Raw genomic sequence first — 55060 nt, 5'->3', positions numbered from 1 at the left:
CCGAGCGACTGGGAGAGGACATTCCCGTCGAGTTGGCCATGACCTATGGTGAGCCGAGCATGGAGACCGCGGGGAAGGCGCTTCGCGATGCCGGTGTCGATCGCATCCTGGTCCTGCCGCTGTATCCTCAGTTTTCAAAATCGACCACTGCCGCCGTGTTCGATCGCCTAGCCAAGGCGCTCAAGCCGTGTCCGCACCTGCCAGAGTTGCGTCTGGTCCGCGATTATCACGATCATCCGGGCTATATCGAGGCACTGGCCAACAGCGTACGTGATCATTGGGCTCGCCACGGCGGCGAACGCGGAAGACTGTTGATGTCCTACCATGGCATCCCTCAACGCTACGCCGACAATGGAGATCCTTATCCCCGTCACTGCGAAACCACCAGCCGGCTGGTTGCCGAGGCGTTGGGGTTGAGCGACGACGAATGGCAGATGAGTTACCAGTCCCGATTCGGTCGCGAGGAGTGGCTGAAACCCTATACGGACGAAACGCTCAAGTCATGGGGCAGCCAGGGCGTCGAGCACGTCGATATCATGAGTCCGGCCTTCGCAGCGGATTGCCTGGAGACGCTCGAAGAACTGGAAGTGGAGAATCGCGACAACTTCGTGAACGCAGGGGGCAAGGTATATCGCTATATCCCTGCGCTCAACGACCGCGACGATCATATTACGTTGCTCGCCACCCTGGTCGAGACGCATACCCAGGGATGGTAGACGAGAGTAGGGCAGGGCCTAGCCGTGCCCCTTGTCCGGGTGCGGTACCGGCTTCTCGCCCACTTCCTCTCTACGCAACTCGTGGGGACTGCCGCTGGTTTTCTTGACGTATTTCAACTGCTGATGCAGGCCGGTCTTGGCCAGCAGGTGGGCGCTGACTGGGGCAGTAATGAACAGGAACAAGGTGATCAACATTTCCTGTATGTCGGGCTTACCCTCGGTCACCCAGAAATAGAGCATCGATGCGGCCAAGGTGCAGCCGATGCCTAGCGTGGTCGCCTTGGTCGGGCCGTGCAGGCGCATGTAAAAGTCACGCAGGTGTGCCATGCCCAAGGAGCCGATAAAGGCGAAAATGCCCCCGGCCACCAAAAAGAAGGCGATAACTCCTTCGAGTATTACATAGAGTGTCATTTCACCCCCTTATTCGATGATATCGCCGCGTAGCAAGTACTTGCAGACCGCTACGGTGCTGATGAAACCAAGCATGGCGATCAGCAGTGCCGCTTCGAAGTAAGTCTTGGTATTCAGCCATAATCCCAGTAGAACGATCAGCGCGATGGAGTTGACGTACATGGTATCCAGGGCCAGCAACCTGTCGGGCAGAGAGGGACCTATCGCCAGCCGGTAGACATTCATGAGCAGGGCCATGACTACCAGGGCCAGGCTGATCCATAGTGCGGTATCTAGCATTCGTAAATCTCCTTGAGCGGACGCTCGTATCGCTCACGAATCTCCTCGATCAAGGCCTCTTCGTCCTCTACGTTCAGGGCATGGATCAGCAAGGTCTTGCCATCCATGCGCAGGTTGGCCGATACCGTGCCAGGCGTCAGGCTGATCGTGTTGGCCAGCAGAGTAATGGTGAAGCGCTCCTCGAGCATCAAGGGATACTCGACGAAAGCAGGTTTCAGACGTCGCCAGGGGTTAACGATCAGCCAGGCCACTTCGAGGTTGGCAACGATAATATCGGCCAACACTCGCAGTACGAAACGAAGCAGTAACCAGGGCTTCTTGACGCTGGGCTGTACGTCCCAGAAGCGCCGGGTCACCAGCGGAATGATGATGCTCAGGAAACCGCCCAGCAGAATGTGTCCGATGGCCATGCTGCGTACCAGCAATAGCCAGACGATCAATAACAGGATCGACAGCAGCGGAGTACGTAGCCAGGAGCGGGATTGGATCATTGGTCACCTCCGAGGGAGGAGTCAGGTAGCAGAGCTTGAATATGCTGCTGTGGGTTAGCCAACTGCTCGGCTGTCGCCTGGGTGTAATTGCTGATCGGTCCCGCGAGCGCGACCAGCAGCGGCGAGGCACTCAGCAGCCAGACAACCCCGAACCAGTGACGCCGGGTCAGGGAAGCGTCGCTGGGCTCGCCGTCGCTGCTACGCCAGAACAGGGTCGAGCCGGCCCGGGACAGGGCGATCAGGGAGCACAGTCCCGTTCCTAGCAGGAGTGGCCATAGCCAGGGCTGTTGAGCCGGCGAAGCAGATTGCATCAACAGGACCTTGCCAATGGCACCCGAGAGCGGGGGCAGGCCGGCCACGGTAATGGCGCCCACGAAGAAGAGCCCGGCAAGCAGGGCGCCATGTTGCAGGGGACGCCCCTTGACCAGGCGCGTGCCAGCCTTGCCGCGCTGCAATCCGATCATCTCTGCGAGCAGGAACAGACCGCCGGTTACCAATGTGGTGTGAATCAGGTAGTAGAGCAGGGCGCTGACTGCCTGAGGCGTGCGTATGCCAAGCCCTGCCAGTAGTGTACCGACCGAGACCAGCAGCAGGTAAGCGATCATCAGGCGCAGATCGCGGGCTGCCAGCACTCCGATGCCCGACACGAACAGCGTGGCTAGTGACAGCCACCACAGCCAAGGCTGATCGAGCGCGGCAAGCGAGCCGGCATGATCCCCAAATACCAGTTGGTATACCCTCAGGATTGCATAGACGCCTACCTTGGTCATGATGGCGAACAGCGCCGCGACCGGCGCCGGCGCCGTCGAATAGGCGCGAGGCAGCCAGAAATAGAGGGGCAGGACAGCGGCCTTGAGGCCGAACACCACTAGTAGCAGGAGGCCGCCGGCGCTGACCAGGCCCGCTCGCTCGGGGTCGAGTTCGCTCAAGCGTAGCGCCATGTCTGCCATGTTGAGCGTGCCGGTGGAGCCGTACAGCACACCAAGCGCAATCAGAAACAGGGCAGACCCCGCCAGATTGAGTACGACGTAATGCAGCCCGGCCTGGATGCGTGCCTTGCCACCTCCGTGCATCAACAGGGCATAGGAGGCCAGCAGCAGGACTTCGAAGAACACGAACAGGTTGAAGAGATCGCCAGTGAGGAATGCACCGTTGATACCCATGAGCTGTAACTGGAACAGGCCATGAAAGTTACTGCCTTGCTCGTCGTCCCCAGCACTGGCGAATACGATACAGCCGAGTGCCAGCACCGAGGTCAGCAGCACCATGAGTGCTGACAGCCGGTCGAGAACCATGACAATGCCGAACGGGGGCTGCCAATCGCCCAAGGCGTAATAGGTGACTTCGCCACTGGTGGCTTCATGCACTAGGGCGATGCTCACCAGCGCCAGAAGGGTGGTGGCCGTAATGCTAATGATCCGCTTGCCGCGCGTACTGCCGCCTCTGCTACGTAGCAGGATGATGCCTGCCAGCAGCGGCACCACGATGGGCAGGATAGTCAGATGCTGGGTCACCCGCGATCCCCCCGTGATTCCTCGAGCTTGCGTCCATCGACATGATCGCTGCCCAGATCACCGCGGGCACGCATGGCGAGAATGACTGAAAAGGCAGTCATGGCGAAGCCGATCACGATGGCCGTCAGCACCAATGCCTGAGGCAGAGGATCGGCATATTCTTCGCCACCGTTGACGATGACGGCACCATCGGTAGTCAGCCCGCCCATGGAGAACAGGAACAGGTTCACTGCATAAGAAAGCAGCGTCAGGCCGGCTACGACAGGGAAGGTGCGACCGCGCAGGGTCAGAAACAGACCGCAGGCGCTAAGCACGCCAGTCGTGATGGCATACAAGGTTTCCATCAACTTTTCTCCTTGCTGGGCTGTTGCGGCTCCTTGCTGGGCCGGTGCGGTGTGGTCAGCTTGCCCAGGTTGGCAAGAATCATCAGGGTCGCCCCGACGACAGCCAGATAGACGCCCAGGTCGAAGAGCATGGCGGTGGCGAGTTCGAAGTCACCGACCAGGGGTAGATGAAAGTGGCCGAAGGCTGAGGTAAGGAAAGGCCGATCGAATACCCAGCTACCAAGACCGGTGAGTGTCGCGACCGCAACGCCACCGATAGCCACGGGCTGATAAGGGAAGTCGAGACGCGACTGAGTCCATTCAACGCCGCGAGCCATATAGATGAGGATCAAGGCCACGGCAGTGACCAGACCGGCAATGAAACCGCCACCGGGTTGGTTGTGGCCACGCAGGAAAATGAAGGCCGATACCAGCAGGGCCAGGGGCAGGAGTGTCTGAGATACACTGGTCAGGATCATGGGATAGCGATCCGGCGACCATAGACGCCCCTCATTGTCACTGTGCGGCATGTACAGACGTAGCCGATTGAGCAGCTTGAATATACCTAGGCCGGCTATTGCCAGCACAGTGATCTCGCCCAGCGTATCGAAGCCGCGGAAGTCGACCAGAATCACATTGACGACGTTATGACCGCCGCCGCCGGGCACGCTGTTTTCGATAAAGAAGTTGGCAATGCTATCGATGTCGCGTGTCAGGACCGCATAGTTAAGACTGGCGACTACCATGCCCAATGCGGCAGCCAGTGCCACGTCGCGAATGGTTCGCCGGGCCGAGGACTCGCGCGGTGTCCTCTGAGGCAGGAAGAATAACGCCAGCATCAGCAGGATCATGGTCACCACTTCCACCGAAAGCTGGGTCAGCGCCAGGTCGGGTGCAGAGAAACGCGCGAAGGTCAGCGATACCATCAGGCCCACCACCGACAGCATCAGTAGCGAAATGAGACGGTAGCGATGGGTGACTGCAGTGCCGATGCCGCTGAAGATCAGCATCGCGGCGCCCCATAACACTATGCCATCCATGGGTTGGGTGGGCTTGGTGCCGGCAAGTGTCGGCAACTGAACAAGGCCCAGTGTCGCCAGTATGAGTGCCGCGCCCAACAAGAAGCTCATGTAGCGTTGCAATGAGCCGTTCTCCAGGCGTTGGGTCACGACCTCGGTGCCAGCAACCAGACGCTGGATGGAGGCCTCGAATATCAGGCGGGCATCCATCGGAGAGAACTGCTTGACGAAGCGATTGATTGGCTGATGCAGCAGGTAGATGGCGATGCCGACAATGATGGCGATAATACTCATCAGCAACGGTAGGTTGATGCCATGCCAGATCGCCAGATGGAAGGCAAGCGGCTCTTCCAGCAGCGCTCCAGTGGCCAAGGTCAATATGCCGGTAGCCAAGGCGGCGGGAAACAATCCGACAGCGATACACAGTACGACCAGTATTTCCACCGGCAGGCGCATCAGGTGCGGGGGCTCATGAGGGTGCTTGGGAGGCTCCACCCTGGCGGGCTTGAAGAAGACTGCATGCACCAGACGCAGCGAGTAGGCTACCGACAGGATGCCGCCGAGCGTGGCCAGGGTCGGTATCATCCAGCTTAGCCCGCCCAGCAATGGGGCAACCAGCGACTCGGTGAAGAACATTTCCTTGGAGAGGAAGCCGTTGAGAAACGGCACGCCGGCCATGGCGGCCGATGCAATGGTGGTCAACAGCGCAGTCACCGGCATGGCACGGCGAAGGTTGCCCAACTTTCCAACTTCACGAGTGCCGGTTTCATGGTCGATGATCCCTGCGCTCATGAACAACGCCGCCTTGAAGGTGGCATGATTGAGAATATGAAATAGCGCTGCAAGGATCGCCATGGGACTACCGATGCCCAGCAGCACCGTAATCAGCCCTAGATGGCTGACCGTGGAGAAAGCCAATATTCCCTTGAGGTCGGTCTTGAACAGTGCGAACCACGCGCCATACAACATCGTGGCCAGACCGGTCAGTGTAACGATCACCATCCATAGTTCGCTGCCGCCCAAGGCGGGGTGCAGGCGTGCCATTAAAAAAATGCCGGCCTTGACCATGGTGGCCGAATGCAGATAAGCAGAGACCGGGGTCGGGGCGGCCATGGCGTGCGGTAGCCAGAACTGAAAAGGGAATTGCGCCGACTTGGTGAATGCGCCCAGCAACACAAGGATCAGAATGATCGGATAACGCTCATCGGCAAGAATGAGATCTTTGCTGGCCAGTACCTCGCCGATATTGAAGCTGCCGACCACATCGCCCAGCAGAAGCAGGCCCGCCAGTAGAGCCAACCCACCTGCGCCGGTCACTGTCATGGCCATGCGGGCCCCTTTACGGGCATCGCTGCGGTATGACCAGAAGCCGATCAGCAGGAAGGATGACAGGCTCGTCAGTTCCCAGAACAACCATAGCAGGATCAGGTTGTCGGCCATGACGATGCCCAGCATGGCCGTCATGAACAGCATCAGGTAGGCATAGAAGCGACCGGTGGCTTCCTGTGCCGACAGGTAAAAACAGGCGTAAAGAATGATCAGCAGGCCAATGCCAAGGATAAGTATGGCAAACAGCAGCGACAGGCCATCCATGCGAAAGGCCAGATCGAGCCCCATACTCGGTATCCAGGCGAGGCTGATACGGGGAACCACGTCCTCAAGTAGCGCCGGTATCTGGCCCAAGGTCAGTATCAGGGCAATGACCGGCGGAATCGCCGTAGCCAGCGTACAGAGATAGCGCCCGTATCGCTCGGTGAGTATGGGAACCAGCACACCCAGCAAGGTCAGCAGGGGAATCCACAACAAGGTCATCGGTACGCGTTTCCTAGTGTTGGACAGTCGCCGCAAGGCGGCAGTCGTACGCTGCGGACAGCGCCGAAGCTTGATGATTTATCTTACATGACACTCCAGCATTGCTCAGCCTGCCTGAGACGGTGATCGTGGTCACGTTCACATACGAGAGCGAGCGAATGCCAGCAAGGTCGCTAAGCACAGCGCAGGATGATGCCCCCTTCAAAGAAGGGTATACGCTCCTGTCGATGCCCGCTTTCGACGACCAACATGGCATGGAAAAGCCAGTTGTCGTTATTCGAGCGAGCCCAATTCTGCGTTGCGCCTGTCCGACTGGCAACTTTTTGTCGAGGACGCCTCAGTGAGGCAAGCTCATTTCCGGTGCCGAAGTGGACTTGCAAGCGGCTTCAGCGAGACCTTATGTTGTATTGAATCATGCGATTCGCGGCCTGCTACTGCTGCCGGCTGGCCTTCGCCAGGTTGCAAGTTGCCATTAATTAACTAATTTTTAGTTTTACACGCTTGAACGTATGGCCTGGACAGGCAATTCGGTAGAGGAATTGCTTTGCTGCCTGACTGCAACATTACTGAGTGCGACGTGTGCGAGATGCGTCTTGCTGCGTATCAAGGCCTGCTCTGACAAGGAGAGACCCGAACCATGCAAATCGCCGTACTCACCGGCTTCGTGCTGGCGGCCCTGGCTCCTCTGCTGCATCGCTTGTTCGGTGAGCGCACCGGGCTCGTGCTCGCGCTATATCCGGCCGCTGTCGTGGTATGGCTAGTCCAGTTCTTGCCTGCCGTGATGGAAGGGGAGACGTTCCTGTTCACTCAAGCCTGGGCACCGGGCTTGGGCTTGAGCCTGAGCTTCATGCTCGATGGGCTGTCAATGCTGTTTGCGCTGATGATCAGCGGTATCGGTACGCTGATCATGATCTATGCCAGCGGTTACCTTCATGGTCACCCGGAGCAGGCACGCTTCTATGTGCTGATACTCACCTTCATGTCCTCGATGCTCGGGCTCGTACTGGCAGATAGCCTGATCACGTTGTACATCTTCTGGGAACTGACCAGCATCACGTCCTATCTGCTGATCGGCTTCGACCACAATGATGCCGATGCACGTAAATCGGCACTTCAGGGACTATTGGTCACATTCAGCGGTGGCCTGGCATTGATGAGCGGCCTGATCATGCTCAACATTGCCGGTGGCAGCTGGTCATTGCAGGAATTGCTGACCGATGGCGAGGCGTTGCGCGAGCATGCGCTCTTCGTTCCCATGTTGCTGTGTCTGCTGGGCGGGGCCTTCACCAAGTCGGCTCAGATCCCCTTTCATTTCTGGCTGCCCAATGCCATGGCGGCGCCAACGCCAGTCTCCGCCTATCTGCACTCGGCGACCATGGTCAAGGCCGGCATCTATCTCATGGCCCGGCTACATCCAGCATTGGGCGAGACCTTTCTGTGGACGGCCATTCTTTCTATCGCCGGAGCGTCGACCATGTTCCTTGGCATGGTCATGGCAATTCGCTTCACGGCCATCAAGAAAGTGCTCGCTTATTCTACGATCATGGCCCTCGGAATGCTGACCATGCTGTTGGGCATCGGTACCAAAGAAGCGATTATTGCCTGCATGACTTTCATGCTGGCGCACTCGTTGTATAAGGGGGCGCTGTTCATGGTCGCAGGCATACTCGATCATGAAACCGGTACCAAGGACATTGCCGAGATGGGGGGGTTGCGGCGCGTCATGCCTGTCACCGCCGCTTGTGCTGGTGTCGCGGCCTTGTCCTTGGGTGGGGTGATCCCATTGCTGGGTTTCATCGGTAAGGAGGAAATGTTCAAGGCGGTGCTGCATGCACCTGACTTCAAGAACTTCATGCTCGTCCTTAGCCTGGGGACGTCCATCCTGGTCGTTGCCGTGGCTGCCATCGTGGCATTGCGGCCGTTCTTTGGTGAATTGAAACCTACCCCGGAGACGCCTCACGAAGCGCCTCTCAGTATGCTGGGTGGCCCGCTGGTTCTGGCAAGTTTGTCCCTGCTGCTGGGGCTGATGCCTTCATTAGCCGGGCAGGGGGTGCTGGAAGCGGCGGTCAGTGCCGTAATGGGGGAGTCGGTTTCTCTCCACCTTGCGCTTTGGCACGGTATCAATGCGCCTTTGCTGATGTCGGCAGCAAGCCTGATCATTGGGCTTGCCATCTACTGGGGCTGGGATCGCGTACGTGCCGCACTGGGGCGTCTGGAACCGCTGTTCTCGCATGGCCCCGAGTGGGCCTACGGTAGGCTCATGGATGGCCTTGTGTGGCTCGCCGAAACCCAGACTCGTCTATTGCAGAACGGCTACATTCGCAGCTATCTGGTCATGACGCTGCTCACCTTCATCGGTCTGACCGGATATACCCTACTGTTCCGCTACTCGCCGGACTTCTCGTTCGATATCGATGTCGCGTTACATGAAGCTGGCATCGTCCTGCTCATGTGCGCCGGTGCCGTCAGCGCCTGCATTACCCGGTCACGGCTTGCGGCAGTAGTCGCGGCAGGCGTCATGGGCTTTTGCATATCGCTTATCTTCATTCTTTTCAGCGCTCCCGATCTGGGCATCACCCAACTGTTGGTCGAAACGCTTACGGCCATATTGATGATTCTCGTGCTGTTCCGCCTGCCACGATTTTCTCGGTTATCTACATCCTTCGAACGGGCCAGGGACTTCGTGGTTGCCGTGGCTACCGGCGGATTGATCACATTGCTGCTGCTGATGGCCACCAATGTCAGCCTGTTCCCCAGCATTTCCGGTTACATGATCGAGAACAGCCAACCACTGGGACAGGGGCTGAATATCGTCAACGTCATTCTGGTGGATATCCGTGCACTGGATACGATGGGCGAAATCTTCGTGCTGGCGCTGGCAGCCATCGGCGCATTCGCCATGCTGAAGCTGCGACCCAAGGAGCTGCAAGATGGTTAAGCCCGGTACTCTGATACTCAATGTCGCGGCAGGGTTATTGATGCCGCTTCAATTGATGTTTGCACTGTTTCTGCTGTTGCGCGGCCATGATGAACCTGGGGGCGGGTTCATTGCTGGGCTGGTTGGAGCCGGTGCCTTTGCGCTCTATCAGTTTGCCCATGGCCCGGCCGCGACCCGGCGCCTGCTGCATGTGGATACACGCGATCTGATCGGCTGGGGACTGTTCTTGGCCATCCTGTCGGCACTGCCTGGCTGGGCGCTTGGCGAGCCTTTTTTGACTGCCCAGTTCTGGAAGGTACCAGTGATCGACGTCAAGGTCTCGACGCCACTGGTCTTCGATATCGGCGTTTTCCTGGTGGTACTCGGTTCGGTGTTGACCGCTGTCATTACCCTCACGGAGCTTGACCAGGCCGAAGCAGAGAGAAAGGAACGGCGCGAAGAGGGGAGAGATAAAACATGGAACCGTTGATGGCTATTGCGATTGGTATAGCTTATGCCACGGCAATCTACATGATGCTGCGCCGCTCGATCGTCAAGCTGGTGATCGGCATCCTATTGATCTCCAATGCAGCCAACCTATTGGTGTTTACAGCTGCAGGGCTCAAGCGTGGCGCGCCCCCCTTGATCCCTGAAGGGGCAAGCGCTCCTATCGGCGACGTAGCGGATCCTTTGCCGCAGGCCTTGGTGCTGACCGCTATCGTCATTGCCTTTGGGGTGCTGACATTCTCGGTCGTGCTGATTCGACGCGCCTACTTGATCGTCAAGGCCGATGATCTGGACCAGATGAAGGATACCGACACGTGAGCTATGAAGTTGCCCTGCCGATCCTGGTCCCGCTGTTTGCCGGTGCGCTATCGCTGTTGTGCTGGCGCTCCCGGTGGATGCAGCGCGTCATTGCCGTGGCCGGCACGGGGGCACTGCTTGCCATCAGCATCTGGCTGCTGATGACAGTCAACCGCGAAGGCTACGTGATCATGCAGATGGGCGACTGGAAGGCGCCTTTCGGCATATCGCTGGTTGCCGACCTGCTGGGCGCGATCATGGTAGTGCTGACCGGTATCATCGGCTTCGCCGTGGCGCTCTATTCGCTGGCCGTGACCGGTAGAGGCCATGAGAATTTCGGTTACTATCCCTTGATGCACTTGCTGCTGGCCGGGGTGGCGGGGGCCTTCCTGACCGGCGATATCTTCAATCTCTATGTCTGGTTCGAGGTCATGCTGCTGGCCTCCTTCGCGCTGTTGACCTTGGGTGGCGAACGCGCCCAGATGGAAGGAGCCATCAAGTACGTCACTTTGAACTTGCTGTCATCGGTGATTTTCCTGACTGCAGTTGGCCTGCTTTATGGCATGGTGGGTACGCTCAACATGGCCGATATCGCCTACAAGCTGTCGCTGGTCGAAGAGACCGCAATGATCGATGTGCTGGCGATGATGTTCATGGTCTCGTTCGGCATCAAGGCGGGTGCCTTTCCGCTGTTTTTCTGGCTTCCGGCCTCTTACCACACCCCACCGGTGGCAGTCTCGGCGTTATTTGCCGGCCTGCTGACCAAAGTCGGCGTCTACGCGCTGTTCCGGGTATTCACGTTGATCTTCAACCAGTCGCCGGGCTACACCCATGAAATCCTGCTCTGGGGAGCGGGGCTGACAATGCTCTCCGGGGTGCTGGGGGCGGCGGCACATTTCGAATTCCGGCGCATCCTGTCGTTTCATATCGTCAGTCAGATCGGTTACATGATCATGGGGCTGGCGCTGTTTACGCCTCTGGCCGTGGCTGGCGGGGTTTTCTACATACTTCACCACATCATCGTGAAGACGAACCTGTTCCTGGTGAGCGGGATCGTCAATCGCCTCAAGGGTACGTACGATCTGAAGAAGCTCGGAGGAGTCTACAAGGAGCACCCCTGGTTATCGTTCCTGTTCTTGATTCCTGCGCTGTCGCTGGCCGGGGTCCCGCCATTGTCGGGATTCCTGGCTAAGCTGGTCATCATCAGGGCGAGTATCGAGGCGGAGCGCTACGGTATTACCTTCGTGGCGCTGCTGGTCGGCCTGCTGACGCTCTATTCGATGACCAAGATATGGGCGGAAGTGTTCTGGAAGGCGCCTCCGGAGCTGGGCGAAGGAGAAAAGGCGCCCAAGGTTCCGCCGCTGGCGAGACATCAGCGATGGTTGTTGATGCTGCCGGCGACAGGGTTGGCGGCATGTACCGTGCTGATCGGCATATATGGACAACTGATCTACGACCTGTCTGTCGCGTCTGCAGCGCAGCTCTTGGATCCTCAGGCCTACATCCAGGCAGTGTTGGGAGTGCAACCATGAACGGAGCCATCCTGAACCTGCTGTTGGCGCTGTCTTGGGTGGTGCTGACAGGAGACTTTGACGGACTCAATCTGCTGGCAGGATTGATATTCGGGTATCTGGTTCTGGCTTTGATCGAGCCCCAGGTGCCAATGATCAAGGGGTATGCCCGGAGATTGCCCCACTTACTGATGTTTGTCGGCTTTTTCCTGGCGGAGTTGTTCAAGGCCAACCTGCGAGTTGCCTTCGACATCGTCACTCCACCTTGGCATATGCGCCCCGGAGTCATCGCCGTGCCGCTCGAGGCCAAGACGGATATCGAAATCGCCCTCGTGGCCAACCTGATTTCACTCACTCCGGGGACGCTGAGCCTGGATGTATCCGACGATAAGCGCATGCTCTACATCCATGCGATGTTCCTCGACGATGAAGAGGCCTTGCGCGAGGGGCTTCGTGAAATGGAACTCCGCGCTCTCGCCATGCTGAGAAACTGACCCCGCGAAAATGGAGACAGGTTATGCAGACCGTGATCAATTTGACGCTGGGGCTGATGACATTGGCCTTGCTGCTGTGTTTCGTACGTCTCGTGCGTGGCCCCAGCCTGCCGGATCGGGTGGTGGCACTCGAGTTGTTCTCGGTCATCATCATCGGAATCATCGGCGTGCACACGATAAATACCGACGTAAAGCCCTTTCTGGATGTGGCGATCGTAGTGGCTCTGATGTCTTTTCTCGCCACCGTGGGCTTTGCCCGCTTTCTTGAGCGAGGGGGGCAGCGCAATGATTGATATCCTGGTGAGCATCCTCCTGTTGGGAGGTGCTTCCTTCATGTTGGTGGCAGCCTTGGGCATCGTCCGTCTACCGGATCTGCTGACCCGAATGCACGCCTCGACCAAGGGCGCCACGCTGGGAGTCATGCTTATCATGGCCGGCGTCAGTTTCCACTTCGCCGAAGAGGTCGTCGTGGCCCGAGCGCTGGCGATCGTCTTTTTCGTTATGTTGACAGCGCCCGTAGCCGCCCATGTGCTGGGGCGTGCCGGCTATTTCGTTGGGGTCAAGTTCTGGGAGGAAACGGTCAAGGATGAGTTGCGTCCCAATTATAATCCACTCAGCCATCGTCTACACAGCCGTCTGTCTCCTCAGGGTGCCGAAGACGTGGATCATGAAAGGCGTGAACAGCGGAACGAACAAAGCTCGCCAGAGAGCGGCTCTTCCTCATGAGTGAAATCATGCGGATTACGAAATCAGGGCATGCTGCGAAGGTGCAAATTTAGCTTTCATTCCTTCGAAAAACTTCAGCGGAAGAATCACAACCTTTAACGGCAGGCTTACTGCTGATACATTGTGTTTCGTAACGTAATTTCAGGTTGCAAGGATGCACACCTTATGACTGCTGAAGAAATGCAGCGCATCCGGCTGCCCCTATGGTTGGGGCTGGCTGGATTGAGTCCATTTATCGTCTGCGTGGTCAGCGCCTATCTGTTGCCCATGCGTTGGCAAGCCCTGGCTGTCGAAGCATTCGTCGTCTATGGCGCCATCGTGTTGTCGTTCCTGGGGGGGGTCCATTGGGGCGTGGCGATCAGCCTGGATCGCTGCGGTACGCGCGACTTCAATGCCAGGCTGATGGTGAGCATCGCGCCAGGCTTGTTCGCATGGCCAGCACTCATGCTCGACTATATCGAGGCGGCGGCGATACTCATGATCGGTTTCTGGCTGTTGCGTCTCTACGAGTGCCAGCAGGACAGCGCCGAACGGTTGCCGGGTTGGTACCAGGGGCTGCGCAAGTTGCTCAATACCGTTGTCGTACTCTGTCACCTAGCCATCATTGCACGTCTGACCTTGTTGGGCTGATAGAAGTACGAGGAAAGGGCTAGGCGAAACTGCCTGCTTGGTCCAAGATGGCGCAGTTTCTGCACTCATGAGTTGTCACGTTATGCGTCGTCACGCCTGTCTCGTTTCTTCCCTGCTTGCTGCCACCCTGTTAGCGAGTGGCTGTCAGTCGACAGCCATTGCCACTGACGGCACATCTCACAGTTCGGCGTCCGCCACAGCCGATGTCTCGGCAGGCAATGCCCCTCAGGCAACGCCATCGGTCGCGGTACGTCAGGACTTTTCCGCCTGGGTGCGCGATTTCCGTCAGGCAGCCCGCCAACAGGGGATCGAAGAGGCTACGTTGATGGCTGCCTTCGACCCGGTTCGCTATCAGCCGCGGATCATCGAGCTCGACCGCTCGCAGCCCGAATTCACTCGGCAGGTCTGGGATTATCTCGATACCGCCGTCTCTCCGGCCCGGGTGTCGCAGGGGCAGGCGCGCCTCGCCGAACACCGCCAAGTCATCGAAGCGGCCAGTGAGCATTATGGCGTGCCGGCTGAAGTGCTCGTGGCGATCTGGGGCATCGAGAGCAATTACGGCAGCAACTTCGGCAGTTTTTCGACTATCGATGCGTTGGCGACACTGGGCTATGACGGGCGTCGGCCCGAGTTCGCCCGCAGCGAGCTAATGTCGGCGCTGCGTATCCTGCAGCGCGGCGACATCGATCGCGAGCACATGCGCGGCTCCTGGGCCGGGGCCATGGGACACACGCAATTTCTGCCGTCGAGTTTCGAGGCCTACGCACGCGATGCCGATGGAGACGGACGCCGCGATATCTGGGGCAGCATTGCCGATGTCATGGCATCGACCGCCAACTATCTCGCGCAGGCCGGCTGGCGTCCCGCAGAGCCCTGGGGCGTAGAAGTGCAACTGCCTCAGGCGTTCGACTATTCCCAGACCGAGCTGGACACCCAGCGCCCCAGCCAGGAATGGGCCGCGCAGGGGGTGCGTCCGGTTCGCGGCGACAACCTGCCGACGTTGGCCTCGGCATCGGTGATTGCACCGGCCGGGGCACAAGGACCGGCATTTCTCGTCGGTGACAATTTCCGCACGATCATGCGCTACAACGCCTCGACCAGCTATGCGCTGGCGGTCGCGCTGCTTTCCGAACGCCTGGCGGGACATCCTGGGCTGGCAGCGGAATGGCCGCGGGAGGAGCCGGCGTTGTCCCGCTCGCAGGTCAAGCAGCTGCAGGAGTCGCTTAATGAGCGAGGCTTCGATGTCGGAACGCCGGATGGCGTCATCGGGCCGAATACGCGGCGTGGCCTGCGTGAATATCAGCGATCGCTGGGCATGATTCCGGATGGCTTCGCGACACTCAGCCTGCTTGAGCGCCTGCAGGATAACTGACGCCAGCAGCCCGCGAGTAAACTCGGCTATGCTGTAGGAGCGAAAGGCATCGCCGAGACTTCACGGATATGAAGAAGCGCTACACGTGGCCGTTCATCGTTCTGGCTGCCATTGTCGTTGGACTGGTCGCACTGCGTGTAGCGCTGCCTGGGATGGTGCGCGACTACCTCAATGGTCAACTCGCCGATATGGGGGAGTATCAAGGCCACGTCGAGGAAGTCGAAATCCACTTGTGGCGTGGTGCCTATGCCATCAATGGCCTTGAGATTAGCAAGGCCAGTGGTAGCGTTCCGGTGCCGTTTGTACGGGTGGACACCCTTGATCTGGCCGTGAGTTGGCGCGCGCTCTGGAAAGGGGCTATCGTCGCCGAGGCAGAGATTTTTCGGCCTGAGTTGAACTTCGTCGATGCCAGCCAGGAAGAGAGCGGCCAAACCGGTGAAGGGGCCCAGTGGCAGCAGACACTTCAGGCGATGGTGCCGATCGAGATCAATCGGGTAGATATCATCGATGGCCGCATCCATTTCCGTAACTTCACCTCCCAGCCGCCGGTAGATCTGGAAATCTCCGAGCTTAATGCCAGCGTAACCAATCTAAGCAATGCCGACCGCCGCGAAGGGGCTCAGGTCGCCGAAATCGATGCTGAGGGGCTGGTGTTGAATCAGGCCCCGGCAGAGTTCCAGGCTAGCCTTGATCCGCTGGGCGAATTCCAGAACTTCGACATGCAACTGCGCATTACCGATATCGATCTGACTCGGCTCAATGATCTGACCGAAGCGTATGGTCGCTTTGATTTTCAGTCGGGATCGGGGGATTTCGTCATGGAACTCGAGGCAAACGAAGGACAGCTTCAAGGCTATGCCAAGCCCTTGCTCGATAACGTCGAGATTCTCGATCTGCAGGAGGATGCTGAAAAGGGCGTGCTGAGTGCAGCCTGGGAAGCGCTGGTGGCGGGGGCGGGACAGCTGTTTCGCAATCAGCCCGAGAACCGCATTGCGTCGCAGATCGATATTCAGGGTAACCTGGACCAACAGGATATCAGCGCCTGGCAGGCATTCGTCTCTATCTTGCGCAATGCGTTTGTCGATGCCTACGAGGCCAACTTCGAGCGTGAATAATGCCCCTTGTCCTTATTGGAAGTGTCCTCTGTCCACCTCAGAACAGTCGAGCCAGTAACGCCGTTACGGCCGTTTCGACACGCAGTATACGTTCGCCGAGATGGATGCCTTCGCAGCCTGTCTCGAGCAGGCGCTCCACTTCGTAGGGAATGAAGCCGCCTTCCGGCCCGACCAGCAGTAAACTTGGCGTGTCGATGCCGCGCGGGCAAGGCATCGTCATGCCCGGGTGTGCCAGCAAGCCGCGTCGTTCCTCCAGCAAGCCGGGCAAGATATCCTCGATGAAAGGACGGAAGCGGGGCGCCAGGGTCACCTTGGGCAGCCGAGTGTCGCGGGCCTGTTCGAGACCCAGGATGAGATGCTCGCGGATGCGCTCCGGCGCCAGTTCCGGCGACTGCCAGTAGCTCTTCTCGACACGGCGCGTATGCAACAGCGTGATATGCTTGACCCCTAGTGCCGTGACATGTTCCAGAGTGCGCGCCAGCATGCGCGGGCGAGGCAGGGCCAGGACCAGATGCACCGGCAGGGGAGCCGGCGGTGCCTGATCGAGATGCTCGATGGCGAAGCAGGCTTCATCCTTCGACAGATGCAGGAGACGCCCGCGGCCCAGGTTGCCGTCCTCGACGCCCAGGGTCAGTGCGTCGCCCGGCGCGGCCCGATGCACCTCGTGCATGTGACGCAGCCGGCGCGGGTCGTGCACTCGTGCGTGACCGTCGGTCGCGATATCGGCGGGGTCGAGCAGAATCAGGTTCATGGTGTCTCCCTACATGCAGGCGGGCATTCTACCCGACGAAGACCACAGAGTGTTTGCAAGCCGGGTAGTGCAATGCACAATGCAGACATGCCGAATATAATCGAAGAGGAGCCGCGCCGTGCGCGTGATTCGCAAGTATGCCAACCGTCGACTCTACGATACGCAGCAGAGCCGCTATGTCACGCTCGAGGATCTGCGTCGCCTGATTCTCGATGAGGAGCCGTTCCGGGTCGAGGACGCCAAGAGCGGCGAGGATCTGACGCGCACCATTCTGCTGTCTATCATCATCGAGCAGGAGCAGGCCGACGGCGATGCCGAGGTCTTTTCCAACGACTTGCTTCAACAGTTGATTCGCGTTTATGCCATGTCGCAGCCGCTGCCGTTGGCGCGCTACCTGGAGCAGGGCACGCGCCTGATGCTGGAGCAGCAGAAGCATCTGCAGGACCAGTGGCAGCAGGCCATGCGCCATACGCCCATGGAACTGATGCGCGAGATGGCCGAGGAGAACATGCGCTTCTGGCAGCAGGCCATGACGCGCTCGCCCTTCGACAGGAAGGATGACGACGACGAGTCCCGCTAGCGCTGAAGGGCCGGCTGTCGGGAAGGCGGGGCGGGGCGCTTTCTGACATAATGCCGCTTTCTGGAATTCCACTACCAGCAAGGTTCTGTAGATGAAGGTTCTCATCATCGGCGGCGGTGGCCGCGAGCACGCATTGGCCTGGAAGGCGGCACAGTCACCCTACGTCGAGTCGGTCTTCGTGGCGCCCGGTAACGCCGGGACCGCCCGCGAGTCCAAGCTGACCAATGTGGACATTGCCGCCGACGATCTGGCCGGCCTGGAAACCTTTGCCCGCGACAACGCGGTCGAGCTGACCATCGTCGGTCCCGAAGCGCCATTGGTGGCCGGCGTGGTCGACCGGTTTCGTGCCACGGGATTGAAGATCTTCGGGCCGACCCAGGCCGCCGCTCAGTTGGAAGGCTCCAAGTCCTTCACCAAGGATTTTCTGGCGCGCCATGCCATTCCCAGCGCCGACTATGCGACCTTCACCGACGTCGATGCGGCGTTGACCTATCTGGCCGAAAAGGGTGCGCCGATCGTCATCAAGGCCGACGGTCTGGCGGCCGGCAAGGGTGTGATCGTCGCCATGACCCAGGCCGAGGCTGAGGCCGCCGTGCGCGACATGCTCGAGGCCAACGCCTTCGGCGATGCCGGGGCTCGCGTGGTCATCGAGGAATTCCTCGAGGGCGAGGAGGCCAGCTTTATCGTCATGGTCGACGGTGAGCATGTTCTGCCGATGGCCACCAGCCAGGATCACAAGCGTGTCGGTGAAGGCGATACCGGGCCCAACACGGGAGGCATGGGCGCCTATTCGCCAGCGCCGGTGGTCACCGATGCAGTCTATAGACGCATCATCGACGAGGTCATCCAGCCCACCGTGCGCGGTATGGCCGAGGAAGGCCATGCTTACACCGGTTTTTTGTATGCGGGGCTGATGATCGGCGCCGACGGTGCACCCAAGGTGATCGAGTACAACTGTCGCTTCGGCGATCCCGAGACGCAGCCTATTCTGCTGCGTCTGAAGTCCGACCTGGTCAGGCTGTGCCTGGCCGGCGCCGAAGGAACCCTGAACCGGGAGCGCTGCGAGTGGGATTCGCGCCCCGCCGTGGGCGTGGTCATGGCCGCCGGCGGCTATCCCGGCAGCTACCGCAAGGGCGACGTCATCGAAGGCCTGGACGCTGCCGAAGCGGCAGGCTGCAAGGTCTTCCATGCCGGTACGGCGGAAGACGACCAAGGTCGGGTCGTCACCAGCGGTGGGCGCGTGCTATGTGTAACCGCTTTGGGCGAGCGTGTGTCAAGCGCTCGCGACCGAGCTTACGAAGGTGTGGAGGCGGTCCGCTGGGAAGATGCCCTCTACCGGCGCGATATTGCCTACCGCGCCATTGCCCGCGAAGGTTGAACGCCGGCATTGGGCGCTTTGCGCAGGGAGTCATGACATGGAACGCGTTCGCCTGGAGTTCCCCGCGACGGACCTCGTGCATCGGCATCGACTGCCGGTGCGCATCGGCGCCATGAATTATGGCCGTCACCTTGCGCATGATGCCGTCACTATCTGGCCCCACAGGTGGGACGTGTTCGGCCATCCCAGTATGAGGGCCGGCCTGACCACCCAATATCGCGCCGAGGCACTGATCAGGGCCAAGCAGCGGGGAACCGACTGATGTCGCGGGAGTATCCCATCATTGCCGTGACCGGCTCCTCGGGCGCCGGTACCACGACCGTCAGGCGTACCTTCGAACGCATGTTTTCCCGCGAGGATGTGCATGCCGCCTTCGTCGATGGCGATGCCTTCCACCGTTACACCAAGGAAGAGCTGACCCGGATCTTTCGCGAGGAGCCCGAGCGCACCGACGAACTGTCGCATTTCGCTGTCGAGGCCAACCTGCTCGACCGACTCGAGGCGCTATTCCAGGAATACGGTGAGCACGGCAGCGGCACCTATCGGCACTACATCCATGCCGAGGACAAGCGCATGATCGAGGCCGGCTACAAGGTCGGCACGTTCACCGAGTGGCAAGCGCTGCCCTGCGGTACGGACCTGCTTTTCTACGAGGGGCTGCATGGTGGCCTGGTGACCGGTGAGTACGACATCGCCCGCTATGTCGATCTGCTCATCGGCGTGGCGCCGACCATGAACCTGGAGTGGATCCAAAAGATCGACCGCGACACCAAGCTTCGCGGTTACTCTCAGGAGGCAGTGATCGACACCATCCTGGGGCGCATGCACGATTACGTACGCTACATCCAGCCACAGTTTTCGCGCACCCACATCAATTTCCAGCGTGTGCCCACGGTGGATACGTCCAACCCCTTCGAGGTGCAGGACATTCCCACCGATGCCGAATCCTTCGTGGTGATCCGTTTCCGCGACCCGGCCACGGTGGATTTTCCCTACCTGCTGGCAATGATTCAGGACTCCTTCATGAGTCGGCCGCATACGCTGGTGGTTCCCGGTGCGCGCATGTCGCTGGCGATGGAGTTGATTCTTGGGCCGGTAGTGAAGCACCTACTGGGCCAGCGGCGCTTTCGCTAGGCGCAGGTTTTCCGAGCAACCGCATTGTCGTGTTGCGTGGTATAGGCGAAGTGACATCGAGGAGAAGTGAATCATGGATTGCCTGTTCTGCAAGATGGTCGACCGCGAGATCGAGCCGGACATCGTCTATGAGGACGAGCATGTGCTGGCCTTCAATGACATCGACCCCAAGGCACCGACCCACATCCTGATCGTGCCCAAGAAGCACATCGCCACGCTCAACGATATCGACGAGGCGGATCTGGCGCTGATCGGGCGACTGCAGTTCACCGCGGCCAAGCTGGCCAAACAGCAGGGCTTTGCCGACAACGGTTACCGGGTGGTGATGAACTGCAATGAAGACGGCGGCCAGTCGGTCTATCATATACACATGCATCTGATGGGCGGTCGGCACTTCACCTGGCCGGCGGGATAGCCGCAGCAGCGATCCGTGCGACGGATCCTCCATGACGAGTGCTACGACGCATCCGGTGCATACAGGGCCACACCTTCCGGGTGTGGCCCTTCTGATGGGGCAGTCGGCCCCGGCAGGTCCAGATTCCTTTCGTTTACCAGGGGGTAGCGATGCTTCGCAAGCTGACGCGTACCGACAACGTCATCCACCAGTTCGATACCGTGCTGCGTACGCTGGTGCCTCATGCAGCCCAGCCAGCGCGTCCCTCGCCAGCGATCAAGGCACGCGATGGCGATATGGACGATGCTGAGCGTCGCCATGCCGAAGGTCTGATGCGCATCAATCACACGGGCGAGGTGTGCGCCCAGGCGCTCTATCAGGGCCAGGGACTGACCGCCAAGCTGCCCGATACGCGCGAGCAGATGGAACACGCGGCTCAGGAAGAGATCGATCATCTCGCCTGGTGCGATGAACGACTCAAGGAACTCGGCGGACGGACCAGCTACCTCAATCCGCTGTTCTATGCGGCATCCTTCGGCCTGGGGGCGACGGCTGGTGCGGTAGGCGATCGGGTCAGCCTGGGCTTCGTCGCTGCCACCGAGGAGCAGGTTGGCCGCCATCTCGATGCTCATCTCAAGGCACTGCCGGCAGGCGACCGCCGTTCGCGGGCGGTCCTCGAGCAGATGCGTGCAGACGAGGCGCATCACGAACGTTGGGCGCTGGAAGCCGGCGGTTCGCGGTTTCCCTCGCCTGTGAAGCTCGGCATGAGGCTGATGTCGAAAGTGATGACCAAGAGCGTCTACCGCGTGTAAGCCGACCCCGCCATGTCGCAGGTCATCCATGAACGCTTCGTCTCGATCGCCGAGGGCCTGAGTCCCGCACTGGCCGATGCCATGGCGCGAGGCGGTCCGGTCGAGTTCAACTTCGATGACTCGCAGCCTCTCGCCGAGCGACTGTGTCGTTCCGTGGCCGGTCAGCAGCTCTCGGTGAAGGCGGCGCGGGCCATCTGGAATCGCGTACTCACGGCTGCCGGGGAAACCCCGCTGGCCGATTATTTCATCGAGGCCAATGGCGAGGCGTTGCGTGCCTGCGGATTGTCGATGGCCAAGACACGAGCCATTTGCGCCATCGCCGAACAGGCGCGCCTGGGCGAGCTCGAGGCCGAGGCGCTGCGTCCGCTCGACCATGCCGAGCGCTCCCGACGGCTCACGGCACTGTGGGGCGTAGGGCAATGGACGGCGGACATGGTTTCGATCTTCTATTACGGAGATGAAGACGTCTGGCCGGACGGTGACGTGGCTGCACGCAAGACCCTGACCCGACTGACCAGCCCGCGGCGCAAGACGACGCGCACTGCCGCACGATTCGCGCCGCATCGTTCGTGGCTGGCGCTCTATCTGTGGCGTCATGTCGATGCGCCGCCGCTGTAACCATCGTGAACGCGAGATGGAAAAGCCCGCGGATGGAGCGGGCTGGCGTCAGGCTCGTCGGCGTGCCTAGCCCTCGACGATCTCATAGGAGTGGGTGATATCGACGCCGCCCTGGGCGAGCATGATCGATGCACTGCAGTACTTCTCGGCGGAAAGCTCCACGGCACGCTTGACCTGGTTCTCCTTGAGCCCCTTGCCGGTCACCGTGAAGTGCACATGGATCTTGGTGAATACGCTCGGCACGCTATCGGCCCGTTCGGCCTCGATGCTGGCCACGCAGTCGCTGACCGGAGCGCGCGACTTGTCGAGGATCTCCAGCACGTCGAAGGAGGTGCACGCGCCCATGCCCATCAGCAGCAACTCCATGGGGCGGGGACCGGTGTTGCGGCCGCCGTGGTCGGGCGGGCCATCGATGACCACACTGTGACCACTGCCGGATTCCGCCACGAACTGGCGACCGTCGGTCCACTTGACGCTGGCTTTCATCGATTCGCTTTCCTTCTGGTTGGTATCGTGGTGTCGCAGGATAGCATCCTGTCCATGTCATCGAGTCGGCGGGTCCTGTCCCGTTCAGCGGCGCTTCAGCCAGGCATCCAGGGCCTGTAGTCGCTCGGGCGTGCCGACGTCGACCCAGGGGCCGCGATGATGGCAGCCGGCAACGCGACCGGCCTGTATGGCGTCGCGCAGTAACGGGGCCAGTTTGAAGGCGCCCTCGGGCCGGTCGGCCACTAAAGCCGGATCGATCAGGCTGATGCCGCTGAAGGTCAGGCGTGGCTCGCCGCTGGCGTGGACCCGGCCTGCCGTGTCGAGAGGGAAGTCTCCCTCGGGGTGATGCTCGGGATTGTCGACCAGCACCAGGCGGGCCAGATCGCCGCCGAGTGGCGCCAGCCAGGGCGGGGCGATCTCGCACCATACGTCGCCATTGACCAGCAGAAACGGCGACGCGCCGAGTAGCGGCAGCGCCTGGCGAATGCCGCCGCCGGTTTCCAGTGGGGTCGGCTCGTGGCTCCAGCGGATGTTGACGCCATGGGCCGACCCGTCGCCCAGCGCGTCGACGATCTGCTGCGCACGGTAGCTGACGTTGATCACGATATCCGTGATGCCCAGTGCCTTCAGGTGGTCGATATGATGCACGATCAGCGGCTTGTCGCCGACCTCGAGCAGCGGCTTGGGGCAGTGGTCGGTGAGCGGGCGCATGCGCGTACCCAGCCCGGCAGCCAAAATCATTGCCTTCATGATTGCCCTTCCCGGCGGGCGTGCTGGGCCAGTGCCTGGGTCAATGCCGGCGCGAAGGTGTTGTCGAGCCAGTCGACCAGCCCGGCGTAATCGGGCCACGGCGCCAGACTGTCACGCAAATGCTCGAAAAAGCGGGGCAGACGCTCGAGGTAACCCTGTTTGGCGTCACGCAACGTCAGGCGGCAGAATATGCCGAGCACCTTGAGCGAGCGTTGCGCGGCCATGGCATCGGCCATGTGCAGGAAGGTGTCGTGATCGACGTGCTCGGGCAGCCGGCCATCCGCGATGGCGCGCTGGCGAAAGTCCTCGACCCAGGTGGCGAAACGCGCGCGGGGGAAACGCCAGTAGCGGCCCCGCAGCAGCGAGATCATGTCGTAGCTGAGCGGGCCATCGACGGCATCCTGAAAATCGAGCAGCCACAGCCGTTCGCCATGCACCATCAGATTCATGGCATCGAAGTCGCGATGCACGGCGACGCGTGGCTGGCTCAGCGCCGTCTCGATCAGACGCTGGCGATGCCTTTGCCAGTTGGGTGGCGGGTCGATGGCCAGAAAGCGCGTCAGGCACCACTCGGGAAACAGGTCCAGTTCGCGACCCAGCAAGGCCTCGTCATAGGCGGGCAACGAGCCGACCGGCGCTTGGTTCTGCAGGGTGTCGATCAGAGCCAGGGCGTGCCCCTGCCAGGTCAGGGCGGCTTTGCTGTCCTCGTCACACAGCAACAGGTGCATGGGCGTGTCGCCGAGGTCCTCGAGTTCGATGAAGCCGGCATCCAGGTCCTGCGCATGCAGGGCGGGAACGGGCAGGCCGGCGTCGCGCCAGTCGCGGGCAATGGCAACGAACGGGCGGCTGTCCTCATGCTCCGGTGGCGCATCCATCAGGATGCGGGTGGTCCCGTCCGGTAGCCATAGCCGGAAGTAGCGCCGAAAGCTGGCGTCGCCGGCCGCCAGCGCGAGGCGAACCTGACTTACGGGCAGGTCATGGCGTATGGCGACCCAGTCGCGCAGGGCGTCGAGGCGAGAGGCATTGGCGTCGTTCGGCATGCAGGCTCCTTGGTTGACGGGGTCGGCTCGCCGCCGCATGCTGAGGCTTCCCAGCGCAACCTCTCGACCCGCTGCGCGATCGAGGGGAGGACGTGCGGCATGGGGACTGTATAATACCGATTCCAACCGTCAAGGACACCGAGGATTCATGGGCAAGCGATTGTTGTGGACTGCCCTTGCCGGCCTGGCCGCGCACCATGCCCAGGCGGCACCACCGCCGTCGCTGCCGGCGGAACGTCTCGACTGGCAGCCTTGGGGGGCGGATGCCCCACCCAATGCCCTCTGTCGGGGCCGCTACGTCATGCCTCCCTATGCGCTTGCTCCCGGCGAAACGCCTGAGCAGATCCTGTCGGCATCGGAAAGCGCCGAATATGGCGAGGGAGGGGAAACGCTGCTGCGTGGCGAGGTCGTGTTGCGGCGCGACACCAGCCAGCTCCAGGCCCCACTGGTGCGTGTCAACGCGGCGAGGGATACCGCCTTCGCGGAAGGGCCATTGACCCTGCGTGATCGTGGCCTGCTGGTACGCGGCGAGTCGGGGCAGTTGGCTCTCGACAGCGATGCCGCCCAGGTCGATACCGCGCATTATGTCGTGCATCAGCAGCGTCTGCGCGGCGATGCCCAGCGTCTGGCCCGGCTCGAGGATGGCCGCTATCGCTTGAGCGAGGCCAGCTACACCACCTGCGAACCTGGCAACAACCTCTGGCGCCTGGTCAGCAACGATGTGGTTCTGGATCGCGAGGAGGGCTTCGGCACCGCTACCCACGCGCGCCTGGAGGTCGGCCACGTACCGGTGTTCTATTGGCCCTGGGTACGCTTTCCCATCGACGATCGCCGCCAGTCGGGGTTCCTGTGGCCGACCATCGGCATTTCCGGCGACTCTTTCGATTATGCGCAGCCCTATTACCTCAATCTGGCGCCCAATTACGATGCCACCGTCACGCCGCGCTGGATCAGCAACCACGGCCTGCTGATGGGCGGTGAGTTCCGCTACCTGTTCCCCACGGACGAAGGGCAGGTCGAGGGAGCGTACCTAGCCAGCGACAAGGCCGGCGAAAGCGACAACCCCAACGACCCGGACGACGCCTTCGAGGGTGAGGAACGTTGGTACTTCGATTATCTGCACCGTGGCCGCTTCACGCCCCGGCTGCGCTATAACCTGCGCTATGGCGCGGCCAGTGACGGGCGCTACTTCGACGACTTCGGTCGGGACTTCGGCGAGACCGAAACCGAATACCTGTCCCGGCTGGCCCAGCTCAGCTACAGCGGCACGACCTGGTATCTCGAAGCCAAGACCCAGGGGTATCAGCGACTCGAGTATCCGCTTGCCGAGAACGACAAGCCGTTCTACCGCCTGCCCAGCCTGACCGCCAACGCCAGCTGGTCGCAGGACAACGGGCTCTACCAGCAGTGGCGCTCCAATGCGACCTACTTCTGGCGCGACGTGGACGCGACCGAGGTGCCGCTGCGCGAATCGGCCACCGGCTCGCGCGTGCACCTGGCGCCGGCCGTGGGTTGGCGGGGCGACGAATCGTGGGGGTTCCTCGAGCCGCGCTTCGCGCTGCTCTACACCGCCTATGATCTCGACTACGGTGAGCGCGAGACCGACTTCGACACCGGCCTGACGCGTACCGTACCGGTCAGCTCGCTGGATGGCGGACTGATCTTCGAGCGCGACGTCGATCTGTTCGATGCGGCGTGGCGCCAGACGCTGGAGCCTCGCCTTTACTACGCTTACGTGCCGGAGCGGGACCAGAGCGAGTTTCCCGATTTCGATACCGACGAGAGAGCGTTTTCCTGGAGCCAGTTGTGGACGCCCTATCGTTTCTCGGGTGCCGACCGGGTGGGCGACGTCAACAAGCTCTCGTATGGCGTGTCGACCCGTTTCATCGAGGACGACAGCGGCCGTGAGCGTCTATCTCTGGGCGTAGGTCAGAGCGCCTACCTCGAGGATCGCGTCATCGGCATGGAGGGCGACCTGGAATTGCCCGACCGGGGTAGCAACTACCAGGCCTGGTACGATGCCACCCGCGATCGCTCGCCGGTGGTGACGCAGCTCGACTGGCAGGTGACCGACCGCTGGAGTGCGCGCTACGAGTGGTTCTACGATGCGCACCGCGAACTGACCGAGCGCACGGCCACCTACCTGCGTTATCGGCATCCCGAGGGGCACGTGCTGAACCTGGGATATCGCTGGCAGCTACAGGGCTTCGATCCCTCCGGCGATGCAGAGGACCGCCTTGGGTATAACCGGGAGGACTTCGACGTATCGTTCGCCTACCGGGCCACGGCCAGCCTGGACCTGATCGGTCGCTACACGTACGACAACACCAACGATCGAGCCCTGGAACAACTGGCCGGCGTGCAGTGGAACGATTGCTGCTACGGCGTTCAGGTGGCGTGGCGCGAGTGGATCGAGGACAACGACACCGCGAATACCATCGACGACGATTATTCCGACCGTGGGATATTCCTGCGCTTCGTGTTCAAGGGCCTGGGGGGCGTCGGTCAGGGAACCGAAAGCTTCTTCGAAGAGTCCATTCCGGGTTATCGGCCGACCCAATTCCAACAGTGAGTGAGGTTTGTTAATGCGCAGACGTTGGTTTGCTTCGTGGAGCCTGGCCCTGATGCTGGCGCTTTCCCTGACTGGGGTATCAGCATCGGCATGGGCCGTGGAAGAGCCGCTGGATCGCATCGTGGCGGTCGTCAACGACGACGCCATCATGGCCAGCGAACTCGAGGATCGCATGATCCAGGCGCGCACCCAGTTGGCGAGTCGCAATATCGCCATGCCCGATGATGCCGTCCTGCGCCGCCAGGTGCTGGAGCGCATGATTGTCGAGCAGATCCAGTTGCAGATGGCCGAACAGGCCAATCTGACGGTGGACGATACCGAGTTGAACCGGGCGGTGCGCACCATCGCCGAGAACAATGGCATGAGTGTCGATCAGTTCGCCGATGCCTTGGAGGCCGATGGCCTGTCGCTGGCCGTGGTTCGCGAGCAGATCCGGCGCGAGATGCTGATGCGCGAGTTGCAGCAGCGGCGTGTGGCCAGTCGCGTCAATATTTCCGATCGCGAAGTGGAGCGTTATCTCGAGCAGCAGGGCGCCAATGCCAACGTCCGCTATCGGTTGGGGCACATCCTGGTGGCCGTGCCCCAGTCGCCGTCTCCCGACCAGGTCGAAGCCGCACGCCAACAAGCGCAAGCCCTGTACGAGCGTTTGCAGAGCGGCGCCGACTTCGCCAACGTGGCCGCTGCGGAGTCCGATGGCGCCAACGCGCTGGAAGGCGGCGACCTGGGGTGGCGTCAGGCCGGTGAGCTACCGTCGATCTTCACCGACGTGATCGGTGGCTTGAGTATCGGTCAGGTCAGCGAGCCGATCCGTAGTCCCAGTGGCTTTCATCTGGTCAAGCTAATGGATCGCGAAGGCAGCGATCAGTCGGGCGCGGCCCAGCGCGATCAGGTGCGTCAGCTGATCTTCCAGCGTAAGGTCAACGATGAACTCGAGGCCTGGGTTCAGCAGATTCGTGCCGATGCCTACGTCGACACTCGGTTGGAGCAGAGCGGTTCATGACGTTCCCCATCCTGGCGCTTACCACGGGCGAGCCCGCCGGCATCGGGCCTGACCTGACACTGATGGTGGCAGCATCGCAGATGCCGCTGCCCGGACGTGTAGTGGCCGTGGGCGATCCCGATATGCTCGCCGAGCGTGCCGCCAGGCTGAAGCTCGAGGTCGATATCGCCGTGCTCAACCCGGGGCAGGCGATCCCCGATGCGCGTACCGGCGTGTTGCCGGTATGGCCGGTGGCGCTCCAGGCCCAGGCGCTGCCGGGCAAGCTCGATCCGGCCAATGCCGACTATGTGCTGGCGACACTCGACCGGGCCATCGAAGCCTGTCGTCGGGGCGAAGCCGGAGCGATGGTCACGGCGCCGCTGCACAAGGGGGTGATCATCGAAGGCGGACATGCCGGTTTCACCGGGCATACCGAGTATCTACGCGATGCATGTCGCGTCGACGAGGTCGTGATGATGCTGGCAACGCGTCTCGACACGCCGACCGGCGTCCAGGATCTGCGCGTCGCCCTGGCTACCACTCACCTGCCGCTGCGCGAGGTGGCCGATGCCGTCACCGATCAGGGGCTGACGCGGGTGTTGCGTATCCTGGCCATGGATCTCGAGCGGCATTTCGGCATTGTCGCGCCGCGTATCGCGGTGTGCGGTCTCAACCCGCATGCCGGCGAGGGCGGGCACCTGGGGCGTGAGGAACTCGAGGTGATCGCTCCGACACTGGAGCGGCTGCGCGGTGAGGGAATGCAGCTCGACGGGCCTCTGCCCGCCGATACGCTATTCACGCCGCGCCACCTGGAAGGCGTGGACGCCGTCCTGGCGATGTATCATGACCAGGGGCTGCCGGTCCTCAAGTATGCCGGCTTCGGACGTGCCGCCAACATCACCCTGGGGCTGCCCATCGTGCGGACCTCGGTAGACCATGGAACGGCGCTCGATCTGGCCGGCACCGCGACGGCCGATACCGGCAGCTTGCGTGTCGCGCTGGAAGTCGCCGCGGAAATGGCCACTGGGCAGGCAATCGGGCGCTAAGCGTGCCCGCCCGCCATGACCGTTAGTGAATAACTGCAGCCCGTGTCCTGCCATACGGTAGCGTACGGGCTCGGCGATACCCTCGCATATGATCAAGGATGCTTCTTTCGCATGTCTTCTCGCCCTCCGGTTCATCGAGCCCGTAAACGTTTCGGACAGAATTTTCTGCGCGATCCGGGCATCATCTCGCGCATCGTACGCGCCATCGCGCCGCGCCCCGGACAGCGCCTGGTCGAGATCGGCCCGGGGCAGGGCGCACTTACTGCGCCGCTGCTCGAGGCGGCCGGGGCGCTGGATGTCATCGAACTCGATCGTGACTTGGTTCCGGGCCTGCGCGTGCAGTTTTTCAACTATCCCGAATTCAGTGTGCACGAAGGCGACGCGCTGAAGTTCGACTTTGCCGAACTCAAGGGCGATGGGCCGTCGCTACGCGTGGTGGGCAACCTGCCCTATAACATATCCACTCCGCTGATCTTCCATTTGCTGGCCCAGCGGGGTGCGGTCGCCGACATGCACTTCATGCTGCAGAAGGAAGTCGTCGAGCGGCTCGCGGCCGAACCGGGCAGTGCCGACTGGGGGCGACTGTCGATCATGGCGCAGTACCATTGCCAAGTGGACTCGCTGTTCATCGTGCCGCCCGAAGCGTTCATTCCGCGTCCCAAGGTAGATTCCGCCATCGTCCGTCTGGTTCCTCATGAGACACTGCCGGCCCAGGCCATCGACGAGGTACTGTTCGCCGACATCGTGCGGGAGGCGTTTTCGCAACGCCGCAAGACCCTGCGCAACAACCTCAAGGGCAGGGTATCGGCGGAAGCGCTGGAGTCTCTGGGTATCGATCCTGCTAGACGGCCCCAGACACTGACGGTGGCCGAGATGGTGTCGATTGCCAACCATCTGGCGGGAGTGCGGACATGAGCGAACCCATCGACGCCGTCCATGTCGACGTCGAGCCGGCCTACCGGGCCGACGAGTCGTCGCCGGGCGGGCAGCGCTTCGTGTTCAGCTATACGATCACCATCCACAATCAGTCGGCATGGACCGTACAGTTGCTGGCACGCTACTGGAAGATCACCCAAGGCAACGGCAAGGTGCAGGAGATGCGCGGCAAGGGGGTCGTCGGCGAACAGCCGGTCATCGCGCCGGGACAGACCTTCCGCTATACCAGTCGTGCCGTGCTCGAGTGCCCGGTCGGCGTCATGGAGGGCGCCTACACTTGCATCGAGACGGCGGCGCAACGACCGTTCGATGTCGTCATCGCGCCGTTTCGCCTGGCGGGACCCAACCAGGTGCATTGAGCCGGTCCCGAAAACGAATGGAACCGCTTAACAAGGAAGCCTATGCCAACCTATGCCATTGGAGACCTGCAAGGCTGCCATGCCGAGTTCGTGACCCTGCTCGAGTCGCTGAGCTTCGATCCCCGCCGTGACCGCCTATGGCTGGCGGGCGATCTGGTCAATCGCGGACCGGGGTCGTTGGCGTGTCTGCGCGAGGTGCATGCCTTGGGCGATGCCGCCAGCGTAGTGCTCGGCAATCACGACCTGCATCTGCTGGCCGTGGCGCGTGGCGCCGTCTCTGCCAAGCGCTCCGACACCCTGGATGCCATTCTCGATGCCGAGGATCGTGGCAAGCTGTTGGAGTGGCTGCAGGCACAACCGCTATGGGTCGACGATGGCAGCGCAAGCGATAGCCGTACGCTGATGGTGCATGCCGGCCTGTTGCCGGTGTGGACGCTATCCGAGGCATGCGAACGCGCTCAGGAAGTCGAGGCCGTGCTGCGCAGCGAACGGGCAGGTGCCTTTCTCGATGTCATGCACGGCAACACGCCGGCACGCTGGCAGGACGATCTCGACGGTGACGATCGCCTGCGCGCCATCGTCAATGCCTTTACACGAATGCGCTTCGTGGCCGCCGACGGCACCCTGGATTTCAAGGCCAAGGAAGGTCTCGACTCGGCGCCCGAAGGCTTCGCACCGTGGTTCACCTATCCGCGTGACGATGACCCGCGTATCGTGTTCGGGCATTGGGCGGCACTGCAAGGCCAGTCGCCTGGCGCTAGGGTGCGTGCCGAGGCGCTCGACACCGGCTGTGTCTGGGGAGGCACCCTCACTGCACTCGAGCTGGAAAGCGGCCGCAAGATCAGCGTGCCCTGCCGCAAGCCGGCCTGAACGCCACCCACACTCTTGCAACGGAGACACCATGACCCAAGCGTTCGAACATCTCGATCCCGTGACGCTGAAAGCCTGGCTGGACGAGGCGAAGCCGTTGACGCTAGTGGATATTCGCGATCCGTTGAGCTATGCCCGCGGCCACATTCCCGGCAGCCGCCATCTGGACAATGCCACCGTCGGCACTCTGCTCGACGAGTCGCCCCGCGATCGGGCCATGGTTGTGGTGTGCTATCACGGCCACTCGAGCCAACAGGCGGCCACCTGGCTGGCCGGACAGGGGTTCTCGCACGTTTATAGTCTGGATGGTGGCTTCACCGACTGGGAGCATCGTCATCCGCAGCGCGTGATGCGCCAGTCATGAGCGATCCTCATGTCGATGGTCTGCAGGTCTATCGCGTCGGCGGTGCCGTACGCGATGCCCGGCTCGGCTGGCCGGTGGTCGACCAGGACTGGGTGGTGGTCGGGAGCACGCCTGAAGAAATGCGGCGACGTGGCTTCCGACCGGTGGGGCGCGATTTCCCCGTCTTCCTGCACCCCGAGACCCATGAGGAGTACGCACTGGCGCGTACCGAGCGCAAGCAGGGGCATGGCTACACCGGGTTCGTGGTACATGCCAGTCCGCAAGTGACCCTCGAGGAGGACCTGGCGCGTCGCGACCTGACGATCAACGCCATGGCCGAAACCCCTGGCGGGACGCTGATCGACCCCTTTCACGGCCAGCGCGACCTCGAGGCGCGGCGGCTGCGTCATGTCTCGCAGGCCTTCGTCGAGGATCCGCTGCGTGTGCTGCGCACGGCACGCTTCCTGGCTCGCTATCAGGAGCTGGGGTTTCGTATCGCCGACGAGACGCTGACGCTGATGCGGTGTCTGGCCGACAGCGGCGAGATACGCCATCTCGTCGCCGAGCGGGTCTGGCAGGAGACCGAGAAGGCCCTGGGCGAGCCGTGTCCCCAAGCCTATTTCCGGAGCCTCCATGGGTGCCATGCGCTGGGCGAACTGATGCCGGAGCTGGCCGTCGATGACGATGCACTGAATGAGGCGCTGTCACGTCTCGACCGGCTGCCTGAAGCCGGGGAATCCGTGCCTCAGTGGCGCTGGGCACGGTTGTGCGAGCACCTCGGAGAAACCGCGCGAGATGCCCTGCAAGACAGATTGCGGGTCCCCAATGCTTGGCGTGACCTGGCGCGTCAGGCGGCCCTGACGCGCGACCTGTGTTGTGAGGCCGAGCGACAGGCGCCGAGCGGCGAACGACTCCTGCGCTGGCTGAATGCCATAGACGCTTGGCGACGTGAGGAGCGCGTCGAGCCGTTGTTGAGGCTGGCAGGGCTTTTCGATCCGTCCTTGGCCGAGTCTCTTCGCTTAGCCTGGCAGCAAGCGCAGCAAGTGTCGCCGCGCCAATTACTGGATGAAGGTTATCGGGGCGCGGCACTGGGCCAGGAGCTGGCCCGGCGCCGTCGACAGGCCATCGAGGCCGGCCTGAACGAAGGCTGACAGCCCTTGAGCCTTACGCTTTGTCTGAAAAATGCCTGCGCTCGCCCACACGGCGTTAAAAATCGGCTCAAAATGCTCATTTACACCGCGTAAACTCCGCTTTTTCGCCAATTTTGCCTTGTCTGGCCATCGCTCACCGATTTTTCAGACAGAGCTTAGCTGGCGTGGGAAATGTGCCGGCCCTGCCAGACGAAGTCCACCGGCCACAGGCGCTGAGAATCGGTATCGAAATCGGCCCACAGGCTGGCGTAGCGTTCGCCGTTGATCGGGTGACGATGCTCCGGCAACAGCTCGGCCAGGGGCCGCAGCACGAAGGCGTGCTTGACGATCTCGTCGCGTGGCAGCTCGACCCCATCGATATCGCCACGCAATGCATCGACGGTAAGCAGGTCGACATCCAGCGTGCGTGGGCTGAACTTGGGACTGTCCTTGCGCCGGCCATTGGCGAATTCCAGACGCTTGCACCACGCCTGTAACTCGCCGACCCCGGCCTCGCTCTCGAAGGCCGCCACCAGATTGAAGAAGTTGCGCCCGTCTTCGAAACCGACCGGCTCGCTTTCGAAGACGCGAGATATCTGCAGCTCACCGAACTCGGCATACAACGCATCGAGACAGGTCTGAACGTGGTGTTCACGCTCGATATTGCTGCCGATGCTGACCACTACCAACGCCATCAGCGCTCACCCCGTTCGATACTGACACCGACGGCCCTGGCATTGGCCACGGCGCCGGGCTTGCGCAGCGTCAGGCGCAACCAGGCAACGGCGAACTCCTCGCGCAGCAGTGCCGCGAGCCGTTCGGCAAAGGTCTCCACCAGCTCGAAGCGGCTGGATGCAGCGAACTCGCCGATCCGTTCGCTGATCGCGGCATAGTTCAGCGTCTGGGCCAAGTCGTCGCCTGCCGCTGCAGGACGAATGTCGGTAGCCAGTTCCAGGTCCAGTTCGAGACGCTGCCGAATGGTGCGTTCCCAGTCGTAGACACCGATGACGGTCTCCACGCTCAATCCTTCGATCAGCACGCGATCCACACGCTACCCTCGGTCATGGTTAAAACTTCGATTGTAATGCACCAAGCTGGCAGAATCATGGATTGGCCCCTTGTCCGGATACTGCCATGCCGCTTGCCGCTCTTGTCACGCATACTACCCTGCTGACGCTCATGGCGTACCTGTGCGGCGCCTGCCTGGGGGCGGTATGGGTGTGCCGCTTGCGTGGTCTGCCGGACCCGCGCCTGCGCGGCTCCTTCAACCCGGGATTTTCCAACGTGCTGCGCCTGTACGGCAAGCGCCTGGCGCTGGTGACGCTGCTCTTCGATGCCGGCAAGGCGGTACCGGTACTGTGGCTGGCCAAGGGCGGCGGCCTGCCGGCCTGGGCGCAGGGGGTGGTCGGGCTGGGCGTACTGTTGGGGCACAGCTATCCGATATGGCATCGTTGGCGTGGCGGCAAGGCGGTGGCCAGTGCATTCGGGGTCCTGCTCATGCTGACACCGACCGTGGCGTTGCTGTGTGCCGCCTGCTGGGCGTTGCTGGCCTGGCGCGTACGCACCGCAGCCATCGCCTCGCTGGCCAGCGCGCTGCTGGCCCCACTGGCCAGCGTGTGGCTGGCCCGGGATTATGTGTGGGTGGTGATCGTCTTCGCCTTGCTGGTCGTGCTGCGCCATGTCTGGAACATTCAGCGCCTGGGGCGCGGCGAGGAACCTCCCCTGAACGACGGTAAACTCAGGCGGCGGGAGGAGTGAGCCGATCCAGCGGCCAGCGCGGTACGGCCTGCATGGCCTCGCCGTCGCGTTCTCCGGCAAGCAGGCGCTGGGCGCCTACGTAGGCGATCATCGCCCCGTTATCGGTACAGAAGCGACCACGGGGGTAATACGCCCTGGCACCGCGTTTGGCGACTTCGGCGCCCAGGCGTTCGCGCAGGCGTGAGTTGGCGCTGACCCCCCCGGCTACCACCAGGCGCTTGAGCCCGGTCTGATCGAGGGCACGCCGACATTTGATGACCAGCGTATCGACCACGGCTTCCTCGAAGGCGCGGGCAATGTCGGCGCGGCCTTGGGCGTCGAGCAGGTCGCTTTCGCGTAGCGAATTGAGCGTCGTCAGGGTGTGGGTCTTCAGGCCCGAAAAACTGAAGTCCAGTCCCGGACGGTCGGTCATCGGCCGCGGAAAGCGGAAGCGCTGGGGATTGCCGTGTTCGGCCAGTCGCGCCACTTCGGGACCGCCGGGGTAGGCCAGGTCGAGCATCTTGGCGGTCTTGTCGAAGGCTTCGCCGGCCGCGTCGTCGACCGACTCGCCGAGCAGCCGGTAACGGCCCAGGCCGTGAACTTCGACGAGTTGCGTATGACCGCCGGAGACCAGCAGGGCGACGAAGGGAAACTCGGGAGACGTGTCCTCGAGCATGGGAGCGAGCAGATGGCCTTCCATATGATGCACGCCGAGTACCGGAATGCCGAGTGCCCGGGCCATTCCGTGCGCTGTCGAGGCGCCGACCATCAGCGCGCCCACCAGGCCGGGGCCGGCCGTGTAGGCGACGCCATCAAGGTCGTGGCGAGACAGGCCGGCCTGATCCAGCACGTCTTGGATCAGCGGCAGCAGCTTGCGGGTATGATCGCGGGAAGCCAGCTCGGGCACTACGCCGCCGTATTCGGCATGCATGGCGACCTGACTGTAGAGTGCATCGGACAGCAGCCCACGTTCGGTGTCGTAAATGGCGACGCCGGTCTCGTCGCAGGAGGTTTCGATCCCCAGTACGCGCATGGTGTTGGCTCATCGATCCTGGAAAAGGGCGCCATTTTACGCCGATTGCCGACAGGACGGCAGGGGCGGAACAATGAATTTGCAAAGGGCTGTAACGGCGACTAGAATACCTGACTCTGCAAGACTGGGTCGTGCACCCGGATTCCCGTCAGATCGTCTTCGAATGTTCACTTTGTCCGTTGTCCACTGGGTGGGCAGGTCAAGGTGTGATCCACGGGCCAAGGTGTACGTACAAACCGAACTCATGATTTCAAGGTAGGTGAGTGCTTAATGCCTTCTGTCAAAGTACGCGATAACGAGCCGTTCGACGTCGCTCTGCGTCGCTTCAAGCGTTCCTGCGAGAAAGCTGGCGTCCTCTCCGAGGTTCGTCGTCGCGAGAACTACGAGAAGCCGACTGCCGTGCGCAAGCGCAAGGCTGCGGCGGCCGTCAAGCGTCACGCCAAGAAGCTGCAGCGTGAGCGCAAGCGTTTCGAACGGCTATATTGATCCGTACTTGAGGTAGAGTCTCTACCTCAGAGGGACGCCAAGCGGCCGCCATACGGTGGCCGCTTGTTTTTGGCCCGCTGTTGTCCCGGTGCCGTTTTCTTGCCCACGACGCGTCAGAGCCCAGCATGGCCGGTCAGATTCCTCAGCGCTTCATCGATGACTTGCTTGCCCGCGTCGACGTGGTCGAGGTGGTTGGCGAGCGCGTCCAGTTAAAGAAGGCCGGAAAAAATTACTCCGGGCTGTGTCCGTTTCATCAGGAAAAATCGCCTTCGTTCACTGTCAGTCAGGACAAGCAGTTCTATCACTGCTTTGGCTGCGGTGCCCACGGCAACGCCCTGCGTTTTTTGATGGAGTATGACAATCTGCGCTTTCCCGACGCGGTCGAGCAACTGGCGTCGCGCCAAGGGCTGGAGGTGCCGCGCGAAGGGGCCGACGACCCACGGGCTCAGGCGCGTGAGAAAAAGCGTCAACAGGGCGTCAACCTGCTCGAATTGTCGGCGTCGTTCTTTCGCGAACGCCTGGCAATGAGCGAGGGCGGCCAGGCGCGCGATTACCTGTCGCGGCGTGGCTTGTCGCAGGAGATCGTGCGTGACTTCGGCATCGGCTATGCGCCCAATGACTGGGAAGCGCTCAAGCGCCATCTTGCCGGTCATGGCATTTCCGATGCCGTTCAGATCGAGTATGGCCTGCTCGTGCAGCGCGAGGACAGCGGTCGCAGCTATGACCGGTTTCGCAATCGGGTGATTTTTCCGATTCGCGACTGGAAGGGGCGCACCATCGCTTTCGGCGGTCGTGTGCTGGGCGATGCCAAGCCCAAGTATCTCAATTCTCCCGAGACGCCGGTCTTCCATAAGGGGCGCGAGCTGTACGGGTTGTATGAGGCGCGCCAGGCCAACCGGCAACTGGATCGATTGGTGATTGTCGAAGGGTATATGGACGTGGTGGCGTTGGCGCAGTTCGGCATTCGCAACGCCGTGGCTACGCTCGGCACTTCGACCAGCGAGGACCATCTCAATCGGTTGTTTCGCCTGGTGGGCGAAGTGGTGTTCTGCTTCGATGGCGACAATGCCGGTCGTCAGGCAGCGCGGCGTGCGCTGGAGACCGTGTTGCCGCTGATGATCGATGGGCGACAGGCGCGTTTTCTGTTCCTGCCCGAGGGCGAGGATCCGGATAGCCTGGTCCGGCGCGAGGGGCCGGAGGCGTTCGCCGATCGCATCGTCTGTGCCAGCCCGCTATCAGAGTTTCTGTTCGAGCAGGCAGCGGAGGGGCGCGACCTGCAGCGTGTCGAGGAGCGCGAACGTTTCGCTACGGCGGTTCTCAAGGCGCTGGAACGTTTGCCGGAAGGCGTGCTCAAGTCGCTGTTGCTGAGTGAATTGGCGTCGCGTACAGGGGTCGAGCAGGGGCGTTTCAAGGCGCTGCTCAAGACGCCGGAGCCGGCAGAGCTTGCGATGCCGGTCGATGTGCCGCCGGATGAGTCGCTCTATGCCGAAGAATCGGTGCCGGTGCGGTCCCGGCGTCAGAGCAACGCTCTCGACCTGATGGCGCGTACGCTACAATTGCTGGTGCATGAGCCGGGACTGGTGGAACATCTGCCTGAAGAACTCGACTGGTGTGCCGATAACGATAATGACGGACGCTTGTGTCGCGAAGTCATTCGTCTGCTGCGTGCCGGCCGCTACCGCAACATGCAGGTACTGCTGGCGCATTTTCAGGGGACCGAGGAGGGGCAGCGTCTGAACGAGCTGGCCCGGCGTGAATTGCTGATTCCGCGCGCGGCGCGTGCCACCGAGCTCGATGGGTTGGTGGCCCATTTTCGCCAGCGTTTGGCTCAGCACACTCCGCAAAGCGAGTTCGATGCCTTGCTGGCCAGGGAGAAAGCCGGCGAGAAACTCTCCAGGGACGAGAAACGGCGGCTCATGGAGCTGCTGGTGACGCTCAAGGCCCCCGGTGCGCGTTAATTGGCGTGGGGGTTGAATTGTCGCCTACCATCTCCATTTAAGGTGGTATCGGCAAACGAGCGTAACCGAACAAACTAACATACCTGGATGACAGCGCAAATAGAGTGCTGGCGGACTATATGTCTAAGCCGCTATAATTGCAGGCTTATGAATTTTTCATCGCCTTGCGTTCAGGTACTTCATTCTTCTTCGTCGAGATAGGGTTTCTATGGCTGGAAATGCTCAGCAGCAGTCACGCCTGAAGGAGTTGATCGCACGCGGCAAGGAGCAGGGCTACCTGACCTATGCCGAGGTCAACGACCACCTTCCAGAGGATATCGCCGACCCGGACCAAGTGGAAGACATCATCGGCATGATCAACGACATGGGTATCAGCGTCGTTGAAGAAGCCCCCGATGAAGATACCCTGATGATGTCCGACCACTCCACTGACGAGTCTGCCGCCGAGGAAGCGGTGGCGGCGCTGGCGGCCGTGGAGAGCGATGTCGGCCGGACCACCGATCCGGTGCGCATGTACATGCGCGAGATGGGGACCGTCGAGCTGTTGACTCGGGAAGGCGAAATTGCGATCGCCAAGCGCATCGAAGAAGGCACACGCGAGGTGATGTCGGCGCTGGCGTACTTGCCCGGTGCCGTGGAATCCATCCTGGAAGCCTACGATGCGACCCAGGACGAGGAAATGCCGGGGCGCCTATCCGACCTGTTTTCCGGCTTCATCGATCCCGACGAGGGGATTCCCGGCGTGGCCGAGGCCGAACCTGCCGAGGAGCCGGTCAGCGACGATCTCGACGATACCGAGGCGGATGGCGGCGACGATAGCGACGACGAGTCCGACGATAGCGAAGAAGACGATACTAACGCTAACGAAGGTGGACCGGATCCCGAGGAAGCGCGAGCGCGCTTCGAGCAGATCCGTGAGCAGAACGAGGCGGTCAAGGCGGCCGTGGCCAAGCATGGGCTGAAATCGCCTGAGGCCATTGCCGAGCAGGCACGCCTGGCGGAGCTGTTTTCGCCGATCAAGCTGGTGCCCAAGCATTTCGAACGCCTGGTAGGCCAGGTGCGGATTAGCGTCGAACAGGTTCGAGACCAGGAAAAATCCATCCTGCAGGTGTTCGTCAAGCGTGGCAAGGTGCCCCGCAAGACCTTCATCAACACGTTCCCGGGCAACGAGTCCAATCAGGACTGGCTGGACGCTTTTCTTGCCGACAACCCGAAGTTTGCCGGCAGTCTCGAGCCGTTTCGTGGCGATATCCAGCGTGCCCAGCGCAAGATCGCCTTCGAGGAGCAACTGGTCCAGTTGCCGGTATCCGACATCAAGGAAGTCAATCGGCGCCTGTCGATCGGCGAGGCCAAGGCGCGGCGTGCCAAGAAGGAAATGGTCGAGGCCAACCTGCGTCTGGTCATCTCGATCGCCAAGAAGTACACCAACCGTGGGCTGCAGTTCCTCGATCTGATCCAGGAAGGCAACATCGGTCTCATGAAAGCCGTCGACAAGTTCGAGTATCGGCGCGGTTACAAGTTCTCGACTTATGCCACATGGTGGATTCGTCAGGCCATCACCCGCTCCATTGCCGATCAGGCGCGCACCATTCGTATTCCGGTGCACATGATCGAGACCATCAACAAGCTCAACCGCGTATCGCGGCAGATGCTTCAGGAGATGGGGCGTGAGCCGACGCCCGAAGAGCTGGGTGAGCGTCTCGAGATGCCCGAGGACAAAGTCCGCAAGGTGCTCAAGATCGCCAAAGAGCCGATCTCCATGGAAACGCCCATCGGTGACGACGACGATTCGCACCTGGGCGATTTCATCGAAGACAGCACCATGATCCTGCCGATCGACTCCGCGACTGGCGAAGGCTTGATCGAGGCGACGCGTAACGTGTTGGGCGGCCTGACCGCACGCGAAGCCAAGGTGCTGCGCATGCGCTTCGGGATCGACATGAATACCGACCACACCCTTGAGGAAGTCGGCAAGCAGTTCGATGTCACCCGTGAGCGTATCCGTCAGATCGAGGCCAAGGCGCTGCGCAAGTTGCGTCATCCGTCGCGCTCCGAGCCGCTGCGTTCGTTCCTTGACGAATAAGCTCCGCCCTTCTTGGGCAAACGCGCCCGCAAGCTTCGGCTTGCGGGCGTTTTCGTTGGGACTTAGCTCGTCTGGTTCGTGGCGCTGCGCCGCGCCTCCTCCACGATCCAGTCGTGCACGGCCTGAACGCGACGGTCGTCAAGCGCGCCCTGTCGATAGACGATGCCGTAGTGCTTGCCCGTAGCAACACGCTGAGGGAAGGGGGCGATCAGCTTTCCGGTTCTTAGTTCGTCGGTAATCAGGGTGCGCCGCGCGATGGCGACCCCCATGCCATCGGTGGCGGCCTCCATGGTCAGCTGGTTGCGATTGAAGGTGTAGCCTCGTCGCACGTTGACGTGGGGGGCCTCGATAGCGTGCAGGAAATGTTCCCATTCGGCGTAGTCATGGCTGCCGCGCCAGGCCGTCACGTCGTGCAGCAACGGATAATAGGCCAGATCCTCGGGGCGGTGTAGGGGCGGCCTGCCCCGCAACAGGGCGGGAGCGCACACCGGAAAGATGACCTCATCCATCAGCAGGGTAATCTGTAGGCCCGGATAGTGGCCGTCGTTCAAGTCGATGGCCAAGTCGAAATCGCCATCGCGCAGTGAAATGTTGCTGTCCTCGGCGGCAATATGCAGCTCGATATCGGGAAAGCGTGCCTGCAGTCTCGGTAAGCGCGGCATGAGCCACTTGGCGAGGAATGAGGGCACCGAACGCAGCCTCAGAATCCCACTCATGACCCCCGATCTCAGGCGTCTGACCTCGAGACCGACCGCCTGGTAGGCTTCATCGACGACCCGGGCGAGCCGATGCCCCTCGTCGGTTAGCTCCAACTGGCGAGGCAGTCGCCGGAACAGCCGAAAACCCAGGCGCGCTTCCAGCTGCTTGACTTGTTGGCTCACGGCGCCGGTCGTGACGTGCAGCTCCTCGGCGGCACGTGTGAACGACAGATGGCGTGCACTGATGGCGAACACCTTCAGCCAGGCATGGGTCTGGGCGTTGAGATGGCGGGTCATGGTTTAGTTATTCTAAATCCAAGGCAAGATATTATGGGTTGTTGTCCGTATAACCGATCGCCATCCTAGGAGTCAATCGCATCGCTAAGCGAAGCGCTTTAGTCATTTTGATCCGTTAGGGCACTCTTGCCGCTGGCACGTCGAGGAGAACAACTATGGCCATCAGTGTATTCGACCTGTTCAAGATCGGAATCGGACCCTCCAGCTCGCACACGGTAGGACCCATGCACGCGGCCTGCGATTTCGTCACGGTCTTGCATGAGCGCGATCTTCTGGAACGTGTCGCGCGGGTCGAGGTGCATCTTTACGGGTCATTGTCGGCGACCGGGGCAGGGCACGGCACCGACCAGGCCGTGATCATGGGACTGATGGGCGAGCGTCCGAACCGGATCGATCCGTCGATCGTCGGCCCCTGCATCGAGGAGTTGCTCGAGGCACAGACGCTGATGCTCGACAATCGCTGGGCGATTCCCTTCATCTGGGCGCGTGACATGCAATGGCACGACGAGTGCCTGCCCCATCATCCCAATGCACTGACCCTGGTTGCCCATGGTCACGCAGATGAACTCTATCGCAACACCTACTACTCGGTGGGCGGCGGTTTCGTCATCGATGAGCGTCAGGCCCAGGCGGGCGAGTTGGACACCGATACCACCGCGTTGCCTTACGACTTCAACTCGGCGGCAGAGTTGCTGGCCTTGTGCCGCATGCATGGGATGCGCATCAGTGAAGTGATGCTGGCCAATGAGATGGCCTGGCGTGACGAAGCCGAGATCCGCGCCGGTCTTTGGCGCATCTGGGAGGCCATGCGCGAGTGCGTGGACAATGGCGTCTCTCATGAAGGCATCCTGCCGGGAGGGCTCAATGTGCGCCGGCGTGCTCGCAAGCTACACCAGCGCCTGCTGGCGGCCGAAGACGATACCAGCCTGATCGCTTCGACCTTTTCGGCCATGGATTGGGTCAATGTCTTTGCCCTGGCGGTCAACGAAGAGAACGCGGCCGGGGGGCGCATGGTCACGGCACCCACCAATGGTGCAGCGGGCATCGTGCCGGCCGTGCTGCACTACTACATGAAATTCCAGCAGGGGGCCTGCGAGCGGGATGCGGTCGATTTTCTGCTGGCGGCTGGAGCGGTAGGCATCCTGTGCAAGAAAAATGCCTCGATCTCGGGCGCGGAAGTCGGCTGTCAGGGTGAGGTCGGTTCCGCGTGCGCCATGGCCGCCGCCGGGCTGGCCGAAGTGATGGGGGCCTCGCCGGCTCAGGTGGAGAACGCCGCCGAAATCGGCCTGGAACATAATTTGGGGCTGACCTGCGATCCGGTAGGTGGCTTGGTCCAGGTGCCTTGCATCGAACGCAATGCCATCGCTGCGGTGAAGGCAATCAATGCGGCACAAATGGCGCTGCGTGGCGACGGTGAGCATTTCATTTCGCTCGACAAGGCAATTCGCACCATGCGCGATACCGGACGCGACATGCAGGACAAATACAAGGAGACCTCACGGGGTGGTCTGGCGGTAAATGCCATCGAATGCTAGCCAACGCCTGGGTTAACCGGACGATTCGATTCGACTAAATCGTGCGTCTGCGCTGGCGTCGTTGATGTTTATGGCTAACAAGGGCATGAGGGTCGGCCGGTTAACAAGATGCGGGGGCGTTGAATAAGTCCTTGCCGGGGTTGAATTTGTAGCTCATGCGTATCTGGCTAACTTAGGTTATTAAACCAAATATACAGATGATACAGAATGTGTCAGAGCTGCCACGCAAGCGTTTACGCGCTTGCGGGGTGTCAACTGACCGGAGATCATCTGAACGTGAACCTGCAAGACAGTGCTATCGTCCAACAATTCAAGCAGCATTGTTCTTTGTCTGAGAAAGAAAAGGTTCTCCTGCTCGAGTTGGAGCAAAATCCCATCAAGGTGAATGCCGGAGACATCATCTGGCAGGAAAACAGCAAAGTCGATCAATTCTGCACCATCAGCCAGGGATGGGCCTATTCCTTTCGCAACTTGGGGGATGGTAGCCGGCAGATACTCAAGGTCTATCTGCCCGGGGACATCATAGGCATGCGCGACTTCGCTTTCTCGAATCGCCTGGCTGGCGTGGCAATGATAGACGATGGCATTGTCAGCCCCTTTTCCCATGAACATTTATTGAAAATCTTTCGCAAATCCACGGCACTGACGGCTGGCCTTTTCGCCATAGCCTGCCGTCAGCAGGCGATACTGACCGAGCGTCTGATCTACCTGGCCCGGCGAACGGCGCAACAGCGACTGGCGCATTTTCTCTACGAAATGTTCCTGCGTCTGGAGCGCATCGGGGCCGTCAACAATGGGCGCTTTCGTCTGCCGCTGTCCCAGGAGCAACTGGGCGACATCCTGGGCCTCAGTGCCGTGCATGTCAGCCGTACATTCACGGCGTTTCGTGAAGAAGGCTTGGTGTTGCGTGATCGACACCGTGTCACGCTGCCCGATCCCGAGGCGCTGGCCCTGGTGGCGGAGTTCGATGGTAGTTACCTGAACGATGCGGTGCCCGCCCTGTTCTTCGATCGGGCGTGGCAGTCGCATATGCTGGCGGGAACGGCTGCCTGGAATGAGGAAACGATGCCGGGAAAGCCTCGCACGTCCTCAGCGGACTGATCGCTCTATCGGGGAAAATTCTCGCTCAGGTAGTCGATGAACTGTCGAATCTTGGGCGACAGGTGGCGATGACGTGGATAGACCGCCCAGACGGCCGTACCCGTGAACTGTAGGTTGTCGAGTACCGATATCAGACTGCCGCTGGCGAGATGTTCCTCGACGTAATAATCGGGCAACTGCGCCAGCCCGAGCCCTTTCAGGGCGGCGTCCAGCAGGGCAGGTCCCGAGTTGGCTTGCCAGCGTCCGTTGACTCTTACCTCACGCCGCTGACCCTCGACCTCGAATAGCCAGTAGTCCCGCGAGCCCACCAGACACCGATGGCCGGCTAACTCCGCCAAGCTGTGCGGACGTGGCACCTGAGCGAAATACGCCTTTGACCCGACCACGTATTCGCGACGCTCGCACAGGCGACGGGCGATCAGGCTGGAATCCTTGAGCACGCCCATGCGAATGGCGACATCGAAACCTTCGTCGATCAGGTCGACCTGCCGGTTGGTGAAATGCATGCGTACCTCCAGTTGGGGATGCAAACGCTGGAAAGCGTTGACCAGCGGCGCAATGTAACGCTCGCCGAACGTGGTTGCCGAGGTCAGCTTGAGTACGCCTTGGGGAGAAGACTGCAGATCGTTGATCGCGGCTTCCGCATCTCGAAATCCATCGAAGAGATGGCGGCAATAGTCGTAATACACGGCTCCGGCATCGGTCAGGCGAAGCCGACGCGTGGTGCGATAGAGTAATTGGCTACCGAGCTGATTCTCGAGCTGGGCGACCAGCCGGCTGACGTGCGAGGCGGAGACTCGCAGGTGCCGGGCGGCAGCCGAAAAGCTGCCGAGTCTGACGACTTCGCTGAACGCTTCGATACGATCCCAGCGCTGCATTGTTGCTCCCTGGCAATAATCTTGTGACGCCGGCCCCATTTATCGCAGGGTCGGATCTCGCCTAGACTGGAGGCATTGCCTTCCGTCCCGCGCTGTCTGCGCGGGCACTGTCATTATGCCATTGTTAGGAGAGCGCTTGATGAAATCCCGTGCCGCCATTGCCCTGGAAGCCGGCAAGCCGCTGGAACTCGCCGAGATCGACGTCGAAGGGCCGAAGGCCGGCGAAGTCCTGGTGCGCATGGCCGCGACCAGCGTATGCCACACCGATGCATTCACCCTGTCCGGCGCCGATCCCGAAGGGCTGTTCCCCTCGGTGCTCGGTCATGAAGGGGCCGGCGTCGTGCAGGAAGTCGGCGAGGGCGTGACCAGCCTGCAGCCCGGCGATCACGTCATTCCGCTCTATACCGCCGAGTGCGGCAAATGCAAGTTCTGTCTGTCGGGCAAGACCAACCTGTGCAGCTCGGTACGCGCCACGCAGGGCAAGGGGGTGATGCCCGACGGCACCTCGCGCTTCTCGCTCGATGGCAAGATGCTTCATCACTACATGGGCACCTCGACCTTCTCGGAGTACACGGTATTGCCGGAAGTGTCGTTGGCCAAGGTCTCGCCGGAAGCGCCGCTGGACAAGATCTGCCTGCTCGGCTGCGGCGTGACCACCGGCATCGGTGCCGTGCTCAACACCGCCAAGGTCGAGCCCGGCTCGACCGTTGCCGTGTTCGGCCTCGGCGCCATCGGCCTGGCGGTCATTCAGGGCGCACAGATGGCCAAGGCCTCGCGTATCATCGCCATTGACGTCAATCCCGACAAGTTCGAGTTGGCGCGTCAGTTCGGCGCGACCGACTTCGTCAATCCCAAGGACCATTCAGACCCGATTCAGCAGGTCATCGTCGACCTCACCGATGGCGGTGTCGATTACTCCTTCGAGTGCATCGGCAACGTCAACGTGATGCGTTCGGCGCTCGAGTGCTGCCATAAGGGCTGGGGCGAGTCGATCATCATCGGCGTGGCCGGTGCCGGCGAGGAAATCTCCACGCGCCCGTTCCAGTTGGTCACCGGGCGTGTCTGGAAGGGCTCGGCGTTCGGCGGTGTCAAGGGGCGCAGCGAGCTGCCCGGCTACGTCGACGACTACATGAACGGCAAGATCAAGATCGACGAGTTCATCACTCACGACATGCCCTTCGAGAAGATCAACGAGGCTTTCGACCTGCTCCATCAGGGCAAGAGCATTCGTACCGTGCTTCACTACTGAACAGGGAAGGGCGCCGCCTGTGCGGCGCCCGGTACGTCGCCAGACAAGGAGGACGCATGACCATGACCGAGACGTTGGAGCTGGTCTCCGCCAACAAGTGTTTTGGCGGCTGGCTCAAGCGCTACAAGCATCACGCCCGGGCGCTCGATTGCGAGATGACCTTCTCGATCTATCTGCCGCCCCAGGCGGAAGAGGGCAAGGTGCCGCTGCTGTGGTGGCTATCGGGGCTGACCTGCACCGACGAAAACTTCATGCAGAAGGCCGGCGCCCAGCGCGTCGCTGCCGAACTGGGCATCGCCATCGTCTGTCCCGATACCAGTCCGCGTGGCCTGGACCTGCCCGGCGAACACGACAGCTACGACTTCGGCTCGGGTGCGGGGTTCTATCTCAACGCCAAGCGCGAGCCGTGGGCGCGCCACTACCGGATGTACGATTACGTCAACGACGAGTTGCCGTCGGTGGTACGCCAGCATTTTCCGGTCAATGGACGCGAGTCGATCAGCGGCCACTCGATGGGCGGGCACGGCGCACTGGTGCTGGCGCTGCGTCAGCCGGGACGCTTCTCCTCGGTGTCGGCCTTCGCACCGATCGTCAATCCGATGGATGCCCCCTGGGGGCACAAGGCCTTCGAGAACTACCTGGGCGAGGAGCGCGGCGACTGGCGACCGTACGATGCTTGCGAACTGGTGGCAAAAGGCGCCTCGCGTCAGCCGCTGTTCATCGATCAGGGCGAGGCCGACCAGTTCCTCGAGGAACAGCTCAAGCCCGAACGCCTGGAAACGGTCTGCAAGACCCATGACCATCCTTTGACCTTGCGCCGCCAGCCGGGCTACGACCACAGCTACTACTTCATCGCGACGTTTATCGAGGAACATCTGCGTTATCACGCCAAGTATCTGAAGAAGTAGTCTCAACGTCGGTAGGCGTATCGATGCCGGCTGTGGGTGGCTCTGCCGAACCCATGGCCGGCATTGTTATACTGGGTGCGTCCAACACCGATAAGAGACCAAGACATGACGCAGGACTGGCCGCGCCGGGCGCTCCGCTATTTTCTCATCGCCATTGTCGGCTTCGTTGTCGTGTCGGTGCTGCTGGTACTGCTGCTGCGCGTCGTGCCGGTCTTCGGCTCGATGGTGATGGTCGAGCGCAAGTTCCAGGCGTGGTTTTCGGCGCAGTCGCTGAACATTCAGCATGACTGGACGCCATGGGAGCGCCTGTCCGATCAGGCCAAGCTGGCGGTGATCGCGGCCGAGGACCAGAAATTTCCCCAGCATCATGGCTTCGACTTCGATCAGATGCGCCGGGCGCTGATGGCCTGGCGCTCCGGCGATAGTCTGCGCGGCGCCAGTACCATCTCCCAGCAGACGGCCAAGAACCTGTTCCTGTGGACCGGGCGCAACTGGCTGCGCAAGGGGCTGGAAGCCTGGTTCACGGTACTCATCGAGCTGTTGTGGCCCAAGGAGCGCATTCTCGAGGTCTATCTCAACATTGCCGAGTGGGACAGCGGCGTGTTCGGGCTCGAAGCGGCCGCTAGACATTACTTCGGCGTTTCTGCCGCCGAGCTAAGCGTCAGCCAGGCCAGCCGGTTGGCGGCCATCCTGCCCAATCCCCGCGAGTGGAGTGCTTCTCGACCTTCGTCGTACGTGCTGCAACGCAGCCAATGGATTCAGCGCCAGATGCGTCAGTTGGGCGGGACGCGTTACCTCGAGCGCCTCTAGCCGGGTCGTGGGCGAAGCGATAGCGATACGGCCATGAACGCATGGCCGAACGGTTATTGGCCCTGGCGGCACGGGACCGCTATGGTGTCGGGACGTTTTCCACCACATAAGGCAACAGGACATGCCCCCCATCAAGATCGGTATCGTCGGTCTGGGCAAGATCGCCCGCGACCAGCATCTACCAGCCCTGGCGGCCAATCCCGACTTCGACCTCGTCGCCGTGGCCAGCCGCAACGCCTCCCAGGAGGGGGTTGCCAACTTCGCGACGCTCGACGAGATGCTGGAAGGCATGCCGGAACTCGATGCCGTCTCGCTGTGCACACCGCCCACCGTGCGTTACGGCCAGGCCCGTCAGGCACTGCGTGCCGGCAAGCACGTGATGCTGGAGAAGCCGCCGGGTGCCACGCTGAGCGAGGTCGAGGATCTGGCGCAACTCGCCGAGGCCTCGTCGGGCAGCTTGTTCGCGACTTGGCATTCGCGTCATGCCCCGGCCGTCGAGCCGGCCCGGCAGTGGCTGGCCTCACGCCGGATCCGCAAGGTTCATATCGAGTGGAAGGAGGACGTGCGCGTCTGGCACCCGGGGCAGCACTGGATCTGGGAGCCGGGCGGCATGGGGGTGTTCGATCCAGCCATCAACGCCCTGTCGATCGTTACCGCGATCCTGCCGCGCAACTTCTTCCTGCGTGAAGGTACCCTGCAAGTGCCCGAGAACTGCCAGGCGCCCATCGCCGCCAACCTTCGCTTCAGCGACAGTGAGGACACGCCGATCACGGCGGATCTCGACTTTCTGCAGACCGGCCCGCAGACCTGGGATATCCACATCGAGACCGATGAGGGCAACCTGGCCTTGCGCAAGGGGGGCAGCCAGATGTTCGTCGATGACCGCCTGGAGCATGAGGCGCCGGAGCAGGAATATCCGGGGCTCTACGCGCGTTTCGCCGAACTCGTTGCGCGTTGCGAGAGTGAGGTCGATGTGGCGCCGCTACGTCATGTCGCCGATGCCTTCCTGCTGGGGCGTCGCGAGACGGTGGCGGCTTTCCACGACGAGGGCTAACTGGCCAACGGCTAGATAGGTACGGCCATCTGGCGCTGATGGGCAATGATCTCGCGCAACGTGCTCATCAGCGCGGCGGCGCCGGGGGACAGGCGCTGCTTGCGCAGGCTGACCAGGCCATAGGGCTGAACGCTGAGCGTCTCGGTGAAAGGCAGGACGCGAAAACGCTGGGGGGCGCATAGCAGGTCGGCGACTTCGCGCGTGGTCAGCGTCAGGGTATCCGACTTGGCGACCAGAGCCAGTGACACCAGCACATCGGGCGTATCCACGATCCGGTCAGGCGCGTCGATACCGTGATGCATCAGCAGGTGTTCGACCCGTTGACGCATCAAGGCGCCCGGTGGCTGCAACGACCACGGGTAGGCCACCATGTCCGCCAGCGTCGGCTGCGCCTTGCCCGCCAGTGGGTGGCCTTCCCGGCAGACGAAGCAGATTTCCTCTTCGCCGATTTCCTCGAACACGAAATGCTCCGGGGCGAATCCCTCCGGAATACGCGTGATGGCGAAGTCGAACTCGCCTTGTAGCAGGCGCGGAATCAGTGCCTTGCTGACGTCCACATCGACACGCACCTTGAGCCCCGGCAGGTCGCGATGGACACGCTCGATGGCGCTGGTCAGCAGGGTGACCGCCGGCGCCATCACTGTGCCCACCGAGACGACACCGGCGTTGCCATCACGCAGGGCGTTGAGTTCGTCACCGGTGTGATGCAGCTCGGAGAGGATGCTGCGGGCATGACGGACCATGATCTCACCATACCAGTTGGGTGTGACCCCGCGTGAATGGCGGTCGAACAGGGCCACACCCAACTGATTTTCAAGATCGCCGAGCAGCTTGGAAGCCGCCGGCTGGCTCATCGACAGACTGGCCGCGGCGCGGTGCAGGTTGCGATGCTCGTCCAGGGCAAGAAACAACTGTAAATGGCGTAACTTTAGTCTTACGCGAAGAAACCAGTCGGGCGGCAGCGCCCCCATCGTGTGCTTTCTGCTCATTGGTCGATAGCCATTGTGGTATCTGTTTTTATAAATAGAGTGATTAGTGAGTCCTCCCTCGGCCGTCTACCGTAAAAAACGCAGTGCGTCTCTACTCCCAGAGCGGCAATAGCCACGCAATGCCCGACCGGCAGACAGGAGCCCTACCTCATGTTTCGACTCACGACCTTACCATGGCTAGCACTAACGGCTGGCATGGCTAGCCTGCTAAACATAGCGCAAGCCAATGATGATAGCAGCTCAGTACGGGGCATCGAAAAGTCGACGTTCGGCCAGCTTCCCGACGGCCGTACCGTCGACGTCTATCGGCTATCCAACGCCAATGGCATCACGATGCGTGTCATCAATTACGGTGGTATCATCGTGTCGTTGAAGACACCCGATGCCCAGGGAAATTTCGACGATATCGTGCTGGGTTTCGACTCTCTTGAAGGCTACCTGTCCGAGACCTATCGTCAGGCCAACCCCTATTTCGGCGCGCTCATCGGTCGCTACGGCAACCGTATCGACGGAGGCGAATTCACTCTGGAAGGTACGCGCTATCAACTGGCAACCAACGATGGCGACAATCATCTTCATGGCGGTAACCGAGGCTTCGATCAGGTGCTGTGGAGCGCCAAGCCTTTCGATGATGAGAGCGGTGTTGGCGTCGTTCTTTCCTACGTCAGCCCCGACGGAGAAGAAGGCTATCCGGGCAGGCTCGAGACCGAGGTCACCTACACCCTGACCGATGCCGATGCGCTGGACATTGCTTACCGCGCCACGACGACGAAGCCGACACCGGTCAACCTGACTCAGCACAGCTACTTCAACCTCGACGGTGAAGGCAGCGGCAGCATCCTCGATCATCGTCTGATGATCAATGCCGAGGCCTTCACGCCAGTGGACGAAACGTTGATTCCCACTGGCGAAATCAGGCCGGTCGCCGGAACGCCCTTCGATTTTACCGAGCCGACACCGATCGGCGAACGCATCGAACAGGACAACCGGCAACTGGCCTTCGGCAAGGGTTACGATCACAATTTCGTAATCAAGCGTGAATCGCCCCAGAGCGACGAATCGGTACTGGCGGCCCGGGTCTGGGAGCCGGACAGCGGACGAATGCTGGAAGTGGAAACCACCGAGCCGGGAATCCAGTTCTATTCCGGTAACTTTCTCGATGGCCGGCTGACCGGTAAGCAGGGCGAGCCCTACGAGCATCGATCGGGGTTGGCTTTGGAAACCCAGCATTTCCCTGATTCACCCAATCAGGAAGAATTTCCCTCGACGATTTTGCGTCCTGGCGAAAGCTATCAATCCCATACGATCTACCGGTTTTCTACCCAGTCTTCCCCAAAAAACAGCGACTAGATCGTTCTCGGCACATGAGCCGGTGGACTATTTGCCACCGGCTTTTTTGTGACTCGCCAAAAGACTGAGAATACTTTAGTCGCAAGGTGCTCTTGCACATAAGCCACGCATTGCCCATGACATAAGGGCTTCTCATTCAGGGATATCGGTATGTATATGGCGGTTTCCGGAAAGGGGTATTGGTTGGTTATCTAGGCGTTATCTATTGTCAGCAACGTAACAACGACATGCTCATGTCGTTCTGCAAAACAAGAATGCCCTGCGGGGCAAAGGAGCTCGCCTGATGTCTTTCACTCATTCCCTTTCCCGCCTGGTGCTTGGTGTTGGGCTGGCACTCGGCTCGTTCAGTGCCGCACACGCCGCCGAAGACGACGTCAAGATAGGATTTATCGTCAAGAAACCCGAGCAGGCCTGGTTCATCAATGAACAGGATGCCGCCACCCAGTTGGGCGAAGAGATGGGCTTCGACGTGGTCAGGCTAGCCGGGGAAGACGGCCAGCAGGTCCTCAGCGCCATCGATAACCTGAATTCCCAAGGCGCTCAGGGTTTCGTGATCTGTCCGCCTGACGTGCGTCTGGGGCCGGCGATCATGAACCGCGCCGAGCAGTACGGCATGAAGGTCGTGACGGTCGACGATCGCTTCGTCGGGCCCGATGGCCAGCCCATGGAAGACGTGCCGCACCTGGGGATGTCGGGCTACAAGATCGGCCAGCAGGTCGGCAATGCCATCGCCGAGGAAATGAAAGCGCGTGGCTGGGACCCCGAAAATGTCGCTGCACTGCGCATTACCAACTACGAGCTGCCCACCGCCAAGGAGCGTACCGACGGCGCTACTGCGGCGCTGCTCGAATCCGGCTTCAAGGAAGCCAACATCTTCGATGCGCCGCAGCAGAATACCGATACCAGCAGTGCCTTTGCGGCGGCCTCGCCGGTGCTCTCCAAGAATGGCGATTATGAACACTGGGTCATCTATGCGCTCAACGAGGAAAGCGTACTGGGTGGTGTACGTGCCAGCGAGCAGTATGGCCTGAGTCCCGACCAGGTCATCGGCGTGGGCATCAACGGCTCCGGGGCGGCGTTTGCCGAGTTCTCCCGCGAGAAGCCCACCGGCTTCCATGGCACCGTGGCAGTGAGCTCCACCATGCATGGGCAGCAGACCGCAGAGAATCTCTACCAGTGGATCAGCGAGGGCGAGAAGCCACCGGCCAACACCGAAACCACCGGGACCCTGATGACCCGAGACAACTGGGAACAGGTACGCAAGGACTTGAACCTGTAGCGCCCATCCGCCCATGGCTCGGCATTCCATGGGCGGGACCTGTCTCACTCCAGCGGAGTCATCCCATGAGCGAACCCTATCTTCGCGTCGACGGCATTACCGTCGAGTTTCCCGGTGTGCGTGCACTCGACGGTGTCAGCTTCGGTGTCAAGTCGGGTGAGGTACACGCCTTGATGGGCGAGAACGGCGCCGGCAAGTCGACACTGCTCAAGGTGCTAAGTGGCGTCAACAAGGTCACTGGCGGGGCACTGTGGATCGATGGCGAGCGGCACGTCTTCGCCAACGCGCGTGAAGCTCTGGCGCAGGGTATCGCCATCATCTACCAGGAACTGACCCTGTCGCCCAACCTGTCGGTGGCCGAAAACCTGCTGCTCGGTCAGTTGCCTGAGCGGCGTGGTTTCATCGACCGTCGTCAATTGCGCGAGCGTGCCGTCAAGGTGCTGCACGATCTGGGCGAGGAGGGGATACATCCCTCGACCAAGGTGCGCGACCTGTCGATTGGCCAGCAGCAGATGATCGAGATCGGTCGAGCCCTGTTGCGCGACGCGCGGATCATCGCCTTCGACGAGCCCACCAGCAGCCTCTCGGTACAGGAAACGCGACATCTCAAGCGCATCGTGGCGCGCCTGCGCGACGAAGGACGCGTGGTGCTCTATGTCACCCATCGCATGGAAGAAGTTTTCGAGATGTGCGACGCCGTCACCGTGTTCCGTGATGGCAAGCATATCCGTACTCATGAGTCGCTCGAGGATATCGATAACGACATTCTGGTCAGCGAGATGGTCGGACGCGAGATCGAGGATGTCTACGGCTACCGGTCGCGCCGGACGGGCGAGCCGTTGATGCGCGTCGAGGGCCTGCTTGGGCGCGGCGTGCGCAAGCCGGTCAGCTTCGAGGTCCGGCGTGGCGAGGTATTGGGCCTGTTCGGGCTGGTCGGTGCCGGGCGCAGCGAATTGATGCGCCTGGTCTGTGGCGTCGAAAAGGCCAGCGCGGGCGTGGTGCGCTTCGCCGGCGAGGAGCGACGCTTCGCCAGCCCCCGCGAGGCCATCCGGGCCGGCATCGCCATGTGTCCCGAGGATCGCAAGTCGCAGGGCATCTTCCCGGTGGCCAGTGTCGCCGACAACCTCAACATCAGTTGCCGGCGTTTCTTCCAGCGCTGGGGCGTGTTCCGCCATCCCGGGCGGGAAATCGCCAACGCCAACGATTACATCCGCCAGTTGAGCATCAAGACGCCTGATGCCAGGACCCGCATCAGCACGCTGTCGGGCGGCAACCAGCAGAAGGTCATCCTGGCGCGCTGGCTCGCCGAAGAGATCGAGCTGTTCGTGATGGACGAGCCGACTCGCGGCATCGATGTCGGCGCCCGCCGCGACATCTACTCCTTGCTCTACGACTTGGCCGAGCAAGGCAAGAGCGTGGTGGTGATCTCCAGCGATCTTGCCGAGGTCAGCTCGATCTGTGACCGGGTCGGCGTGATGCGCGACGGTGAACTGATCGACATCGTGCCTCGCGACGAGGCCACGCCAGAACGTCTCCTGGGGCTGGCGCTGCCGGCCTGATCCGCTTCGAAGAGGACAAGACCATGTCTACCGAAAAATTGGCCAAGGCCGGCACGGCGTCGAGCGGCGACACGTCAGGCCGTACGGGCATGCCCAAGGCGTTGCGTACCCTGCTCGACACCTCGGGCCTGATCGCCATCTTCATTCTGCTGTTCATCGGCCTGTCGGTGCTGGTGCCCGACTTCCTGACCGGGCGCAACATTGTCGGCCTGCTGCTCTCGGTGACGCTGATAGGCACTATCGCCACGACCATGATGATGGTGCTGGCACTGGGCGAGGTCGATTTGTCCGTGGCCTCGATCGTCGCCTTCGCCGGCGTCGTGGCGGCGGTCATCACCTCGACCTCGGGCAGCGTGGTCATCGGCGTGCTCGGCGGCGTGGCCGCGGGCGGTGCGGTCGGCGCCTTCAACGGTTTCGTGGTGGCGCGCTTCGGCATCAACTCGCTGATCGCCACCCTGGCGGCCATGGAGTTCGTGCGCGGCCTGGCCTACATCACCTCCGGCGGCGACGCGGTGATGATCACCGTGCCGGGATTCTTCGAGCTGGGCAGCGCCTCCTTCCTGGGCCTGACCCTGCCGGTGTGGACGATGATCGTGTGCTTCGTGATCTTCGGCGTACTGCTCAACATGACCGCTTTCGGGCGCAACGTGCTGGCCACCGGCGGCAACGCCGAGGCGGCGAGCCTGGCCGGGGTCAACGTGCGCCGACTCAAGATTACCGTGTTCGCGCTGCAGGGCGTGGTTGCCGGCATTGCCGGGGTGCTGCTGACCTCACGCATGGGCCTTGGCGATCCCAACACCTCGTTGGGACTGGAACTTGCCGTCATCTCGGCCTGTGTGCTGGGGGGCGTGTCGCTGTCCGGTGGGGTGGCGTCGATCACCGGCGTGCTGGTCGGCGTACTGATCATGGGCTGCGTGCAGAATGCCATGGGCCTGCTCAACGTGCCGACGTTCTATCAGTACTTGGTGCGCGGGGCGATTCTGCTGCTGGCGGTGATGTTCGATCGCTGGAAACAGACTCGGCGAGCCAAGGCATAAGGAGCTGACACTCACCCTGATTGCAGGTTCAAAGGAAAGCGACATGATTGTCATCCAATCCGTCGAATGCGTATGGGCAGGTCGCGCCCAGCTTGGTGAAGGGCCAGTGTGGTGTCCCGAGCGGGGCGAGCAGGGCGAAGTACTCTTCGTGGATATCCTGGGGGGACAGTTGCATGCCCACGATATCGCCTCGGGCCAGACGCGTAGCTGGTCGCTCGAGGAACCCTGCTGCTGGCTGGTGGCGCGCCGCGACGGGGATGGTTTCATCGCCGGGCTGCGCTCACGCCTGGTTCATCTGCGCGTCGATGAGGATGGACCCTGCATCGTGAGCGCCTGGGCGACACCCGACGGCGAACCGCCCGGCAATCGTTACAACGATGCCAAGGCCGACCGTTGGGGACGGCTCTGGTTCGGCTCCATGGACGATGCCGCCGAACGGGCCACGGGGGCACTTTACCGTCTCGATGAACGGGGCGTCGTCAAGGTCGACGGCGGCTACCGTGTCGCCAATGGACCGGCGGTCAGCCCCGACGGCACTACGCTCTACCACAGCGACACGCCCAGCCGGGTCATCTATGCCTTCGATGTTACTCCTGAGGGCGAGCTGACCGGCAAGCGCAAGCATATTACTTTTTCGGGCACGCAGGGCTGCCCCGACGGTATGACCTGTGATGCCGAAGGCGGGCTCTGGGTCGCCCATTGGGACG

The 55060-nt window shown here is 61.6% G+C and carries 57 protein-coding genes (2 of these 57 running past the window's edge); 41 read left to right on the top strand and 16 right to left on the bottom strand.

Annotated elements, in window-relative coordinates; genetic code table 11:
• Positions 1 to 716 carry the 3' portion of a ferrochelatase gene (hemH, locus tag MHM84_RS12820; protein WP_239266755.1) on the top strand. The gene continues 274 nt to the left of window position 1, outside the view, so 716 of the gene's 990 nt are visible here — the last part of the coding sequence; its start codon lies off the left edge, out of view; its stop codon occupies positions 714 to 716.
• Between the two features lie 18 nt (positions 717 to 734).
• On the opposite strand, the gene MHM84_RS12815 is transcribed toward hemH, so the two are convergent.
• Genes MHM84_RS12815 through MHM84_RS12790 form a run of 6 tightly spaced genes read right to left on the bottom strand, consistent with a single transcriptional unit; the run spans position 735 to position 6565 of the window.
• Positions 735 to 1127 carry a Na+/H+ antiporter subunit G gene (locus tag MHM84_RS12815; protein ID WP_239266754.1) on the bottom strand — a complete coding sequence of 131 codons (393 nt, stop codon included), beginning with the start codon at positions 1125 to 1127 and terminating at the stop codon, positions 735 to 737.
• A 9-nt stretch (positions 1128 to 1136) separates the two neighbouring features.
• Positions 1137 to 1406 (bottom strand): K+/H+ antiporter subunit F, encoded by a 270-nt coding sequence (locus tag MHM84_RS12810; RefSeq protein ID WP_239266753.1) that lies wholly within the window; start codon positions 1404 to 1406, stop codon positions 1137 to 1139.
• Complete coding sequence (locus MHM84_RS12805) at positions 1400 to 1897, bottom strand: Na+/H+ antiporter subunit E (RefSeq protein ID WP_239266752.1); 498 nt, start codon at positions 1895 to 1897, stop codon at positions 1400 to 1402. Before MHM84_RS12805 ends, MHM84_RS12810 begins: the two co-directional genes overlap by 7 nt.
• Complete coding sequence (locus tag MHM84_RS12800) at positions 1894 to 3411, bottom strand: monovalent cation/H+ antiporter subunit D (RefSeq protein WP_239266750.1); 1518 nt, start codon at positions 3409 to 3411, stop codon at positions 1894 to 1896. Before MHM84_RS12800 ends, MHM84_RS12805 begins: the two co-directional genes overlap by 4 nt.
• A complete protein-coding gene (locus tag MHM84_RS12795; protein ID WP_239266748.1) occupies positions 3408 to 3755 on the bottom strand; it encodes a Na+/H+ antiporter subunit C in 348 nt (115 codons plus the stop codon). Before MHM84_RS12795 ends, MHM84_RS12800 begins: the two co-directional genes overlap by 4 nt.
• Complete coding sequence (locus MHM84_RS12790) at positions 3755 to 6565, bottom strand: monovalent cation/H+ antiporter subunit A (RefSeq protein WP_239266746.1); 2811 nt, start codon at positions 6563 to 6565, stop codon at positions 3755 to 3757. Before MHM84_RS12790 ends, MHM84_RS12795 begins: the two co-directional genes overlap by 1 nt.
• A gap of 637 nt (positions 6566 to 7202) precedes the next feature.
• Here MHM84_RS12790 and MHM84_RS12785 point away from each other — a divergent pair.
• The 10 genes from MHM84_RS12785 (at position 7203) to MHM84_RS12740 (ending at position 16134) form a co-directional block, all read left to right on the top strand.
• Positions 7203 to 9503, top strand: coding sequence for a putative monovalent cation/H+ antiporter subunit A (locus MHM84_RS12785; RefSeq protein ID WP_239266744.1), 2301 nt, complete (start codon positions 7203 to 7205; stop codon positions 9501 to 9503).
• Positions 9496 to 9972 carry a Na+/H+ antiporter subunit B gene (locus tag MHM84_RS12780; protein ID WP_239266742.1) on the top strand — a complete coding sequence of 159 codons (477 nt, stop codon included), beginning with the start codon at positions 9496 to 9498 and terminating at the stop codon, positions 9970 to 9972. Before MHM84_RS12785 ends, MHM84_RS12780 begins: the two co-directional genes overlap by 8 nt.
• Positions 9960 to 10307 (top strand): Na+/H+ antiporter subunit C, encoded by a 348-nt coding sequence (locus MHM84_RS12775; RefSeq protein WP_239266740.1) that lies wholly within the window; start codon positions 9960 to 9962, stop codon positions 10305 to 10307. The genes MHM84_RS12780 and MHM84_RS12775 overlap by 13 nt, the downstream gene beginning before the upstream one ends.
• Positions 10304 to 11818: a Na+/H+ antiporter subunit D gene (locus MHM84_RS12770; protein ID WP_239266738.1), complete on the top strand. Its 1515-nt coding sequence runs from the start codon at positions 10304 to 10306 to the stop codon at positions 11816 to 11818. Before MHM84_RS12775 ends, MHM84_RS12770 begins: the two co-directional genes overlap by 4 nt.
• The gene (locus MHM84_RS12765) at positions 11815 to 12291 is read left to right on the top strand and encodes a Na+/H+ antiporter subunit E (RefSeq protein WP_239266736.1); all 477 of its coding nucleotides are present in this window, start codon (positions 11815 to 11817) and stop codon (positions 12289 to 12291) included. The genes MHM84_RS12770 and MHM84_RS12765 overlap by 4 nt, the downstream gene beginning before the upstream one ends.
• A gap of 23 nt (positions 12292 to 12314) precedes the next feature.
• A complete protein-coding gene (locus MHM84_RS12760) occupies positions 12315 to 12584 on the top strand; it encodes a monovalent cation/H+ antiporter complex subunit F (RefSeq protein ID WP_239266734.1) in 270 nt (89 codons plus the stop codon).
• Positions 12577 to 13017, top strand: coding sequence for a monovalent cation/H(+) antiporter subunit G (mnhG, locus tag MHM84_RS12755; protein ID WP_239266732.1), 441 nt, complete (start codon positions 12577 to 12579; stop codon positions 13015 to 13017). The genes MHM84_RS12760 and mnhG overlap by 8 nt, the downstream gene beginning before the upstream one ends.
• 165 nt (positions 13018 to 13182) lie before the next feature.
• The gene (locus tag MHM84_RS12750; protein WP_239266730.1) at positions 13183 to 13647 is read left to right on the top strand and encodes a DUF3429 domain-containing protein; all 465 of its coding nucleotides are present in this window, start codon (positions 13183 to 13185) and stop codon (positions 13645 to 13647) included.
• 82 nt (positions 13648 to 13729) lie between these two features.
• A complete protein-coding gene (locus MHM84_RS12745; protein ID WP_239266728.1) occupies positions 13730 to 15019 on the top strand; it encodes a lytic murein transglycosylase in 1290 nt (429 codons plus the stop codon).
• Positions 15020 to 15087: 68 nt separating this feature from the next.
• Positions 15088 to 16134: a DUF748 domain-containing protein gene (locus MHM84_RS12740; protein WP_239266726.1), complete on the top strand. Its 1047-nt coding sequence runs from the start codon at positions 15088 to 15090 to the stop codon at positions 16132 to 16134.
• Positions 16135 to 16171: 37 nt separating this feature from the next.
• On the opposite strand, the gene MHM84_RS12735 is transcribed toward MHM84_RS12740, so the two are convergent.
• Positions 16172 to 16885 carry a 16S rRNA (uracil(1498)-N(3))-methyltransferase gene (locus MHM84_RS12735; RefSeq protein ID WP_239266724.1) on the bottom strand — a complete coding sequence of 238 codons (714 nt, stop codon included), beginning with the start codon at positions 16883 to 16885 and terminating at the stop codon, positions 16172 to 16174.
• Positions 16886 to 17003: 118 nt separating this feature from the next.
• Between MHM84_RS12735 and phaR the strand changes: the two genes are divergently transcribed.
• From phaR to MHM84_RS12700, 7 genes are all read left to right on the top strand, one after another.
• Positions 17004 to 17465, top strand: a complete 462-nt coding sequence (gene phaR, locus MHM84_RS12730; protein ID WP_239266722.1) for a polyhydroxyalkanoate synthesis repressor PhaR — start codon at positions 17004 to 17006, stop codon at positions 17463 to 17465.
• A gap of 91 nt (positions 17466 to 17556) precedes the next feature.
• Positions 17557 to 18843 (top strand): phosphoribosylamine--glycine ligase, encoded by a 1287-nt coding sequence (purD, locus tag MHM84_RS12725; RefSeq protein ID WP_239266720.1) that lies wholly within the window; start codon positions 17557 to 17559, stop codon positions 18841 to 18843.
• A 37-nt stretch (positions 18844 to 18880) separates the two neighbouring features.
• The gene (locus MHM84_RS12720) at positions 18881 to 19105 is read left to right on the top strand and encodes a hypothetical protein (protein ID WP_239266718.1); all 225 of its coding nucleotides are present in this window, start codon (positions 18881 to 18883) and stop codon (positions 19103 to 19105) included.
• Positions 19105 to 19977 carry a phosphoribulokinase gene (locus MHM84_RS12715; RefSeq protein WP_239266716.1) on the top strand — a complete coding sequence of 291 codons (873 nt, stop codon included), beginning with the start codon at positions 19105 to 19107 and terminating at the stop codon, positions 19975 to 19977. The genes MHM84_RS12720 and MHM84_RS12715 overlap by 1 nt, the downstream gene beginning before the upstream one ends.
• Positions 19978 to 20050: 73 nt before the next feature.
• Complete coding sequence (locus tag MHM84_RS12710) at positions 20051 to 20392, top strand: histidine triad nucleotide-binding protein (RefSeq protein ID WP_239266714.1); 342 nt, start codon at positions 20051 to 20053, stop codon at positions 20390 to 20392.
• A gap of 149 nt (positions 20393 to 20541) precedes the next feature.
• Positions 20542 to 21183, top strand: coding sequence for a 2-polyprenyl-3-methyl-6-methoxy-1,4-benzoquinone monooxygenase (gene coq7, locus MHM84_RS12705; RefSeq protein ID WP_239266712.1), 642 nt, complete (start codon positions 20542 to 20544; stop codon positions 21181 to 21183).
• A 12-nt stretch (positions 21184 to 21195) separates the two neighbouring features.
• Entirely contained in the window at positions 21196 to 21801 is a 606-nt protein-coding gene (locus MHM84_RS12700; protein ID WP_239266710.1) for a DNA-3-methyladenine glycosylase 2 family protein, read from the top strand.
• 66 nt (positions 21802 to 21867) lie between these two features.
• Here the strand turns inward: MHM84_RS12700 and MHM84_RS12695 are convergent, their stop codons facing one another.
• From MHM84_RS12695 to MHM84_RS12685, 3 genes are all read right to left on the bottom strand, one after another.
• Positions 21868 to 22287, bottom strand: coding sequence for an OsmC family protein (locus MHM84_RS12695; protein ID WP_239266708.1), 420 nt, complete (start codon positions 22285 to 22287; stop codon positions 21868 to 21870).
• 84 nt (positions 22288 to 22371) lie between these two features.
• Positions 22372 to 23037 (bottom strand): N-acetylmuramate alpha-1-phosphate uridylyltransferase MurU, encoded by a 666-nt coding sequence (gene murU / locus MHM84_RS12690; protein ID WP_239266706.1) that lies wholly within the window; start codon positions 23035 to 23037, stop codon positions 22372 to 22374.
• Positions 23034 to 24077, bottom strand: a complete 1044-nt coding sequence (locus tag MHM84_RS12685; RefSeq protein ID WP_239266704.1) for a phosphotransferase — start codon at positions 24075 to 24077, stop codon at positions 23034 to 23036. The genes murU and MHM84_RS12685 overlap by 4 nt, the downstream gene beginning before the upstream one ends.
• A gap of 148 nt (positions 24078 to 24225) precedes the next feature.
• On the opposite strand from MHM84_RS12685, the gene MHM84_RS12680 reads away from it, so the two are divergent.
• The 8 genes from MHM84_RS12680 to MHM84_RS12645 all read left to right on the top strand — a co-directional run bounded on the left by MHM84_RS12680 (position 24226) and on the right by MHM84_RS12645 (position 32333).
• Positions 24226 to 26649, top strand: coding sequence for an LPS-assembly protein LptD (locus tag MHM84_RS12680; RefSeq protein ID WP_239266702.1), 2424 nt, complete (start codon positions 24226 to 24228; stop codon positions 26647 to 26649).
• Positions 26650 to 26662: 13 nt separating this feature from the next.
• On the top strand, positions 26663 to 27649 hold the full coding sequence (locus tag MHM84_RS12675; protein ID WP_239266700.1) for a peptidylprolyl isomerase: 987 nt from the start codon (positions 26663 to 26665) through the stop codon (positions 27647 to 27649).
• Positions 27646 to 28674: a 4-hydroxythreonine-4-phosphate dehydrogenase PdxA gene (gene pdxA / locus MHM84_RS12670; protein ID WP_239266697.1), complete on the top strand. Its 1029-nt coding sequence runs from the start codon at positions 27646 to 27648 to the stop codon at positions 28672 to 28674. Before MHM84_RS12675 ends, pdxA begins: the two co-directional genes overlap by 4 nt.
• A 111-nt stretch (positions 28675 to 28785) precedes the next feature.
• Entirely contained in the window at positions 28786 to 29589 is an 804-nt protein-coding gene (gene rsmA / locus MHM84_RS12665) for a 16S rRNA (adenine(1518)-N(6)/adenine(1519)-N(6))-dimethyltransferase RsmA (RefSeq protein ID WP_239266695.1), read from the top strand.
• Positions 29586 to 29969, top strand: coding sequence for a Co2+/Mg2+ efflux protein ApaG (gene apaG, locus MHM84_RS12660; protein WP_239266693.1), 384 nt, complete (start codon positions 29586 to 29588; stop codon positions 29967 to 29969). Before rsmA ends, apaG begins: the two co-directional genes overlap by 4 nt.
• Before the next feature lie 42 nt (positions 29970 to 30011).
• Complete coding sequence (locus MHM84_RS12655) at positions 30012 to 30839, top strand: symmetrical bis(5'-nucleosyl)-tetraphosphatase (protein ID WP_239266691.1); 828 nt, start codon at positions 30012 to 30014, stop codon at positions 30837 to 30839.
• A 31-nt stretch (positions 30840 to 30870) separates the two neighbouring features.
• Entirely contained in the window at positions 30871 to 31203 is a 333-nt protein-coding gene (glpE, locus tag MHM84_RS12650; RefSeq protein WP_239266689.1) for a thiosulfate sulfurtransferase GlpE, read from the top strand.
• Positions 31200 to 32333, top strand: a complete 1134-nt coding sequence (locus tag MHM84_RS12645; protein WP_275445761.1) for a polynucleotide adenylyltransferase — start codon at positions 31200 to 31202, stop codon at positions 32331 to 32333. Before glpE ends, MHM84_RS12645 begins: the two co-directional genes overlap by 4 nt.
• Positions 32334 to 32488: 155 nt before the next feature.
• On the opposite strand, the gene folK is transcribed toward MHM84_RS12645, so the two are convergent.
• Both folK and folB read right to left on the bottom strand, forming a co-directional pair.
• Complete coding sequence (folK, locus tag MHM84_RS12640; protein ID WP_239266687.1) at positions 32489 to 33007, bottom strand: 2-amino-4-hydroxy-6-hydroxymethyldihydropteridine diphosphokinase; 519 nt, start codon at positions 33005 to 33007, stop codon at positions 32489 to 32491.
• The gene (gene folB / locus MHM84_RS12635) at positions 33007 to 33360 is read right to left on the bottom strand and encodes a dihydroneopterin aldolase (protein WP_239266685.1); all 354 of its coding nucleotides are present in this window, start codon (positions 33358 to 33360) and stop codon (positions 33007 to 33009) included. The genes folK and folB overlap by 1 nt, the downstream gene beginning before the upstream one ends.
• An 86-nt stretch (positions 33361 to 33446) precedes the next feature.
• Here folB and plsY point away from each other — a divergent pair, with 86 nt between their 5' ends.
• Positions 33447 to 34070, top strand: coding sequence for a glycerol-3-phosphate 1-O-acyltransferase PlsY (gene plsY / locus MHM84_RS12630; protein ID WP_239266683.1), 624 nt, complete (start codon positions 33447 to 33449; stop codon positions 34068 to 34070).
• Here the strand turns inward: plsY and tsaD are convergent.
• Positions 34051 to 35082 carry a tRNA (adenosine(37)-N6)-threonylcarbamoyltransferase complex transferase subunit TsaD gene (tsaD, locus tag MHM84_RS12625; RefSeq protein WP_239266681.1) on the bottom strand — a complete coding sequence of 344 codons (1032 nt, stop codon included), beginning with the start codon at positions 35080 to 35082 and terminating at the stop codon, positions 34051 to 34053. The genes plsY and tsaD overlap by 20 nt on opposite strands.
• A 270-nt stretch (positions 35083 to 35352) precedes the next feature.
• Here tsaD and rpsU point away from each other — a divergent pair, with 270 nt between their 5' ends.
• From rpsU to rpoD, 3 genes are all read left to right on the top strand, one after another.
• Positions 35353 to 35568, top strand: a complete 216-nt coding sequence (gene rpsU, locus MHM84_RS12620) for a 30S ribosomal protein S21 (RefSeq protein WP_072819584.1) — start codon at positions 35353 to 35355, stop codon at positions 35566 to 35568.
• 125 nt (positions 35569 to 35693) lie between these two features.
• On the top strand, positions 35694 to 37526 hold the full coding sequence (gene dnaG / locus MHM84_RS12615) for a DNA primase (protein WP_239266679.1): 1833 nt from the start codon (positions 35694 to 35696) through the stop codon (positions 37524 to 37526).
• A gap of 208 nt (positions 37527 to 37734) precedes the next feature.
• Complete coding sequence (rpoD, locus tag MHM84_RS12610) at positions 37735 to 39609, top strand: RNA polymerase sigma factor RpoD (RefSeq protein WP_239266677.1); 1875 nt, start codon at positions 37735 to 37737, stop codon at positions 39607 to 39609.
• A gap of 62 nt (positions 39610 to 39671) precedes the next feature.
• On the opposite strand, the gene MHM84_RS12605 is transcribed toward rpoD, so the two are convergent.
• Positions 39672 to 40604 (bottom strand): LysR substrate-binding domain-containing protein, encoded by a 933-nt coding sequence (locus MHM84_RS12605; RefSeq protein ID WP_239266675.1) that lies wholly within the window; start codon positions 40602 to 40604, stop codon positions 39672 to 39674.
• A gap of 155 nt (positions 40605 to 40759) precedes the next feature.
• On the opposite strand from MHM84_RS12605, the gene MHM84_RS12600 reads away from it, so the two are divergent.
• Together MHM84_RS12600 and MHM84_RS12595 are read left to right on the top strand one after the other, a co-directional pair.
• Positions 40760 to 42139 (top strand): L-serine ammonia-lyase, encoded by a 1380-nt coding sequence (locus MHM84_RS12600; RefSeq protein ID WP_239266673.1) that lies wholly within the window; start codon positions 40760 to 40762, stop codon positions 42137 to 42139.
• Between the two features lie 327 nt (positions 42140 to 42466).
• Positions 42467 to 43240: a Crp/Fnr family transcriptional regulator gene (locus tag MHM84_RS12595; protein ID WP_275445760.1), complete on the top strand. Its 774-nt coding sequence runs from the start codon at positions 42467 to 42469 to the stop codon at positions 43238 to 43240.
• 5 nt (positions 43241 to 43245) lie between these two features.
• Here the strand turns inward: MHM84_RS12595 and MHM84_RS12590 are convergent, their stop codons facing one another.
• Positions 43246 to 44118 carry a LysR family transcriptional regulator gene (locus MHM84_RS12590; RefSeq protein ID WP_239266669.1) on the bottom strand — a complete coding sequence of 291 codons (873 nt, stop codon included), beginning with the start codon at positions 44116 to 44118 and terminating at the stop codon, positions 43246 to 43248.
• A gap of 139 nt (positions 44119 to 44257) precedes the next feature.
• Here MHM84_RS12590 and MHM84_RS12585 point away from each other — a divergent pair, with 139 nt between their 5' ends.
• The 4 genes from MHM84_RS12585 to MHM84_RS12570 all read left to right on the top strand — a co-directional run bounded on the left by MHM84_RS12585 (position 44258) and on the right by MHM84_RS12570 (position 48139).
• Positions 44258 to 45367, top strand: coding sequence for an S-(hydroxymethyl)glutathione dehydrogenase/class III alcohol dehydrogenase (locus tag MHM84_RS12585; RefSeq protein WP_239266667.1), 1110 nt, complete (start codon positions 44258 to 44260; stop codon positions 45365 to 45367).
• 56 nt (positions 45368 to 45423) lie between these two features.
• Positions 45424 to 46275 (top strand): S-formylglutathione hydrolase, encoded by an 852-nt coding sequence (fghA, locus tag MHM84_RS12580; RefSeq protein WP_239266665.1) that lies wholly within the window; start codon positions 45424 to 45426, stop codon positions 46273 to 46275.
• A 105-nt stretch (positions 46276 to 46380) separates the two neighbouring features.
• A complete protein-coding gene (gene mtgA, locus MHM84_RS12575) occupies positions 46381 to 47085 on the top strand; it encodes a monofunctional biosynthetic peptidoglycan transglycosylase (protein ID WP_239266663.1) in 705 nt (234 codons plus the stop codon).
• Positions 47086 to 47206: 121 nt separating this feature from the next.
• Positions 47207 to 48139 carry a Gfo/Idh/MocA family oxidoreductase gene (locus tag MHM84_RS12570; RefSeq protein WP_239266661.1) on the top strand — a complete coding sequence of 311 codons (933 nt, stop codon included), beginning with the start codon at positions 47207 to 47209 and terminating at the stop codon, positions 48137 to 48139.
• 11 nt (positions 48140 to 48150) lie between these two features.
• Here MHM84_RS12570 and MHM84_RS12565 read toward each other — a convergent pair whose 3' ends face one another.
• Positions 48151 to 49110, bottom strand: coding sequence for a LysR family transcriptional regulator (locus tag MHM84_RS12565; protein ID WP_239266903.1), 960 nt, complete (start codon positions 49108 to 49110; stop codon positions 48151 to 48153).
• 168 nt (positions 49111 to 49278) lie between these two features.
• Between MHM84_RS12565 and MHM84_RS12560 the strand changes: the two genes are divergently transcribed.
• From MHM84_RS12560 to MHM84_RS12540, 5 genes are all read left to right on the top strand, one after another.
• Positions 49279 to 50478 (top strand): aldose epimerase family protein, encoded by a 1200-nt coding sequence (locus MHM84_RS12560; RefSeq protein WP_239266659.1) that lies wholly within the window; start codon positions 49279 to 49281, stop codon positions 50476 to 50478.
• A 283-nt stretch (positions 50479 to 50761) separates the two neighbouring features.
• Positions 50762 to 51757 (top strand): arabinose ABC transporter substrate-binding protein, encoded by a 996-nt coding sequence (locus MHM84_RS12555; RefSeq protein ID WP_239266657.1) that lies wholly within the window; start codon positions 50762 to 50764, stop codon positions 51755 to 51757.
• 65 nt (positions 51758 to 51822) lie between these two features.
• Complete coding sequence (araG, locus tag MHM84_RS12550; protein ID WP_239266655.1) at positions 51823 to 53316, top strand: L-arabinose ABC transporter ATP-binding protein AraG; 1494 nt, start codon at positions 51823 to 51825, stop codon at positions 53314 to 53316.
• Positions 53317 to 53339: 23 nt separating this feature from the next.
• A complete protein-coding gene (araH, locus tag MHM84_RS12545; RefSeq protein ID WP_239266653.1) occupies positions 53340 to 54353 on the top strand; it encodes an L-arabinose ABC transporter permease AraH in 1014 nt (337 codons plus the stop codon).
• 43 nt (positions 54354 to 54396) lie between these two features.
• Positions 54397 to 55060, top strand: partial view of an SMP-30/gluconolactonase/LRE family protein gene (locus MHM84_RS12540; RefSeq protein ID WP_239266651.1) — the 5' portion only. The gene runs 254 nt beyond the window's last position; the window shows 664 of its 918 coding nt (coding positions 1-664); its start codon is at positions 54397 to 54399; its stop codon lies beyond the right edge, outside the window.

The sequence above is a fragment of the Halomonas sp. McH1-25 genome (assembly GCF_022348165.1).
In the GTDB taxonomy this organism is placed as follows: Bacteria; Pseudomonadota; Gammaproteobacteria; order Pseudomonadales; family Halomonadaceae; genus Modicisalibacter.
This window is presented reverse-complemented; position numbering and strand designations above follow the sequence as displayed.

Bases quoted from the DNA above. Each gene is read 5' to 3' on its own strand.
- mnhG (WP_239266732.1), top strand. From the start codon at position 12,577: ATGATTGATATCCTGGTGAGCATCCTCCTGTTGGGAGGTGCTTCCTTC.
- tsaD (WP_239266681.1), bottom strand. From the start codon at position 35,082: ATGCGCGTACTGGGGATCGAAACCTCCTGCGACGAGACCGGCGTCGCC.
- MHM84_RS12775 (WP_239266740.1), top strand. From the start codon at position 9,960: ATGGAACCGTTGATGGCTATTGCGATTGGTATAGCTTATGCCACGGCA.
- MHM84_RS12765 (WP_239266736.1), top strand. From the start codon at position 11,815: ATGAACGGAGCCATCCTGAACCTGCTGTTGGCGCTGTCTTGGGTGGTG.
- MHM84_RS12600 (WP_239266673.1), top strand. From the start codon at position 40,760: ATGGCCATCAGTGTATTCGACCTGTTCAAGATCGGAATCGGACCCTCC.
- MHM84_RS12735 (WP_239266724.1), bottom strand. From the start codon at position 16,885: ATGAACCTGATTCTGCTCGACCCCGCCGATATCGCGACCGACGGTCAC.
- murU (WP_239266706.1), bottom strand. From the start codon at position 23,037: ATGAAGGCAATGATTTTGGCTGCCGGGCTGGGTACGCGCATGCGCCCG.
- MHM84_RS12760 (WP_239266734.1), top strand. From the start codon at position 12,315: ATGCAGACCGTGATCAATTTGACGCTGGGGCTGATGACATTGGCCTTG.
- MHM84_RS12560 (WP_239266659.1), top strand. From the start codon at position 49,279: ATGTTTCGACTCACGACCTTACCATGGCTAGCACTAACGGCTGGCATG.
- MHM84_RS12750 (WP_239266730.1), top strand. From the start codon at position 13,183: ATGACTGCTGAAGAAATGCAGCGCATCCGGCTGCCCCTATGGTTGGGG.
- MHM84_RS12745 (WP_239266728.1), top strand. From the start codon at position 13,730: ATGCGTCGTCACGCCTGTCTCGTTTCTTCCCTGCTTGCTGCCACCCTG.
- MHM84_RS12680 (WP_239266702.1), top strand. From the start codon at position 24,226: ATGGGCAAGCGATTGTTGTGGACTGCCCTTGCCGGCCTGGCCGCGCAC.
- fghA (WP_239266665.1), top strand. From the start codon at position 45,424: ATGACCATGACCGAGACGTTGGAGCTGGTCTCCGCCAACAAGTGTTTT.
- MHM84_RS12675 (WP_239266700.1), top strand. From the start codon at position 26,663: ATGCGCAGACGTTGGTTTGCTTCGTGGAGCCTGGCCCTGATGCTGGCG.
- glpE (WP_239266689.1), top strand. From the start codon at position 30,871: ATGACCCAAGCGTTCGAACATCTCGATCCCGTGACGCTGAAAGCCTGG.
- MHM84_RS12585 (WP_239266667.1), top strand. From the start codon at position 44,258: ATGAAATCCCGTGCCGCCATTGCCCTGGAAGCCGGCAAGCCGCTGGAA.
- MHM84_RS12795 (WP_239266748.1), bottom strand. From the start codon at position 3,755: ATGGAAACCTTGTATGCCATCACGACTGGCGTGCTTAGCGCCTGCGGT.
- dnaG (WP_239266679.1), top strand. From the start codon at position 35,694: ATGGCCGGTCAGATTCCTCAGCGCTTCATCGATGACTTGCTTGCCCGC.
- MHM84_RS12695 (WP_239266708.1), bottom strand. From the start codon at position 22,287: ATGAAAGCCAGCGTCAAGTGGACCGACGGTCGCCAGTTCGTGGCGGAA.
- mtgA (WP_239266663.1), top strand. From the start codon at position 46,381: ATGACGCAGGACTGGCCGCGCCGGGCGCTCCGCTATTTTCTCATCGCC.
- MHM84_RS12590 (WP_239266669.1), bottom strand. From the start codon at position 44,118: ATGCAGCGCTGGGATCGTATCGAAGCGTTCAGCGAAGTCGTCAGACTC.
- MHM84_RS12740 (WP_239266726.1), top strand. From the start codon at position 15,088: ATGAAGAAGCGCTACACGTGGCCGTTCATCGTTCTGGCTGCCATTGTC.
- MHM84_RS12700 (WP_239266710.1), top strand. From the start codon at position 21,196: ATGTCGCAGGTCATCCATGAACGCTTCGTCTCGATCGCCGAGGGCCTG.
- MHM84_RS12565 (WP_239266903.1), bottom strand. From the start codon at position 49,110: ATGGGGGCGCTGCCGCCCGACTGGTTTCTTCGCGTAAGACTAAAGTTA.
- purD (WP_239266720.1), top strand. From the start codon at position 17,557: ATGAAGGTTCTCATCATCGGCGGCGGTGGCCGCGAGCACGCATTGGCC.
- MHM84_RS12785 (WP_239266744.1), top strand. From the start codon at position 7,203: ATGCAAATCGCCGTACTCACCGGCTTCGTGCTGGCGGCCCTGGCTCCT.
- MHM84_RS12605 (WP_239266675.1), bottom strand. From the start codon at position 40,604: ATGACCCGCCATCTCAACGCCCAGACCCATGCCTGGCTGAAGGTGTTC.
- MHM84_RS12715 (WP_239266716.1), top strand. From the start codon at position 19,105: ATGTCGCGGGAGTATCCCATCATTGCCGTGACCGGCTCCTCGGGCGCC.
- araG (WP_239266655.1), top strand. From the start codon at position 51,823: ATGAGCGAACCCTATCTTCGCGTCGACGGCATTACCGTCGAGTTTCCC.
- MHM84_RS12645 (WP_275445761.1), top strand. From the start codon at position 31,200: ATGAGCGATCCTCATGTCGATGGTCTGCAGGTCTATCGCGTCGGCGGT.
- apaG (WP_239266693.1), top strand. From the start codon at position 29,586: ATGAGCGAACCCATCGACGCCGTCCATGTCGACGTCGAGCCGGCCTAC.
- MHM84_RS12810 (WP_239266753.1), bottom strand. From the start codon at position 1,406: ATGCTAGATACCGCACTATGGATCAGCCTGGCCCTGGTAGTCATGGCC.
- MHM84_RS12815 (WP_239266754.1), bottom strand. From the start codon at position 1,127: ATGACACTCTATGTAATACTCGAAGGAGTTATCGCCTTCTTTTTGGTG.
- araH (WP_239266653.1), top strand. From the start codon at position 53,340: ATGTCTACCGAAAAATTGGCCAAGGCCGGCACGGCGTCGAGCGGCGAC.
- folK (WP_239266687.1), bottom strand. From the start codon at position 33,007: ATGGCGTTGGTAGTGGTCAGCATCGGCAGCAATATCGAGCGTGAACAC.
- coq7 (WP_239266712.1), top strand. From the start codon at position 20,542: ATGCTTCGCAAGCTGACGCGTACCGACAACGTCATCCACCAGTTCGAT.
- pdxA (WP_239266697.1), top strand. From the start codon at position 27,646: ATGACGTTCCCCATCCTGGCGCTTACCACGGGCGAGCCCGCCGGCATC.
- MHM84_RS12805 (WP_239266752.1), bottom strand. From the start codon at position 1,897: ATGATCCAATCCCGCTCCTGGCTACGTACTCCGCTGCTGTCGATCCTG.
- plsY (WP_239266683.1), top strand. From the start codon at position 33,447: ATGCCGCTTGCCGCTCTTGTCACGCATACTACCCTGCTGACGCTCATG.
- rpoD (WP_239266677.1), top strand. From the start codon at position 37,735: ATGGCTGGAAATGCTCAGCAGCAGTCACGCCTGAAGGAGTTGATCGCA.
- MHM84_RS12720 (WP_239266718.1), top strand. From the start codon at position 18,881: ATGGAACGCGTTCGCCTGGAGTTCCCCGCGACGGACCTCGTGCATCGG.
- rpsU (WP_072819584.1), top strand. From the start codon at position 35,353: ATGCCTTCTGTCAAAGTACGCGATAACGAGCCGTTCGACGTCGCTCTG.
- MHM84_RS12555 (WP_239266657.1), top strand. From the start codon at position 50,762: ATGTCTTTCACTCATTCCCTTTCCCGCCTGGTGCTTGGTGTTGGGCTG.
- rsmA (WP_239266695.1), top strand. From the start codon at position 28,786: ATGTCTTCTCGCCCTCCGGTTCATCGAGCCCGTAAACGTTTCGGACAG.
- MHM84_RS12710 (WP_239266714.1), top strand. From the start codon at position 20,051: ATGGATTGCCTGTTCTGCAAGATGGTCGACCGCGAGATCGAGCCGGAC.
- MHM84_RS12780 (WP_239266742.1), top strand. From the start codon at position 9,496: ATGGTTAAGCCCGGTACTCTGATACTCAATGTCGCGGCAGGGTTATTG.
- MHM84_RS12685 (WP_239266704.1), bottom strand. From the start codon at position 24,077: ATGCCGAACGACGCCAATGCCTCTCGCCTCGACGCCCTGCGCGACTGG.
- MHM84_RS12655 (WP_239266691.1), top strand. From the start codon at position 30,012: ATGCCAACCTATGCCATTGGAGACCTGCAAGGCTGCCATGCCGAGTTC.
- MHM84_RS12790 (WP_239266746.1), bottom strand. From the start codon at position 6,565: ATGACCTTGTTGTGGATTCCCCTGCTGACCTTGCTGGGTGTGCTGGTT.
- MHM84_RS12570 (WP_239266661.1), top strand. From the start codon at position 47,207: ATGCCCCCCATCAAGATCGGTATCGTCGGTCTGGGCAAGATCGCCCGC.